Raw genomic sequence first — 57,671 nt, forward strand, 5'->3', positions numbered from 1 at the left:
ATGTATTTTCTGTATAAAAGGTATATAATGTCTTCATTGGGTTTACCTATTCATATCAAATATATATGGTATACCAGAAATCCCCATAATCCAAGGACTTTTCTTTTTAATATTATCTATATTTGCTATGTTAATTTACAAACCGTGTCGTGTATGATTAGACGAATGTTTTAAATGCACGTCTAAATGATGCATATACTGTATATTATGTATAAAGGCAAGAAAGGACTTACTTATGTTTTCTAAACTTTTTGATACTTTTTTAGTACACTATTTGGAACGATTCAACGATCATTGCTTTGTTGTAAAAGTTGGAGATAAAGAATATACAATCGGCGAAGGAGATCCAGAGTTTACAATTATTGTCAATAAAGATATCCCTAAAAAAGATATATTAGTATCCGCCGAATTGGCACTTGGTGAAGCTTACATGCGCAAAGATATAGAAATTGAAGGGGATTTATTCAAAGCTCTTTGCGTCGTATTAGGTCATGTTAACAAAGACTCTATTAACAAAAAAGTACTTAGTTCCCTCTTTAATATGGGGCTTAGAAAGAAAGATCAAAAACAGCAAGTTTCATCTCATTATGATTTAGGGAATGATTTCTATAGTTTATGGCTCGATGAAACTATGAGTTATTCTTGTGCCTATTTCAAAAAGGAAAATGACAGTCTTAAAGATGCACAATATCAAAAAGTACATCACATTCTTGATAAATTACACTTACAAGAAGGCATGACACTCCTTGATATTGGTTGCGGCTGGGGGTTCCTTCTCATTGAAGCGGCCCTAACATATGGAGTCAAAGGCTATGGCTGTACATTATCAGAAGAGCAATGGAAAAAAGGCCAAGAACGAATTAAACAGTTTGGTCTTGAGGGTCAAGTGGAAATTGATCTAATAGATTATCGCGATGTAGCCGCCTCTGGTCGTCAGTTCGATCGTATGGTAAGTGTAGGCATGTTAGAACATGTAGGTCGCCCTAATTTACCTATATACATGGAAGATGCCTCAGCTATGCTAAAAGAAGGAGGTTTATTTTTACTTCATTATATTAGTGATCCTGCAGAAAAGGAAACCAGTGCATGGATTCGTAAATACATCTTCCCTGGTGGATCCTTGCCTTCCCTAAGAGAAATCATTGGTCTTGCCTACGAATATGATATGAATGTTCTGGATGTGGAAAATTTACGCTTTCACTATTACAAAACATTGATGCATTGGTACAATAATTTCCAAGGAGTTCGTGACCAAGTAGAAAAAGTACGGGGCACTGAATTTGTACGCATGTGGGATTTATATCTATGTGGTTGTGCCGCTGGTTTCTATATTGGTAACATGGATTTGCATCAAATTCTGATGACAAAATGCATTAACAATGAACTACCATTAACACGCTGGTACTAAGTCATATATTGTAGCATTTAATACGATAGGGCTGTCACTGTATGTGTAGGATTTACTACATATGAGTGACAGCCCTTTATTGTGCAAAAAGAGCCATTCTATGGAAATAATCTATGCCAACCCTGACATCGATCGCATGACTAAATCAATATCCCTATTTTCAGTTCCTGAATAAACCTAATTGAACTTTCACACAGGTCACTTATTATTCGGAAGTTAGAGTAAAATATACTATTGCTTTTGCTTATAAAAACATAAAATAGAGGAAAGTTGATGCTTTAGATTAACTTTCCTCTATTTTATTGAGCTCTATTATGTAATAGCCCATATTAGCTAGATATAACTGTTTTAGACAACCACAGTTTCTCTATCCCCAATCCAATAGCAACACTTAAAGCAATGGCGCAGATTTCAAATATGGACGGTGTAATATATACTAATGGGCTACCTGTGAAAGCTGGCAATGCTTTCCCTGCCCAGACTTTCACAATATCTGGAATATATCCACCGAATAGGATATGTGCATTGGTTGCCACCCACCATACTGCCATGACTACGATAGCAGTAACACGAGGCCACAATGCTGTGCGCCGTGGATATAAATATAATACCATACTACCGATAGTGGTAAGCATCATGAGCACGACACCGATGTATAGGCTTGCGATTAATCCCGCAAAGCCCTGTGCATCTAAAGAGGCTTGGATGATAGGATCCTCTAGATTGAGGTACATCACATCCCCTAAAAATAGCATCGGCAATGGCAATGCATAGGTAGAAATGTTCAATACTGTATCGATAAAGTAATGACGTTCTTTTCGTGCCATCCAGCAATCTAATAGTTTCGCTGTACCGATCATAAGTGCCACCACAACTAACATCGTCAACACCCAAACTAGCATCACATAGATAGGTTCTTTTGGCAAGGTAAAAGGCAACACACCATTACCAAAGAAAAAGAATAGATTCCACCAAAGCCAAGAATATGTATAATGGCCTTTCCCTAAGTGAAAGTCAAATTGTCCCGCCAGTCTTGGCACCGCTTTCAGACCCAAAGGAATCCCCAAGGAGGCAATGACGAACATAATAATGCTAGATGTATCAAACTGCCCTAAGCTAAATATCAAGCTGAGCGGAATAATCCAGAGCATGGACCAGCTGTAAAATTTTATATAACTTCTCATATTACACCTCTGTATTCTTTCCACCTGCTAGTGCTAATACTAAAGACAAGGTCACTTGGCAATACATGATAATGGCAAATACCACATCACGACCGATAGTAGATAGATTCCATAACCAAGATAAATCTAAATTGTTAAATACCAAGAAGGTACCACCTTGTACCAATGCCCAAGCTAGTACGTATACACAAACCGGTATTCTGCGAGCCTTAGGACCAAAGCCACTTTCACTAGAACGCAAGTAAAAAATAGGAATGAATAGAGATAGCACTGCATAGCTCACCCCTGCCACCATGGCGCTCATCCCCGTATGAATCGTATAGGCTCCTAGAGGAATTAATATAAAAAATATACTCATATACATCGTGCGTTGCACTACATCTTGTATGGTTGACATATAATTTCCTTTCTACAACAAATTATCTCTTCCTATAGTATAACAAACATCGGCCATCTTATAAATACATATGCATTTCAATTTTACAAACAAAAAAGCACCCTTACGGATGCTAATTATGATATACTGATTATAAGAACTCGACGTGAGTTAGGTTCATCACCGAAAGGTGGTGATACTATGCGTTATTATGAAAAGATCCAATTAATCATTGCTTTTCTTACCTTAGTAGTTGCCGTATTACAGTTACTAAAATAATTAGTAGTTAGTAATATAACGACCCTAGCGCTGCACACGTTAGGGTCATCATATTTTGCTTGATTCTAAGATGAACCTAACGCCAAACACACATCGGGTTCTTCTTGTTGTTACAACTATAGTATACCATATTTTAGGCTCTCGTCAAAGACGAGAGCCTTTATAAATATGTTATGCTACAACTGCTTCTACTTCGATGCAGTCATCGTTTGTTGTTTTAGGTTTTTCCAATAATGGAGTCATGCTATACATACCCACACCTAGTGTGAACAAGTTGTGAATCCATGCAGTGGAGCTAGGAGGCATTACACCTAACACGCCCAATCCTACAAGACCACCATTCACTCCTACGATGGAGTTATAGTTAATTTTAATACGATCCATTAATTTCATGGAAATACGACGTAAGTCAACAATAGCAGTCAAGTTATCACTGGACACTGTGACATTGGCAATTTTTTGTGCAATTGGTGCACCTTCATTCATACCAATCCCTACATGTGCTTCAGATAACGCCAAGGAATCGTTGATACCGTCCCCTACCATCATCACTGTGTAGCCTTCTTCTTTTGCTTTACGCACGTAATCAGCTTTGTCAGTTGGCATAACTTCTGCGTGAACTTCGTCAATACCAATTTCCGCTGCAACGCGTTCTGCATTTTTACGGCTATCGCCAGTCATCATAACGATTTTCTTCACACCTAACTCATGAAGTTCGCGGATAACAGTTTTCGCTTCTTCACGCACTGGGTCTTTAATACAAATAACCGCAGATAGGACGTTAGAAATCGCTAAGTATAGATAGGAACAACCTTCTGGAAGATTTTCAAATTTAGCTTCTTCTCCAGCTGGAATTGTTGTTTTTTCATCTTCAAAAATGAAGTGATGGCTACCGATACGCACTTTGCGGTTACCCACTTTGGATGCAATGCCATGTGCCACAACATATTCTACTTTGGAATGCATTTCTTTATGTGGTAAATGATGATCTTGCGCCGCTGTCACTACTGCTTTCGCCATGGAATGAGGGAAATGCTCTTCCAAGCAAGCTGCTAATGTCAACATATCATCTGCATCATTACCATTAAAAGGAATGATTTCTTGGAATACAGGTTCTGCTTTTGTTAAGGTACCTGTTTTATCGAAAACGATCATATCTGCTTCTGCAATGCGTTCCAAGAATTTACCACCTTTAACAGTGATACCACGGTTACTTGCTTCTTGCATAGCGGATAACACTGCCAATGGAATGGACAATTTCAATGCGCAGGAGAAATCTACCATAACGAAAGATAAGGCTTTCATCAAATTGCGAGTTAAAGCAAAAGTAGCAAAAGCACCTAAGAAACTCACCGGTACCAATTTATCTGCCATACGGTATGCTTTTTGTTCCATACCAGATTTCATTTGTTCAGATTCTTCAATCAAGTTTACGATTTGTTCGAAACGAGTGTGTTTACATGTAGTGCGTACTTCAAAGGAACATTGACCTTCTTCTACAACAGTACCTGCATACACAGAAGTACCTGCATCACGACGAACTGGTTCAGGTTCCCCAGTCATGGAGCTTTCGTTCACAAGAACAACACCGTCTACAACTTGGCCGTCCAATGGCACTACTTCACCTTGACGAACTACTACGATATCGCCTACTTGTACGTCACCAATTGGTTTGCTCACTTCTACGCCATCTACTAGAACCCAAACTTTGTCTACGTTCAAAGACATGCTTTCCGCAAGGTTAAGTACGGATTTACGTAATGTCCACTCTTCCAAGATTTCGCCGATGCCTAATAAGTACATCACAGCGCCCGCTGTGGAGTAATCTTTTTGCAATAATGCGGCACCGATAGCTACGCCATCTAATACTTCTACGGTCAATTTGCGTTTCCACAATGTTTTGATCGCTGTACCGATGAACTTGATACCATCGAACCAAGACCATGCTGCTGCAATAGGTGCTGGTAACACGATTTTTTTACCGATATAAAGCAATGTTTTATCGATCATTTCTTCTTTGTAACGCTTGTTGACAAGGCGAGGTGAAAGTTCATGCAATGCTGGTGCATTGGCTAAATCCAAATCGTTAAGTCCGAATAAAGCAGCTTTCACCGCACTTTCATCACCAGTATGCTTGATGATGATGTCCCCAGAACGAGTGTAGAAGTTCGCTTTGGTAATGGCTTCACAGGCCATCAATGTATCTTCAATAAATTGAGCCTGTGCGTCATTAAACTTACGTCCCTCAATGCGTACATGAAGACGACGGGACAAGCGTTGCAACATTTTAAATTGCATCATGGATTATTTTCCTTCTGTTAATACTTCTTCGTCACGAGTTTCGTTGATTTCTTGTGCTTCAGCCAAGATGCTGTCTGTGGAAGCTTGTAATTTTTCAGTAGTTTTTAAGATGCTGTCTTTTGCACGAAGGCCAGCTGCAACTACATTAGCGTATACTTTGCGAGCATCTTTAGAAGTTAATACTTTTACACCTACTGTGCCTAAAGCTAAACCAGCTGCGAATACATTAGCATCTCTTAAAGTTTCTTTTTTTACGTTGAACATTGTTAGTTCCTTTCTGTGATCTCCGTCACATTAATACATGAAAATATATTAAAATTAATAATTATAAAGATAAGAGGGGCCCGTGTTATCGGAGTCCCTCTTACCATACTTATGGTATCGAATTAGTTACTTTTGATCTTGTTCTTCGTGACCACCACAGCCACAGCCGCATCCTGATTCGGATTCAGAAGAGGAACCACATCCTCCACCACATCCGCCGCCACAACCGCCTGCGCTTGTTGCGCTTTTATATACTCGGTATGCAACATAGAGAACAGCTAGTAAACCAATTGCGTATACAATAACACTATCCATAGTATACACTATCTCCTTCTCATTTTCAAGTACTTTTTGAAAATTATTTTGCGAACACAACAAACTGCATAATATCAATGAATTTTTGAAATAAAACTTTTCTCAATCTCAATTATATTGTTTGTTTACTATCAATATTGATTAGCCCAAACCTAAAGCACGTCCAAGATGAACTGCAATGTACGCACCCACCCAAGCTAGGATACTAGTGTAAGCAAATACGGCACCGAACCATTTCCAGGAGTCAGTTTCACGTTTTAATACAGCCATAGTCGCCAAGCATGGTAAATATAGCAAGGCGAATACCATCAAGCCTAAACCGATGGCTGGGTTGAAGTCTGGATCAGTAGACAAGAATTCTTCCAAGGATTTAGAATCTGCATCACTTGCTTCGATCGCGTAAATAGTACCTAATGTACTTACCATTACTTCTTTCGCTGCTACTGCGGCTATTACGGCAATGTTCACACGCCAGTTAAATCCAAGTGGTTCCATTACAGGTTGAATAAAACGTCCTAATTCAGCTGCATAGGATTGTTCAATTTTTTCTTTACCTTGTTGAAGATCTAATTCTTTGATTTCATCTTCTTCTGCTTTATGGTTTACATATAAAGCCCAAGCCACTGGATATAACTCTTCAGCTTTTAATTCTTCAAAGTATGCAGGTTCTTCTGCAGCTTCTTCTTGAGTTGCTTCTTCTGCTGTAGCTTCTTCCTCTTCAGCTGGCGGGTCATCTTTATGCTCTTCGTCTAAGGCAAGCATTTGACCTAAGATATCATTCGCCTCTGCTTGTTGTTCTTCTGTTACCAACATAGCATTCACTAAAATCTCATCTGCCATCTGAGCATGTGTCATTGTCACTTGTTCACGAGCTGCATCATAGTCTTGAGAGTATTCTACATCTTGTGGGAAGGATGTTAAGAACCAAATAAGGATGGATGCTGCCAAGATGAATGTACCTGCTTTTTTAAGGTACATCACGGAACGTTCCCATATATGAATGCCTACAGAACGAAGTGTTGGCATATGGTATGGAGGCATTTCCATTACGAATGGTTCTGCTTCACCTTTAAATACATACGTACGAAGTACTTTTGCAGTTACAACAGCTACGACGATACCCAATGTATAGATACCTAACAAGATCGTTGGTGCATCTTCTGGTGGGAAGAATGCTGATGCTAATAATGTATATACTGGTAAACGAGCACTACAACTCATAAATGGAGATACTAAGATCGTAATCATACGGTCTCTTGGGTTATCAAGGATACGAGCACCCATGATGGATGGTACGTTACAACCAAAGCCCAATAACATAGGGATGAAAGATTTACCATGTAAACCTACACCACGCATCACGCGGTCGATAACGAAAGCCGCACGAGCCATGTAACCAGTATCTTCTAAGAAAGAAATAGATACGAATAATAGAACGATGTGTGGGATAAAGCTAATAACAGCCCCTACACCACCGATGATACCGTCATTCAATAAAGATTTTAACAATCCATCTTCAAGATTAGCTCCGATGAAATCTGTTAATAATTTGAAAGCACTTTCCAACCATCCTTTAGGATATTCAGCTATGTTGATAACTAAGTAGAACATAACCCACATGATGCATAAGAAGATAGGAATCCCTAACCAACGATTCGTTAAGATTTTATCGATGTTGTCGGATTTGGTATCTTTATGTTCAGGCACTACTTCTAGCACGCCGTTGAATACCTCTACTGCAAAACGGTGACGGTATTCTTGGAACACGATATCCATATCAACAGATTTGTTCAATTCTGTGCGCAATGCTTCTGCTTTGCTAAGCACCACACCAGATTTGTCTAATTCTTGTACTTTTTCTAAGATATCTGTATCTTGTTCTAACAATTTGATAGCTACCCAACGATGTGGATAACGACCAGTGTCAAGTTTTGCTACTTCTGCTTCTAATTCTGCGATAGCTGGCTCTAATACTTCGCCATAGTTAACGCGAACATTAGGGATTTTGCGTTCTTTAGATACTTTCACAATGCCACGTAGTGCATCTTCTGTACCTTTATTAACACGGCCGATAGTTTCTACTACTGTGGAACCTGTTAATTCTTCTAATTTTTTATTATTGAACTGTAAACCCATTTCTTTTGCCACGTCTACCATGTTCAAAACAAGTAGCAATGGTTGTTCTAGTTCAATTAATTGTGCTGTTAAGTACAGGTTACGTTCTAGATTGGACGCATCCACTACATTGGCAATCAATTCTGGATTTTCATTGATGATAACGTTACGTGCTGCCAATTCATCGAGAGAACGTGCTGTTAAGGAGTACGTACCTGGTAAGTCGATGATTTCAATGTCATGACCATCAATTTTCGTTTCCCCAACTTTTTTCTCTACTGTAACACCTGCGTAGTTACCTACGTGTTGACGGGATCCCGTCATATTGTTAAAAATACTTGTTTTACCACAGTTAGGGTTACCCGCTAAAGCAACCTGAATCTTGGTATGTGTGTTGTCTGCCATCTTAGCAATTCTCCTTATTGGACTTCAATTTCGATCATTTGTGCTTCACTTACGCGTAGTGATAATTCGAAGTTTTTCACTTTGATTTCCACTGGGTCTGCTAATGGCGCATACTTCATAACGCGCACAGCCGTTCCTGGTACAACACCCATGTCCACCAAGCGATGCTTAATGTTGCCAAATCCATTGATAGCTACAACAGTACCAACTTCACCGGGCTTCATCTCGGATAATTTCTTAACCATAGTACACCTCCTACATACAAAACATAACAACCAAACCTATCATATATAATTATATGAGTAATACTTATATTATAGCACATTATAAAATATTATCAATAATGAATCTCGTTTTATTTTTATCGTTTTGTGAAATTATAAATCTATTTTTATCAAGTGTATTTTGTGCAAACAATCTATTTATCAAGAGTATATTAATCATGCCTTTTTATTATTCTCAATTTTTTCTTTTTAATTAATAATGATATGTAAGGTATATATTTCTCATTATCTATAACTAAAAATGATTCTATAAATACTTATAAAGAATACCTATTTGGAGCTAATACCCTTTCCTTCACAACTAAACCATCTATTCCATGGCATTACATCACTATGTGAAAGAACTTTCACAGGTCCACCTAGCTAGAAATATGATATAATAATACTATTAAGTCATTTAGAAACGGAGATACATTATGAAATCATTTCAATCCTTAGGCATCGTGCCTGAACTGATACAAGCATTACAAAAGGTGGGCGTGAAAGAACCAACGCCGATCCAAGAAAAATCGATTCCCCTCATCTTCAAAGGACAAGATGTAATCGCCAAAGCCCAAACAGGGACAGGCAAAACGCTGGCATTCTTGTTACCACTATTGCAACGCATCCACGTAGATGTGCAACAGGAGCAAGCCCTTATCATCGCCCCTACACGTGAGTTAATCCAACAAATTGCAGAGGAAGCACGTCACTTAGGCGCTATCTTAGGAGTAGACGTATTACCCCTGATTGGAGGCAGAACGATCGAAGGCCAATTGCAAAAGCTAGGTCGCCGTCCTCATGTCATCATCGGTACACCTGGCCGTTTGCTGGATCACGTCAATCGTGGTACGTTACACTTGAACTCCATCCGCCGTGTTGTGTTGGACGAAGCGGACCAAATGCTTCATATGGGATTCTTACCAGATATAGAAAAGCTTATTAGTGGCACTAACGGTAAACGTCAACTATTAATGTTCTCTGCCACCATCCCTGACAAGATTCGTAATTTAGCAAAAGCCTATATGCAAAAACCTACCTCTGTGACTGTACAAGGGGAAAATATTACCCTCGACACCATCGAGCAAAAAGTATACATGATGGAAGAACAGGACAAAGTGAATCGCCTTGTGGCGATGCTAGAAGCAGATAATCCATATCTAGCTATCGTATTCTGTAACACCAAAGAGGGAGCTATCAAACTCGCCTACGATTTAGCTCGCAAAGGTGTAGAGCTTGGTGAAATTCATGGAGATATGACACAGGGCCGTCGTACGCAAGTCTTGAAAGAATTTGCTAAAGGCAATCCCCCTATTTTAGTAGCTACAGACATTGCCGCTCGTGGTATCGATATTGAAGGTGTTAGCCACGTATACAACTTTGATGTACCGCACGACATGGATTACTACATCCATCGCATCGGCCGTACTGGTCGTGCTGGCTCCACTGGTGTTGCCGTAACCTTTGCTACGCCAGCTGAAGAAATTTGGGTACGCCGCATCGAACGATCCATCCAAGCTACTTTGACAAAATACACCAAGGATGGACAAGTAAAAACAAAAGGTTCTGGCTTAGCGCCTAAGAAGGAAACTGCTAGCAAGAAACCTAAAATTAAAAGTACCTACCAAGCGACAAAAGCAAAAGCTCACAAAGCTCGTGGTCATAAAGGTGCCAACACACGGGTACGCCGTGCAAAATCTAGTGGCTCTAGCAATCGTGGTCGAGGTAAACGATAAGTTTCTGGTATCGATAGGCAGCTCTTCTAAGAGATGTATTCGTTGCGTAACAACATATTACAAAAAAGGCTATAACTAAAGGGACGGTAACAAAATAGCCTACATAAACAATAGAGGAAAGTTGAATCTAAAGCATCAACTTTCCTCTATTTTTTATATCCTAACCAGCAAAAGGGCTCTCCTGTTATTGATACCCCCACTATGCCGAGCACCTGTACTTACTTCCGATTCGCATAAATAGCAGGTTTCCCCTCTACATCGGCACAAGTAGTTCTACAAGCTTGACCTTCGCTACATTTCCAAACTGGTTCAGGTTGTGATTCATACTGTATAAGGTATCCCTTTTTACATCGTGGGCATATGTATTCCTTATGAGTATCATCCAATACTTTTCCATCCGACAATGGTATGGGAGGCATTATCTCTTCTCTAGGTCTTTGTGGCATCGACACTGTAGCCATTGATGACGTGTTTCCCTTGGTAACTCTTGGTTCCCTTGCTCCTGATACATCTTCCTTTGGTGATAATACATTTTCCGTGTATTTGCATGTAGGGAATTTAGAACATCCATAAAACTCCCCAAACTTTCCTTTCCGTAGGAGCAACTCCCCTGTTTTACACTTTGGACAAGATCGTCCTGTTTGTTGCGCTATGGAAGGGGTCCGGTTCGGTCCCGTTCTTATGCCATCTGTCAACGACTTAGGCATAGCTATCTTAGGTGTATTTCCTACTCGTTGTTTTACATCCTCAATCAGTTGTACAACGAATTTTGTTTGGTCTTCTAAAAACACATCAATCCGTTCAGTTCCTTCGCTCATTTTTGCTAAGCGCTCTTCCCACTGTGCCGTCGCATCAGGGTACAGCAAAGAATCTGGCAATGCATCTACCAAGGTATAAGCAAACTCTGTAGGTATTAATGTTTTCTTTTTTCCTTCTTCTTTAAGGAACGGATTTTTTTTATTATGGATTAAATCTTCAATAATCGTAGCCCGTGTCGCCTCTGTGCCGATACCCGACACATCTTTTAATTGTTTTTTTAACTCTTCATCTTTTACATATTTGTGAATTTCCTTCATTGCCTGCACCAAAGTTGCAGAAGTAAAACGGCTTGGCGGCTTTGTTTTCCGTTGATCCACCTTGCTATCCTTCGCCGTTACAGCATCCCCTTTACGTACAGGGGGCAATGACTTTTCTTCATCCTCTTGATTTTCTTCTGATTCTTCCGTGGATTTTACCTTTATATATAATGCTTTCCATCCCAAATCGATAACGACACGTCCCGTTGTGGTAAACAGTTCCTCTTGGTGCGTCACTTCGATACGAGTATGCTCATATACATGCTCTGGGTAAAATTGTGCAATATAGGCTTGCGCAATGAGGAAGTAAATATTTTGCTCCCCTTTGGATAAGGTATGCAGTGGGCAACGTACGGTGGTCGGAATAATGGCATGATGGGCCGTAACCTTACTATCATTCCAGGCACGGCTTTTAATAGTAGGATTACTATCCTTTGCCCATGCAGCTAATTCCTTATGTCCCATATTGACCAAATTTGACAGGATTGCTTTTCCATCTGAAAGTTGGTTCACTGGCAAATATTCACAGTCTGAACGGGGATAGGATGTATATTTCTTCTCATATAGTTTCTGTGCGATGTCCAATACTTCCTGTGGCGTATAGTTATATAGCTTGCCCGCCACAATTTGTAGTGATGATAAGGAAAAAGGCAGACGTTGCCCTTCCTTTTTCTTTTTCTTTTCCACTAATGAAACTGTACCTTCTGGTGATTGCATCAAACGGTCACACAAGTCATTAAGAATCGTCTGATCTAGCATATGACCATCAGGGTCCAATCCTTGTTGCGTATCTTTCGGTTTCCAAGTGGCCCAAAAGGCCCCCTTTTCATGACCATATTGTACTTGCAACACGTAATATTCTACAGGCACAAAGTTTTGTAGCTCTCGTTCCCTACGCACCACCAGTGCCAAGGTTGGCGTTTTCACACGACCAATCGGAAAGGTCACTTTGTTTCCTAAATGCTGTTGCTCTAACGTATAGGCCCGAGATAAATTCATTCCCATCAACCAATCCGCACGGGATCGTGCTAAGGCAGAATCTTTTAAAGGTTGGTATTTCTTATTATCCTGCATATGCTCTAAAGCGTAACGCATAGATTTTTCGTCTAACGCATTAAGTAGAATACGCTCTACTGGTTTGGTGTTCCCCAAATAATCGAGCATTTCGTCTATCAACAATTGCCCCTCTCTATCCGGGTCACCTGCATTTACGATGGTCGTCGCTTTTTTGATTAAACCACTAATAACCTTAAACTGCTTAGCACTAGATGATTTAACTTTTAATTTCCAAGAGGTGGGCAAAATTGGCAAAGATTCAAATCTCCAAAATTTATATTTCTCATCATACTCACCTGGCTCTACTTGTTCTAGCATATGACCAAAGGCCCAAGTAATCACATCGTCACCTTGGACGATATACCCATCATGACGTTTAGCACTCTGTGGGTTCGGTAACACTTGGCTCAATTCACGCCCTACACTAGGTTTTTCCGCAATAAATAAACGCATATGCTCCCTTTTCCTATCCATTACTAGCTACTATTTATGTATTACATTATTTTATAATAAATCTTCTCTACATTAACTTTCATTATACTACGAATGAGCTAAATAATTAAACAGACCTCCATTTCTTAACTTCCATTTAGAAAAATTTTACTCCCCCATTACTCAGATCATATAATACTGATAATGTAGGAGCTCTCATTTTAAACCACAATACTTTCTAACCTCATACTTCTCTCGCTATCTTTCATACTCCTCTAAAATTTCCTATCAGTGCTACTTTTGCACGGAATTTTATAAACCTATGACTTATCTTATTCATAACCATATCTGCCGTTTTTCAACTTTCAGTATCATATCCTATACAGGGAGGGTTCAAATAGTATATAATTTTAAAGATATGAAAGTATATAACATACACATGTATTTATAGAGGTGAATTATGACATTTTTAGAAGAAGTAACTCGGCGCCGTACGTTCGCCATCATTTCTCACCCAGATGCGGGTAAAACAACATTGACGGAAAAGCTTTTGCTATACGGTGGTGCTATCCACTTGGCAGGGTCTGTTAAATCTAGAAAAACACAAAAATATGCCGTATCTGACTGGATGGAAATTGAAAAGCAACGTGGTATCTCTGTGACGAGTTCTGTATTGCAATTCGATTACGATGGTCATCGTGTGAACATCCTAGATACGCCTGGTCACCAAGACTTCTCTGAAGATACCTACCGCACCTTAATGGCAGCAGATAGCGCTGTCATGTTGATCGACGTGGCAAAAGGTGTGGAAGCGCAGACGAAAAAACTATTCGCCGTTTGTAAAGAACGTGGCATTCCTATTTTTACCTTCGTCAACAAGATTGACCATTTCGGACGCAATCCATTTGACTTGATGGAAGAAATTGAAAACTCTCTTGGCATTCGTGCGGTTCCTATGAACTGGCCTGTGGGCATCAACGGCGAGTATCAAGGGGTATATGACCGGGAAACGAATACTGTAGAATTATTTGAAAAAGACGAATCCCATGGTCAAAAAAAGCTAGCTTCCACCAAAGGCGATGTGCACGACCCAGCATTCCGTGAGCTATTAGGGGAAGAGGTGCATCAATCCTTAATCGATGACATTGAACTTCTCGACGTGGCTGGTGATGCTTTTGATTTAGACAAAGTAAAAGCTGGTGAATTAACACCTATGTTCTTCGGTTCTGCGATGACAAACTTTGGGGTTAAACCATTCCTTGAAAAATTCTTGGAGTTAGCTCCTATGCCAGCCCCACGTGTAGCCCGTGAGGAAACGGTAGAACCTACGTCTGAAGATTTCTCTGCCTTTGTCTTTAAGATCCAAGCCAACATGAATCCGAACCATCATGACCGCATTGTATTCATGCGCATTTGTTCTGGTAAGTTTGAAAAAGGCATGAATGTACTTCACCAACAATCTGGTAAAACCTTACGCTTATCTCAACCACAGCAATTCTTAGCCACAGAGCGTACTATCATTGATGAAGCCTATCCAGGGGACATCATTGGTGTCTTCGATGCAGGTACTATGGGTGTAGGTGATAGCTTATGTGCATCCAATCACAAAGTGACATTCAGTGACTTCCCTGTGTTCCCTCCAGAATTTTTTGCTCGTGTGACACCAAAAGATTCTATGAAACGGAAACAATTCTTAAAAGGTATGACTCAATTAGCGCAAGAAGGGGCTGTACAAATCTTTGAACCCCTCTACTCCATGGATTCTTTCGTAGTAGGTGCTGTAGGTATGCTTCAATTTGAAGTATTACAATATCGCTTGAAACACGAATACGGCGTTGATCTTGTGAACAACTCCTTACCATATGGCGTAGCTCGTTGGATCGATGGTGAAGTAGATGTAAACAGCTTAAAAGGTATGGACAATGCCATGATCGTAAAAGATAACCGTGGTCGTCTCGTCGTTCTTATCTCCAATGAATGGCAAATGGGTTGGGTTGTAGAGCGTAATCCAGATGTTACCTTCTTACATACCCCTAAAATAGAAGCATAAGTGCGAATACAACTAAAATCGTATTCCTATCGATGTGGTTGTTCTTATTTGTTCACCCCCATATATAGTAAACGTAAATACCGCCTAGGTGATACTATCTCGTATCATCTAGGCGGTTTTAATATGCTCTAGTATATGTTTATTTTTATTTCTTATTGCAAGTTTGCTGATATTTTTGTATCAGAAAAGTTCCTAAAATAACGGCTCCATATCTGCTAATCCTTTTAGATTCCACTCTAGTAATTTATCATGGATGCGCCACATAAAGGCATTTTCCCATGGATAATGTAATCGAACCCAAAAGTTTTGAAATGGTGTGTCATTGAAGAATACAGCTTGTCGTGGCAAATTAAATAGATTCTGTCCTGGCTCTACATTCCCTGCTTGTACTGTAAAAGCCATACGATACCCACTTTCTTCTGCTATCCTATCTATATCTTTATTGGAAAACCCACCTGGATACGCAATGTAACGAACAGGATGCTTCATACGATCTTCTAACACCGCTTTTGAGCCAATCAATTCATCACGTGCTTGGTCTAGGGACATACTTCGCAAGTCTTTATGATTCACCGTATGGCTTTGGATATCGATTCCATTAGCTTGCATTTCTTTCAACTGTTCTACATTGACAAAGCGACTTTCACCAAATGCACTAGTAATCATAAACAAGGTAGCTTTCATATTGTATTCTTTTAAAATAGGGAATGCGTACTTATAGTTATCAATATAGCCATCATCAAATGTAATGAGAACTGGTTTATCAGGTAATTCCGTTCCCTTTGTCATGTAATCATATAACTCATCCATAGTAATTGTATGATATCCCTCATCATGGAGATATTGCATTTGTTTCTTAAACTCTTCTGGGGGAACCACCAAAGAATGACGTATACCTGTATCGATTCGATGATAATTTAAAACTGGTACACCTACAGCTTTGTAATCCCAAGATCGCTGATACTGTATTCCTAAATATATACCGATGACCACAATTAGCCCTAGTATACCTAAAATAATTCGTTTCACATTAACCTCACGTGTCAGTAACTTTACTTAATACATAAAAATTAAAATAGCGATGTAAATCTATCCTTATTATAGTACCACACTTCGCTAAACTTATCAGTTATTTTTCATAAGTTTGACATATAGTAATAGAATTATTCATCATATTTCCTTTTATTATTATACTTTTTTTGCATTAATTTTATGATTTTTTTTCATTATAATATTGGTATGTATACATCATGCATTATTATCTATATGCCACTATCTACTCATTTCTCTACATTCTATAGAATTTATAGCATCATTGTTTACAATTAATCTATTTTTTATTACATTTAGAATCTATGAAAAGAGCGCATACAAAGCACTATAGTGCCAAAAATCACTATGACGAAGCCCCCTATTTCATGCTATGATAAAGGCATAAGTTTTATCTAATGTGCTTCTTATTCCAAAGGGGGTTGTACTATGAAAGGTCTTATCGACTTGAGTCTAGTCAATGGAATCTGGACATTAAAACTGTCCATGATTCAAACGGTGGCATTAGCTATTGTCACATTGTATTTAGGGGAATTTATCAAAAAACATTCTCCATTCTTACAGCGTGTGAGCATGCCTGCACCAGCCGTAGGTGGTTTACCATTTGCATTCTTATGTGCATTCTTATCCTATTATAAAATCGTAAACATTACCTTCGATGGTGCTTTACAATCATTCTTAATGCTAGCTTTCTTTACCACTATCGGTCTTATGGCAAGTCTAAACGTACTTAAAAAAGGTGGCGTCGCTATTATCTTCTTCTGGATTGTGTGTACTATCTGGATTGTCTTCCAAAATGGCGCTGGCATCTTAATTGCGAAAGCTATGGGTATTGAACCAATCTTTGGTATTATGGCTGGTTCCGTTTCTATGATGGGTGGTCTTGGTACAGCTGGTGCCTTCGGTCCTCACTTTGAAGAATTAACAGGTATCCCTGGCGTGGCTTCCGCTGCTATCGCAGCCGCTACCTTCGGTATGGTGGCTGGTACATTATTAGGTGCTCCTGTAGGTGACCGTATCATCAAAATGCACAATGTCCCTACTCCAGTAGATCATCCTGAATTATTAGAAGCTGACGGTATTGATATTAATGAATCCGATAGTGAAAGTAAATTATTCGATTTACATTCCTTGATGCATGTCATTGCTTTCGTAGGTATTTCTCTTGGTCTCGGTACACTTGTGAGTGCCCTTCTATCTTCCGTATTTGGTCCATTACCAGCTTACATCGGGGCAATGATCGTCGGTGCATGTATCCGAAATTATGCTGACTTCACTGGTCATATTACAATCAACAGTGCTGCACTAGATGCTGTTTCTAATGTTTCCTTAAGTATCTTCGTTACAATGGCAATCAACAGCTTGAAATTAGCACAATTAGTAGATTTAGCATTACCATTAATGGCAATCCTAGCTGCACAAATGGTGTTGATTACTATCTTCGCATACTTAATCTACTGGTTGTTCAAACGCAACTACGATTCCGTTATGTTAGGTGCTGGTGCTATTGGTTTCGGTCTAGGTGCTACACCAAATGCTTTAGTAAACATGTTGTCCTTGGCTTCTAAATACGGCCCATCTCCAAAAGCATGGTTAGTCGTATCCTTAGTAGGTGCCTTCCTCATCGACTTTACTAACGCATTCTTAATCACATTTATGGCAAAATTGATTTAATCAATGTTTCCATATACTACCCTAAACGAAAAAGGATTCTACAATCTCTGTTGTAGAATCCTTTTTTATATTGTACTTATGTATTCTTTTGCTCCAATTCATACCAAGCATTGCCGATAAGAGCAAATTCATCTAATGTAAATGTCTCTCCACGACGTGATCCATCAATATTAGCTTTTGCCAAAATAGCTTCGATGACTTCTTTACTCAATCCAGTGGTCTTCATCGTATTACTAAACGTTTTACGGCGTTGTGCAAAACCTGCTTTCACAGCACGGAAGAAATACGCTTCACTATGGACTTTCACAGGTGGTTCACTGCGCAATGGGCAACAAATCACGGCACTAGTCACCTCAGGAGCCGGTAAAAACGCCTTAGGTGGCACATCCATGACAATATATGGGTCTGTGTAATATTGCACCGCCACCGATAAAGCACCATACATTTTTGTACCTGGCTTAGCAATCATACGCTCTGCCACTTCTTTTTGCACCATTACCACTAATCGTTCAATAGGTAATTTAGATTCCAGTAAAGACATAATAATTGGTGTCGTAATATAGTATGGTAAATTCGCTACTACCTTGAACGGTTTATGATCCATTAATTCTGGGATATTGACTTTTAAAACATCCCCATGAATGATGCGTACATTATCGTATGCCTCTAAGGTCGTGTCTAAGACCTCTAACAAACGTCTATCTAGCTCTACAGAGGTAACATTAGCCCCACTTTGTGCCAAACCTTGCGTTAAGGTACCAATCCCAGGACCTACCTCTAACACTGCATCGCCTACTTCTAATTCCGCAGCCTGCACAATCTTATCCACCACAGTGCGCTTAATCAAAAAATTTTGCCCTAATTTTTTACTCATTTGAATGCCAAACCGTTTACATATATAATGTACAACCTCTGGACTTGCAATGACTGATTCTATCATGTATTCTCCTACTGTATTTCTTCTGAAAGTGCCTCAAAAAATGCTTCACGGCTGATACCGTAATGATTTAATCGATACAAAAACTGCTTCCCATTCCCATAGCCTATACCCAGCTTAGCACCAATACGAGCCCTCATAGCAGCACTACTAGGACCTCCACTCAAATCATGTTGTACTAAATCTTGCATCGTAAACAACTCTGAAGATTCCATAGATTCTATATGAAGCACTTCTAAGGCCTTACGGATGGATTCAGGGCTTGCCTGCTCAATCCCAATATCATCATTGGCATAGGCTTCTTCACGTGGTACAAAGGCATGCTGAGCCAAAGGGAATCGCTTCGTCAAAAAACGACGAATCCGTTCACCTGCATAATCTGGGTCCGTCAGAATAATGATACCCCTCTTTTCATAGGCATCCTTAATCCGACTGAGCACAGGCTTACGCAAATTAAACCCTTCCGTAGCAATACACTCCACCTCTAAGGCTTGTTGCACCCGTTGAATATCTGATTTTCCCTCAACCACCAAGACCTGTTTTAACATAAGCTCCTCCACAATATAGTATTCTATTATTATACCATACATCGAAACCTATGGCATGCTCTAACAAATCATACTACATCTAACAACAAATCATACATAGCCCAAAATTGCCAAATAACGCTGCTCCGAGACGAACGCAATTAGACGTAGTAATCTATGGCGTTCACTTTTAAAGTCTAAACATGCAGAAGAGCACGGCATGTTCCTGAACAAACATTACGTAGTGCCGTTTGTGAAGGAATGTGCCGTGCTCTTCTATCAATATAAAGTTAAAAACAAAACGCCATAGATACATAGACTAAGAAGAGAGGATATACACATCTACTGTGCGTCGTCCAAATTGCATGGCAGATCCATAGTCTTCTAACACTACATCAATACGATTCCCAACAATGTCTCCACCTGTATCGGCAGCAATGGCCTCACCATATCCAGGTATATATACTCGTGTTCCTAAAGGAATCACATTAGGATCTACAGCTACTACTCCATGACGAGCACGAATACCTGTGGCAGTAATACCATCTCCACCACCATCTGTTGGCAAGTATGCTGTAGCCTCCATTGTAATGACTTCTCTCACACGATCATAAGAACGTGAGACTTCTACTTCTCGAGTACCAACTTGAACCACTTTTGGTTGCATTGGAGTAATCGTTTTACGTTGTAATTCTTTTGTGTCTATCACATCGCCTTGCTTATAGTGAATTTCTTCTTCCACTTCATCAAGTCCTACTGTACCCTCTTGTAAAACTTTTTCTTCACCTTTTGGTAAAGTATCTACTCGTTCATATTGTACCACTACTGGCACTTCTACTGTTCGTGTTTCTATCTTCGTAGTTTGGAATCCATGATTCCACATAAAGCCTGAGACTGTAACAAAGACTACTAGTAACAGTGTGAGCATAAGCACTGCTTTTTGCTTTTTCTGTATTAATTGATTTGTCATCTATTACCTCCATGGTTGGCATTCTACCATAGATGGATAGATAAAGTCAAACATACGCTCCAAAAACGCCCATTAAAGCCATTTTTTAGTATATTATTTATTTAAAAATGAATTCTCTCTTCATTTTTAGTCCACTATATAAAGACATTTTATTTTGATTAATTCAGCTATTAATTATGCTCAAATATTCTCATTTTGATAATTACTGAATTATCTATAGTTTTAACATATAATAGACCCTTAACTGACACCCATCAGAAAGTATGTGTATAACTATATCCATAAGCATCATATAGCATACAATCTATGATTAGGTTGTATATATTGTATTTTTAAAATAGCCCTGTTCTATTGATAATGCAAAATTGATATGATACGCATTTTAGTAATACCCCATTCCTAAAAATCATAATTTGTCCATAGTACATTTAAAAAAATTAGCCATAAATTTCACGAATCGTGTTATTTACAGCTAATTTCATCAATTATATCTTATTTTACTGCTATCATGGACTATTTATTCACTACATTTTCACGCATATAGACATCCTTTGAGTACCTTTCATAATCTTTTAAAACATGGTATATACTTATATCTAATATGCTGCAAAGTATTTCCAGTCCTATGCCTTTACTTAGCATGATCAGTACTGTCAAATTCTAAAATTGGCTCCCACACGCCTAATGCGGCTATACCTTCTGTTGTCTCCATATCCTTAGGATTCAGAAATGAAAGTTGGGCACATACCTTATCTTCTTTAGCAATGACCTTACGATAAGAACCATCAGCTCGCATGACATGGGCTTTTTGATTATCCGCTAAGTAAACTTCTAAAATGTGTTGTAATTCTTTCTGTAAAGCCATATCTTCTACAGGAACCATTAATTCCACTCGATCATTTAAATTCCGTGGCATCCAATCAGCACTAGAAATATAATAGGGACTCTCGCTATGATTCTTAAAATATAAAATACGATGATGTTCTAAGAATCGCCCCACAATGGATCGCACAGTAATATTGTCACTAACCCCCTCAATCCCCGGTCTAAGGGTACATATACCACGAACGATGAGATCAATCTTGACCCCCTTACAAGAAGCTTCGTATAACTTAGCAATGATTTCTTTATCTAGTAAAGAGTTCATCTTTGCAATGATATGCCCGCCCTTACCTTGTTCTACAGCATGAATTTCTCCCTCAATCAAATCCATTAAAGACGATCGCAAAGTCAATGGAGCTACAATAAGATGCTGCCACTGCTGTGATTCTGCATATCCAGAGATGGTATTAAAGAATAGGGAACTATCATCTGCATAGGACTCACGACAGGTCAATAAGCCACAGTCTGTATAATATTTAGCAGTCTTCCCATTATAATTGCCTGTAGCAAAATGCATATATCGGCGTAGTACATCGCCTTCTTTACGGACCACCATAGTAATTTTGGAATGCGTCTTAAGCCCTCTTAAGCCATAAATAACATGACAGCCAGCTTTTTCTAAACGCCGTGCCATAATAATATTATTTTCTTCATCAAAGCGAGCTTTAACTTCCATCAACACGGTAACTTGTTTGCCTAGCTCTGCTGCTTTCACCAACGCTGCTACGATGGGAGAATCCCCACTGACACGATACAAGGTTTGCTTGATAGCCAGTACATCAGGGTCTACAGCTGCTCTAGCCACAAACTCTTCCACCACGGAAAAAGAATCAAATGGATGGTGCAAGAGTCTATCTTTTTCGCGGATATAATCAAAGATAGCTGAAGTCCCTCGCTCCGTTACGCAAGGAAGTTCTCGTCGTGTAAAAGCAGGATATCGCAAATGGTCGTAGCCAGGTAAATTACAAAACTCGCCAAAGGAGGCTACGTCTAAGATTCCTTCTGCTATATAAACGGCCTCTTTTTTTGCCTGCAATCCTTGCAAAACAAATTCCAATAACTGTGGATCGTAATGCTCACATACTTCCACACGTACCACTTCACCACGACGACGCCGACGAAGAGATTTTTCAATCTCCCGCAGTAAATCCGTTGCTTCTTCTTCGATGTCTAAATCCGCATCACGTGTGACACGGAAGGTGGTAAAGGAATCGATATGATGACCCACAAAGAAATCTTCACAATAATAGTTGATGACATCTTCTAACATAACGAAGTGACGATGCACATCATTCGGTACTTCAATAATTCGATTCAATACAGAGGGAATTGGCAAAATAGCCATCTTCTCTTGATCCTTATCATGGATAGGGTGAATCTTCACCACCGAGTTTAATGTTTTATTCACCAAGAATGGAAAGGGATGGCTCGCATCCACAGCTAGTGGCGTAACGACGGGAAAGATATGCGTACGAAAATATTGGTATAACCAATGTAATTCACTTTCTTTCAAATCTTTAACTTTGATAAAGTGTAAACCTTCTTTTTGTAATCGTTTTAGAATATCGTGAAAGTACATATATTGCAAGGATACTAATTTTTTTGTAGCCTCACTGATGGCTTTTAATTGTGCTTTGGCATCCATATGGGCGGCATCGTATTTAATAATGTCACTCTGCTCTTGATGACGCAGTCCAGATACGCGAATCATAAAAAATTCATCTAGGTTAGAGCTGCCAATGGTCAGAAATCGTAGTTTTTCCATGAGTGGATTACTTCTGTCGATAGATTCTTGCAAGACTCGTTGGTTGAACTTCAGCCAAGACAATTCACGATTAAAATAATACTTTGGATTATCAAAGTCTTTCATAGTATCACTCCTAACGAACTTTCCAATGTATCACTAATTCACGTTTAAATTCTTTCTTACACTGCTTTTTTAATTTTTCGATAGCCATCTCCATCATAGAAATATGGCTTAATTCTTTCACCTCAACATGCATATCTATTTGTTTATCTGTAATATACGTTTGAAAGGAACGTATGGTACGTTCATGACTTTCTTCAAAAGCTTCTGCTAAGGCTAAGGGAAAGGACAATTTTTGTATCATCTCTCGATCCCCTTCTTTTAGTACGGAGAGATACGGAGACTGCTTAATAAATTTACTGTTTGCTCCATGGGAATAGGATGCAATAAAAGCACTGAGTAATTGCTCTCGATGAGATAATCCATAGAGATTACTATTAATAATCATATATGCACTATGTCTTGCATGGCTGTAATAGTTGATTTGTTTTCCTAAATCATGGAGCAAAGAAGCTACTTTCAAGATTAATTTTAAGCGCTCTCCTTCTGGCATTAGTTCTTTCCATTGTTTATAAATCTGTTTTGCCAGTTTCGCAATATATAAGGAATGGTCCACATCGTGAGGCGTGAAAGAACGCAGTACATTTAAAGTAGAGTGGGTCACAATATCATCTACAACGCCATTTTTTTGAAGACATGGTAGCCCATACTTCTCTGCTGAATAGTTGGCTCCATAATACTGAAAGAATAGCCCTTCCCGCAAGCCACAACCGCTGACAATCATAGACGATGCCCTTGTATGCTCCATCAATTCTATAATAATGGCCATACCTGCTACGATGATATCGGCCCGTTCCGCAGATAACCCAGAAATCTTTTTCCGTTCCTCCCACGGTGTTTCTTTCACCCGATGAAACAAAGCCTCCATACCCGCTTTTTTTACCTTGTAATTGTGCAGTTTAGGGATGGGATAATTTTTCTCCCGTTGGTCCATTTTGGCAATATTTCGGGCTGTCCCTCCAATTCCAATAAGAGGTAATTTGGCATGTTTCAACCAACTTTCACGATGCAATACCTCTTGGATATAACGCACCATAGCTTCGTATTCGGCACTTGTAAACTCATGACCCGATTTAAATTGTCCTGTCATCACAAGAGCCCCCATAGGAAGGCTAACAGATTTTTTTAATTGTCGATTTTCAATTAAGCTAATTTCTATACTAGCTCCACCAAGGTCAAATACAATAAAATCATCTAATCCTATGGTATTGACAACACCTAAAAATCCTAAATATGCCTCTTCCTCTCCACTAATGGCACGTAAAGAAATCCCTGTTTCTGCATATACACGACGAATAAAGCTATTACCATTTGTGGCCAATCGCACAGCCGCTGTAGCAATACCTTGAATCTCTGTAACTCCCATAGCCTTTGCCATATGCGACAAGGCTTTCAATGTTTTAATGGCGCGTTCCATAGCAGGTTTTGTCAACATTTGATGAGTCCACATACCCTCACTGAGGCGAATGGACTCCTTCTGTTGATATACCAAGCGATAACTGCCTGAATCTGTAATTTCTGAAATGACAAACCGTACTGAGTTTGATCCTAAATCTATTAATGCTACTCGTTTCATAGGTCTCCTATGTACACAGAAAGGCACTTTCCGTATATGCTACTGTGAAAGTGCCTTTCTCATTCTATATTACTCAATACCAAAACAACGCTTACCATTCTCTAAGGCAATAGAAGCTAGTTCTTCTATATCCATACCACGTAATTGGGCAATTTCCTGTGCCACAAATTGTGTTTTGGATGGGTCATTACGACGCCCTCTGAAAGGAGGTGGTGTCAAATAAGGGGAATCTGTTTCGATGAGCAAACGATCCAATGGAATATGTTTCGCCACTTCTTTTAGATTCGTAGATTTTGGAAATACTACAGGTCCGGCAAAGGAGATGTAATATCCCATTTTTATAAATTCTTTTGCCATATCTAGGCTTGTAGAAAAACAATGGAAGACCCCATAATTGCCTTTCCCATGTTCTACTAACATATCTCGAATGGCACCGTGCGCATCACGATCGTGGATAATAATCGGTAAATCCACTTCTCTCGCGATGGCTAATTGGCGTTTAAAAGATTCCGCCTGTACATCTCTGTCGGAAAAATCATAGTAATAGTCTAAACCGATTTCGCCAATGGCTTTTACTTTAGGATGGGACGCCATTTGTTTAAACCATGCATAGTCTTCTTCTGTAGCATCTTTAGATTCATGTGGATGCACACCTACCGCTGCATAGACACGGTCATACTGTTCAGCCAAAGCAATGGCAGACTCTGCTGTTTGACGATCCACAGCAGGGCACATAATATACTCTACGCCTTGGTCAAAACAGTCTTGAATCATCTGATCCCGATCATTATCAAATCGTTCATCGTTGATATGCGCATGTGTATCAAACAATCGCATTATCTCACCACACTTCCTGGAGTTAAGGATTCAATATTGGTTACTTCTAATTGATCCTCTTCATTAGAAGCGGATAAAATCATACCTTCTGACATATGGCCCATGATTTTTTTCGGCGCTAAGTTTGCCAAATAAATCACTTTTTTGCCAATTAAGTCTTCTGGTTTGTAGAATTGAGAGATACCACTCACTACGGTGCGTGTTTCAATGCCTAAATCTAAGGTAAACAACAACAGTTTTTTAGATTTTTTTACAGCTTCGCAAGTCAATACTTTCGCTACCCGTAAATCTAGTTTTGCAAAATCATCGTATTCGATGGCCTCTTTAATCGGTGGAATATTGCTAGTATCTATCACTTCCTCAGTGGATTCTTCTGCAGCTTCTGGCGCCACTTCTACCATTTCAGGAATTTCAAAACGTGGGTAGATTGGATCTCCTTTTACTACTTTTGTACCAGTCGGAAGAGCCCCAAATGTGCGTACATCATCTAGCATAGCTTGTGCAAACCCTTGTAAACCAAGTTGTTCCCAAATTTTAGGAGCCCCTGTTGGAATCACTGGATCCACTAAGACAGCGATAATACGCAAGGATTCTGCCAAATGATACATGACAGCTTCTAAGCGTTCTGCATCGCCTTCATTAGCCCCTTTTGCGAGTACCCAAGGCATCGTTTCATCAATGTATTTATTCGTACGACCAATGAAAGCCCACACAGCTTTAAAGGCTTTGTTGTACTGCATATCTTCCATCAATTGTTCGTAGTCTTTTACTGTTTGCTCAGCTAAAGCAATTAAATCCTTGTCAACATCTTCTGTTGGCGCATGTTTTGTAATAATACCACCATGATATTTTTCAATCATCGCTACGGTACGATTCAACAAGTTGCCAAGGTCATTGGACAAGTCTGCATTGATTTTCGTAATAAAGTTAGGCAAGCTAAAATTACCGTCATTGCCCAAATGCACTTCATTCACCAAGAAATAGCGCAACGCATCAGAACCGTAAGTATCAATCAATGGAATTGGGTCGATCACATTGCCTAAGGATTTACTCATTTTTGTACCATCTACTACAAGCCAGCCATGACCATATACTTTTTTCGGCAATGGCAAGCCAAGACTCATGAGCATAATCGGCCAAATGATCGTATGGAAACGAACGATTTCTTTCCCTACTAGGTGCAAGTCTGCAGGCCAGTACGTTTCAAATAAATCACTGTTTTCATCCAATGGGTTTAAAGCAGAAATATAGTTAATCAACGCATCAAACCATACGTACATAACATGTTTTTCATCAAATGGTACTGGAATGCCCCAGTTAAAGCTAGTACGAGATACTGCCAAATCTTCTAGGCCTTGTTTCACGAATTGAATCATCTCATTACGACGAGATTCTGGTTGAATAAAATCAGGATTCTCTTCTATAAATTTGAACCATTGATCAGCGTATTTATTCATGCGGAAGAAATAACTCTCTTCTTGTACTACTTCTAATGGACGACCGCAATCAGGACATGTTTTTTCTGGACCTAATTTAGATTCTGGCCAGAATGTTTCGCATGGTACGCAGTATAAACCTTCGTATGAAGATTTGTAAATATCTCCATTATCGAATGCTTTTTGGAATAAATGTTGGCAATATTTGATATGTCTTTCATCTGTAGTTCTAATAAAATCATCATGAGAAATATTCAATTTTTCCCACAAATGTTTAAATCCATCAACGATTTGCGTTGTATATTCTAAAGGAGTAATCCCCATAGATTCCGCCATACGTTGGATCTTTTGGCCATGTTCATCAGAGCCTGTTAAGAAACGCACATCATAGCCAGCTCTGCGTTTGAAACGAGCAATTGTATCAGCAATGGACGTACAGTATGTATGCCCAATATGTAATTTCGCACTTGGATAATAAATTGGTGTCGTAATATAATATGGCTTCTTAGTCATCTGTTCTCTCCTTACTATACCATTCAATTTCATTATATATATCGCGCCGTGAAAGGCCACGCTCTTTTGCAATTTGACGGGCTGCCTCTTTTTTTGGCACCCCTTCTTCGATTAAGGCTAAGGCTGCCTCTAGTGGTGAAAGCACTACTTCCTCCACCTTCGTTTCATCTGTCACAGTCTCCTTGCCACCCACCAAGAGGACAAATTCCCCTTTTTCTACGATTTGACCGAAATCATTTCGTAACGCTAGCAAGGTAGTTCGTGTAAAAGTTTCAAACTTTTTCGTCAGTTCACGACCTACTGTGATAGGGCGATTCCCCAGCCCTTCATATAAGTTTTGGATAGTTTCTTCTATACGATGGGGAGCTTCATAGAAAATCAGCGTTCCTTCATAGGTAGCAATCCGTGATAACACCTCTTTTACATTCTGCTTTCGTTTCGGCAGAAACCCTATGAAGTGAAATTCCTTCGTGTTTTGCCCCGATGCGATAAGCCCCGTTAAACCTGCATTCGCACCTGGTAAAGGAACAATGGGTATCCCCACATCGATAGCCTCTTTCACCAAATCTTCACCGGGATCAGAAATAGCAGGCATCCCCGCATCACTCACAAGCCCTACTGATTGACCTTCTAATAGGCGTCCAATCAGTTCTATACCTTTGTCCACCTTATTATGCTCGTGATAGGACATCATAGGCTTTACAATATTAAAATGTTGTAATAATACCCCTGTATGACGTGTATCTTCCGCTGCTACCACATCTACTTCTTGTAATGTACGCACAGCCCGATAGGTCATATCTTCTAAGTTCCCAATGGGTGTGGGAATTAAAAATAATGTCCCTTTATGACTACTCATAATATGCTTGTACCTCATTTGAATAGGAACCATCCACTTCGTAAATATACAAAGGTGGTTCCACCATCATGCCTAGTTTTCCACCATATTTTAATTCTAATAATACTAACTTGCTCACTTTATCTTGGTTACCATGAACAAAGCGCATTCGTTTTACCCTAAATTGAGTCTGTTCTATAGCACTCAGTAAAGATTCTAACCGTGGGGTTGTATAAATCATCCACAGTGTGCCGCCAAATTTTAAATACCGTTGAGCTTGTAACAATCTATCTTTCATAGAGTGTTGTTGTTCATGTAAGGCTAATGCTATACTTTCTTCTTGTGATAGAAGTCCACTATTCGATTCAAAATAGGGCGGATTCATGTAGATACCATCAAACTGACCATAATACGGTTTGCCAGCATCGGTCATGTAATCTAGGTCCTCCATAGATACAGCATCTGCAATATCATTATGAATCACACTTTTCTGAGCTAACTCAATCACAGAGGAATTACAATCTACCCCCACCACATGACGAGCTCCACGATGGTACAATACATGAGGAATCACTCCTGTGCCTGTACCTAATTCTAAATAGTTCTTATTGGATTTTGCCTCTCCAAAATGAGCGAGCAAAATAGCATCAATAGAAAACTTAAACTCTTTTTCGTCTTGAAACAACTGAAACCCACTTAGTAATAATTCTGTGATTGTAATATTACTCTTCATCCGGCAATGCCACTTCCGACCAATGTAAGTCGATAGTTCGTCCCGCTTCTAATTGTACTTTTACTGTCTTTTTCATAGTATTAATTTTTAAAACTTTTCCTAACCCTTCATCGGTGACTACTTCTTTACCGATACCAGGTGGCTCTGCTACAGGAGCTGGTTGTTTTACTTTTTGCGAATACAAGTCTCCTCCTTTTAGGTAGGAGTCATTTTCATAGTTCAAACAACACATCAAGCGACCACAAATGCCAGAAATTTTTGTTGGATTTAAGCTCAAATTTTGATCTTTCGCCATACGAATAGATACAGACGCAAAATCGCCTAAGAAATTAGCACAACATAATGGACGTCCACAAGCACCAATTCCATTTAATACTTTTGCTTCATCGCGCACACCAACCTGTCGCAATTCAATGCGCGTACGGAATACATTGGCCAAATCTTTTACTAATTCTCGGAAGTCAATTCGACCTTCTGCAGTAAAGAAAAATACAATTTTATTCATATCAAATGTGTATTCCACATTGATTAATTTCATAGGCAATCCACGATAAGCGATTTTTTCTAGTCCAATCTCAAAAGCTTTTTCTTCTCGCTCTCTATTTTTCTCCACTTGTTTAAAATCTTTTGGCGTGGCTTTACGCGTCACTTCTTTCAGCGGTTGCACCACGCTATCTTTCGATACTTTCCGTGGTCCAATTACGACTTCCCCAAATTCCAAACCACGAGAGGTTTCTACTATGACCCCATCTCCTGTCGTAAGGGTTACAAACCCTGGGCTAAAGTAGTAGATTTTGCCAGCTTTTTTAAAGCGTACTCCTACTATAGTAACCACTATATATCCTCCTTCACAGCCTCCCTTAAGGCTAATATAACTCCATCTATAACAAGGCCTAAGCGCACATTAAGGCGCAACGCCTGTTCTGCTTCTAATGTAATGGGCACAATTCGTTGCAAAGATTTTGATGACCATCGTGGTAAAATCATTTGCATGCGGAATTGATACTCACTTAGTATCATCTTTTCACTCACTGTACCATATCGCAAGGCTAACATGTCTCTTGCTAACACACGTAACCAGCTCAGTATATCGAGTACTACTTCTTTTGAAAGTCCCTCAAAGGATAGAGCTAAGGTAGTAAAGAAATGACTTCTTTCTACTACGCATTCTAGTACTTCCATAGCCTTTTCTAAACTTTTAATACCACCAGCCTGCGCCCACTGACGAGCTAATGTGGGATTTCCACGAGCACTTCGCACAGCACGCCGAATATCTCCTGTATACCCTTCTTTAGTTAAGGATTGCACCAATTCCTCTTCTGGCACTGGTTGCATACCAATGAGCATACATCGTGACACGATGGTGGGTAGTACATTGTCAATATTGGTAGTGACAATGATAAAATGCATATTCCGTGGTGGTTCTTCAATCGTTTTTAGCATCGCATTCGCTAAAACAGTATTGGCTGTCTGAAAACCTTCTACGATAACCACCCGCGGTGTATCACTAGATACATTGATATACTTCTCTAATAAGGTATACCATTGTTCTACACTGAGCTGTGTTTTCATAGGGCGAATCCAAAAGGCTTGACCTTGATCAATATAGATTGGCAATCCTTTATCTTTGACTGCACTCTCACTTTCACCAGACTCAATGCGTTGTTGCTCTATAGTAGATAAAAAAGTTCGTCCTTCATCAGGAGAAAAAATCTGACGTCCCACTAATAGGGACCCAATGGCAATGGCCATGGATGTCGACTCTAAACCTGTTTCTCCGTAGAGCAGTAAGCTATGGGGCAAAGCAGAATCTCGGATTAATGTAGTAATTTGTTCTTTCACTTGGTGTTGACCAAGTACAGTTTCAAAAAATGACATACATCCTCCTTTACCTCATAAGACTACCCTTTATTATAGCATGTTATGGCAATAAATACACGAATAAAAGAAGAAACACCCCATGGTTTCGGCAAAATATTTGCACTCCATGTGGTGTTTCTATCATATCCTTTTTTGAACATGTATCATACCATAACAGACTATCCATGATACTATAGGCACATTCCATTAGCTAGGGACTAGCCTTTACATATATATTGTTTTGCAATACCATACACTTCCTCATGAATGTCATCAATAGTGCGCAACTGATTGCTTTCATTCTCGCAGTGCACACGGTGCCAATCATAGGCATTCACCAACATATCATAAGCATCATGAACCGCCGTCAAATGAGAGGCGTCCTGTTCATGTATATCACCCGTATTGCCACCGGTTTTGCCTGTGCGTTCTGCTAACAAGGCTTTGGACAACGATAGTGGCATATCTAATAGAATCACTGCATCAGGTCTTGGTAACCCATATAAATCGTACTCTAATTGATCAAGCCATTGTAAAAACGTATTTCGTTCTTTTTTATCAGTGTACTTTATCATTTGATGCACCATATTCGATGTAGTATACCGATCGGCAATAATGATGCCACCTTCTTCGTAAAAGCGTTGCCAATCTTGGCGATACGATGCAAATCGGTCTATGGCATAGAGCGTACTAGCCACATAGGCATTCACTGAGTTCGCCTCTTTTCCAAAGTCTCCTCGCAAGTACATTTTAATTGGTTCTGCTGCTGGACTATCGTAATTAGGAAAACTTACAGACCGTACTGGGTATCCTTCTGCTTTTAGTCGTTCCAATAATTTTGCCGTCTGCGTGGCCTTACCACTGCCGTCGCCGCCTTCAATAATAATTAATTGTCCCATATGAATCTCCTTATGATATCGCAATTCTTCTCGTATACTCTATCAATCAATACCGTACCTCTATCTCTCTATCTTTACACACGAGGATTGTCTGCAACTGGCGATCCCTAGCACCATTCGGCACATACCCATCACATTGTTTCTGTTTCATATATGCCAATACTTCTTCCGTTATAGTCTCACCTACACCTAGACAAGGAATTCCCGGTGGATAATAGGTAATCGTTTCCCCACTAATTCTCCCTAGGGCTTGTGGTAGAGGGATTTCTTCCATCTCTGTATAAAATGCTTGCCGTGGTGAAAGTACCACGATTGGTGTGGGTAATGTTTCTACTGTACTTGCATAAAAATCAATAGAGTTAGTAATACTTTCAATCCTGTGTCTATATAGATCCGAAATATCCTGCACTGCATCTATGACCTGTTGTATAGATGTATCCGTATCACCTATGGTAATCAATAACAAGACATGGTAGGCTTTCATGAGTTCCACTTCAATATGACGGGCTCGCAACTCTCGTTCTAACTCTTGTGCTGTCAGTCCAAGATTCTTTGCATCGATAATAATCTTAGTTTCATCTAAACTGAAAGCACCTTCTATATCCTCAACACTAGGAGAAGCAATACCAGGAATCTCATTCAGAGCCCTTCGCAAAGTACAAGCTAACTCCAATGTATCTTTCATGAGAGATTGTCCCTCTGTAACCCATTGATGGCGCGCCATATCCAAAGATGCTAAGAAAATATAATTCGGACTAGTGCTCATCAAGATTTGTTGTAATCGTTGAATACGGTCTACATCAATACGAGACCCTTGTCCATGGAGCATCGAGGTCTGTGTTAAGGAGCCTAATAACTTATGTGTACTTTGAGCGACTAAATCGGCACCACTCGCTAAAGCTGGCACTGGCATTCCTAAAGATGGCTCAAGATGTGGTCCATGAGCCTCATCCACTAACACTAGCATATGTCTTTCATGAGCTACCTCTGCAATTCGTTTTACATCTATGCCCACTCCATAATAATTAGGATGTACTAGCAATATAGCCTTTGCCTCTGGGTGTGCATCCATCGTAGCGATGGCCTCCTCCGCTGTAACCCCTACTGGTATGCCCCAGCGCGGATGAAAGCGCCCTTTCATATAGATAGGTTTAGCTCCACTCAATACTAAGCTATTATGAACAGAACAGTGAGCCTCTCTAGGAATGATGATGGATTCTCCTTCTTTCACTGCACTCATAATCATCATTTGAATCGCACCAGATGTTCCATTAATAGAAAACCATGTATGATCGGCTCCAAAGGCCTGTGCTGCCAGTTGTTGTGCTTCCAGCAATTCACGCTCTGGCTCATGATAATCATCGATAGCATACATTAAGCCTAAATCATAGGGTAAGGCCTTTCCCATCCACTCTGTGAGTAATGCAGGAGCTCCCTTACCAATCTTGTGACCAGGCGTATGAAAAGGCACCATATGTTGTTTTTTATATTGTTCTAAAGACTCCACAAAAGGAAGTCGATTTTGATTTAACCTTTGTTTCATATATTTACTGTTGATTCTTTTACAATATTATTAAATTTATAGATCTACATACTCTATTTAGTATTCTACCTTACTCTGTACATCGATTCAAGGTATTCTAATACCATCTAATTGTAGATTTCCACCATATTACATAAGGATATCATACACTGTATGATTATAAAGTTTATATGTAATATACTTTATATATACTATCTTCTAGCTTTATAAGAAACAAAAAACTGTTACAATTTGTAATTCCTTACAAACTGTAACAGTTTTTGATTATTTACTATATTCCGCAACGTATTGGGAACCTGCTTGTACATAGTGTTCCATTGTATTTGCCACTTGGTGTAAATCTTGACTAGTCAAAGCATTGATGTCTTGACCGCCCGTTGCACTATTGATAATTTGTGAAATTTCGTAACCACTATATCCTAGCACAGACAAGCGGTTGGATAAACTTTTAATTAAGCTCATTGCTAACCTCCATTTGTGTAGTAATTATTTGAATTCATTTCCAAAATTGGATCCTTCCGTGGTCGGGTTTAACCACCATAGCTAATAGTCCGTCATAAGAATGTTTACAATAAGCATCCATTTGCATACATATCTTAATTAGCATCAGCCTATATTGCTATGTTAGGTAATATTATAACGATTTTTTTCGATATTGTCAAGCTTATTCTATAGAATAAAATATATTAAAAAAATCGACCCCCAAAAGGGGCCGATTTTCCATACTAACTTGTAATCAAAAGCGTTTACGCTAATTAAAACCGATAGTATTGAACATACAATTATTTTCTACTTTTAGATGCCAATGTAGCCAACATTGCTTCTTCAGTACGACGTCGTACTGCGTCCACTAATGGTTTAACTTCTAAAAATTCAGCATCAGTCAAACGAAATGTACGTCCTTTACGTTCAAATAAGGATTTTTTGCGACCTGCACCAGCCCGCTTGCCGCCCCAATTATTACCTTTCATGATAATGCCTCCCTCACAATAAGTAAAAATAAAGACGATTCACATTAAATACTAATTATACTGCTCTAGATTTAGTATATACTTTTATTTTCATAATTTCAAGATGAAAAAACATATATAGTGAATTTATTTGATTGAATTCCTTCATCAATTCAAAAGTCATGCAAGGATTAATCAAAATCACTTTCATATACACAGTATATGCAAAAGAAAAGCCAAAATAGAGCAAGTGCTCTATTTTGGTTGTTTCTGATTTTTTTAACGAGGCCGTCCTTTTTTAGGATTATATAGATTCATTCCTTTATCGATACCTACTTCTACACAACCAAGAACAGCTTTCATCATAGCCTTAACACCCTTCTTTACTGTATCCTGTTGTTCTTCTGGGAATCGTGATAATACATGATCTACCACGGTCCACTCCGGCAAAGGTCGACCAATACCAAAACGAAAATGTGGAAAACCATCCGTTCCTAAATGACTAATCATAGACTTGATCCCATTGTGTCCACCTGCACTTCCATTTGGTCGAATTCTAATCTTCCCAACTGGTAAGTCCATATCATCATATATGACATAAACATCCTCAGGTGTAAGCTTATAATATCGCATTAAAGGACCTACAGACTCACCACTAAGGTTCATAAATGTTTGCGGTTTTACCAACAATACTTTTTCGCCCGCTATCGTGCATGAACAGAGTTCCGCTTTATAATCTTCTCTCCATGGTGTATGACTCACGCCATCAGCAATAGCATCCACTACCATGAATCCGATATTATGACGAGTTCCCTCATAGTCCCTACCTGGATTTCCAAGTCCAACTATTAACTTCATCTTATTTATCAAACAAAGAGCTTACAGACTCTTCTCGGAAAATACGTAAAATCGCATCTCCCAATAAAGGAGCTACAGACAGTACTGTAATATTAGGTAATCGACGTTCTTCTGGAATATCAATTGTATTTGTTACAATTAACTCTTTAATGTTGGAGTTAGCAATACGTTCGCAAGCTGGATCTGTTAATACTGCATGTGTCACACAAGCGGTTACAGATTTAGCGCCAAATTCTTGTAATGCTTTCGCCCCTTCTACAAGCGATCCTGCTGTATCTACAATATCGTCAATAATGATACAGTTTTTACCTTGTACATCACCAATTAAGTTCATTACTTTCGCAACACCTGGTTGTGGACGTTTTTTCTCGATAATTGCAATTGGTGCACCAATACGGTCCGCTAAATCGCGGGCACGCGTTACACCACCAAGGTCTGGAGATACAACGATGACATCTTCCATTTTCTTTTCATTAATATAGTTTGCAATAATGGAAGCCCCCATTAAATGGTCTACTGGCACATCAAAGAACCCTTGAATTTGACCTGCATGAAGATCTACAGTTACAAGGCGAGTCACACCAGCAGTTTGTAATAAGTCTGCCATTAATTTTGCTGTAATTGGTTCTCTACCACGAGTTTTTCTATCTTGGCGAGCATATCCATAATATGGTACAACGGCTGTGATATGACGAGCTGATGCACGTTTCAAAGCATCTGCCATGATGAACAACTCAACTACATTATCATTCACTGGATAGCTAGTTGGTTGTACGATAAATACGTCTTTACCACGTACACTTTCATCAATCATGACTTGTACTTCACCATTATTGAAGCGACCTACAAAGGCTTCTCCTATTGGAAGGTCCAAATAATCACAAATTTCTTTGGCTAATGCTGGATTTGCATTACCTGTAAAAATTTTGAGTCGTTTACCATCTTCTAATGTCATGTCATTACTCCTCTAAAACAATTGACTTACAATTTGATGCACAAAGGCTCTATGTATATTGTACTTCATTTTCTCAATTTTGTGTAAACTATTTTATCATTTTTTTTACACATTGTTATTTCTTGAAAGTATCATCTGTTACCCAGTTCTCTTTGACCACTTGGCGAGCCCGTCCGAATGCTAATCCACGGTTTGGCACATTCTTCGTTATAGTGGAACCTGCAGCCACATAACTTTCACTACCAATCGTTACAGGCGCTACTAAATTAGAGTTACAACCCACAAATACGCCATCCTCAATGATAGTTCGATGTTTCTTTTTACCATCGTAGTTCACCGTGATAGTTCCGCAACCAATATTCACCTTCGATCCTACATCACTATCACCGATGTAAGATAAGTGAGGAAGTTTGGTACCTACCCCTACCACGCTATTTTTCACTTCTACAAAGTTACCAATTTTCACTTTGTCAGACAACACTGTATCTGGACGCAAATGAACAAATGGACCAATCACCGTATCGTTCTTGATTTCGCAATCATGTGCATAGGAATCATGGATATGGTTATTATCTCCTACTGTTACGTTGGACAAGCGTGTATTTGGCCCCAATATATTATTCGTTCCTACCACCGTATTGCCTTCTAGCGTTGTATTCGGATAAATAATGGTATCTGGTCCAACCACCACTTCTGGAGCAATATATGTACTATGAGGGTCCACTAGAGTCACGCCAGCTTCCATGAGCGCTAAGTTGGTGCGATTGCGCAAAATTAACTCTGCTTGTGCCAACTGCAAACGGCTGTTTACCCCTAAGGACTCATCACTATCCATAGTCATATATGCACTTACCGTTTTGCCAGCTCGTACAAGGATGCTCACCACGTCTGTAATGTATAGCTCACCTTGTGCATTGTCATCTGAAAGTTGCTCTAAACAAGGCCATAATTCTTTAGAGTCAAAAATGTACATGCCTGTGTTTACTTCGTGCACTTTTAATTCATCTAGTTTGCCATCTTTTTCTTCTACGATGCGTTCTACAGACTTAGCATCATTACGAATGATACGGCCATACCCATATGGGTTGTCCATGTAGGCTGTTAATACTGTGGCTGCCGCCCCTGTTTCTTTGTGGTGCGCCAACAATTGTTCCAATGTTTCTTGCGTTACCAATGGTGTATCACCGCACAACAACAAGATGAGACCATCATGGTTGCCCAATACAGATTCTGCTTGTTGTACCGCATGACCTGTGCCTTTTTGCTCTAATTGTGTGACGTATTCCGCACGGTCACCTAAGTAGGCTTTCACATCATCGCCACCAAAACCAACGATAACCACATTGCGCTTCGCCCCTATAGATTGAGCCGCTTCTAATACACGTTCCACCATAGCTTTACCAGCTACTTTGTGCAATACCTTTGGAAGTTTAGATTTCATACGCGTCCCTTTACCGGCCGCTAAAATCAAACCAACTAATTCACTCATATGCATCCACCTTTATTGTTATTGAATAATAATCATATATAAATTAGCATACCATATTGTGGGAGATTTTTCGACACTAAATATAACTTTATTTTCAGTACACTCCATAAGTTCCTGTCATAGTTTTATGGATTCTATACCAAATTTTCTTCAATTTTGTTTATTTTATGTCATGAAGTACATATTTTTCATAACAATAATAGTTTTATGTCATGGACTCCAAATTCTTAATCAAAATAATGATTTTATGTCATGGGATGCAAACTTTTACTACCGTTTCTACCACAGCATGTTTTTTTATTCTCCTATCATCGATGATATAAATCTGTATACTTTCATACTGTGCACACTCAAATTTCAATACAACTACCATACATGCAATAAAGGAAAGCCTACTTTTAGGCTTTCCTTCGTAACTTTCACTAGCATATTCTACTAATGTCTATTCTTTTATTAGCATTGAAATATCTGTTTATGCTTTATCAGCAGCCGCATAGATTTTTTGTACTCCTCTATTAGATAAGTAGCAAGAGAACATACAAAGGACTACACCCACTAGCAATGTGTAGAAACCCATGTCCCAGCCCCAATGGTCTACAACGAAACCAAAGAGTGTTGTTCCTAAGGAACTACCCACAAGGTAACTCATAAAACCACGCAAGCCCACGGCAGATCCTAAGGCAAAGGTTGGAATGACTTCCATTGCCTGTACTGGAATCATAGATTGTGGAATGTAAATCAAGCAGCCTGTAATACAAGCAAATACAGTGGCCCACAAAATACTATCAGAGTTCATATACCCAATCACACAAGCAAAGATTACCACTAAGCAATAGATTGGTAATTGCATAATGCGACCTTTGAAGTATTTATCTACTAAGTAGCCTGCCAAGATAGTAGATGGAATAGCAGCCCATTCAAACAACATGTACGCTACACTCATCTCTGTTTTCGTAAAACCTTTTACTTTCAGTAAGTATAAAGGAATCCAAGTAATCATGCCAAAGCGTACCATGTATACGAATACGTCGATTAATACCAAATACCAAGAGTTTGGATTTTTAAATACAAAGTTGTAGAATACTTGGAATGCATTCATATTCTCTGGTTTGTCCGCTGCCATTTTAGCAGATTTTTGTCCTGCCGCTTCCTCTTGGAATACTTCCTCTACAGTTGGCAATCCTTCTTCGGTTGGTCGCTTACGAACAAAATACAAGACTAATAAGACACAAATAGCGGCCAAGATAGCTGGTACTGCAAATGTACCGATTCGCCAATGCTCTGTTCCTAAATAGCCAATCGCTACACCCACGATAGGTGCTACAATGCCTCCGCCTAAATTGTGGGACATATTCCAAATCGTACTAGCACGACCCCGCTGAGATCTAGGAAACCAATAGCCTACCGTAATAATTGAAGGTCCAACACCCATCCCTTGGAATAAACCTAATAAAATAACGAGTCCGATAAATAAGGAATAATGTGTGGTGAATCCCATCAATACATTTAAGATGACGCATAAAGTCAAACCGATAGCCATAAAATACTTCGGATTTGCTTTATCTGCCAACACAGACATGAATCCTTTGCTAAGTCCATATGTAATCAATAGACAGCTAGATAATAAGCCTAATTGCGTTTTACTTAAATCTAGCTCACCAGATAAATACGGCAACGCTAAATTGAAATTACTACGCACTAAGTAATAGGCTGCATATCCAATCCATACACCAATCAAAGAATTCATTTGCAAGCGTAAAAAACGACTTTTTACCTCTTGACTAACAACTTCCATACTAACGCCTCCTTTACATTGTATATCATGGCATAGTATATACCTTTTTCAATTGATAGGCTAGTAGTTTATTTCTAAAAGAGCCTCACCTTTTCTTACGAAAACCTATATACCTTTCTGTTAGGAACACAAAACGCCATACAATTCTAACTACACGTAGTCAGAAGCATATGGCGCTATGTACCGCATCTATGCCAATGCATGAATGCATCTATTTAAGTTTATAATGCAAACCGATAGGTTCTCGTTGCATAGGCTCGAACTGGTCGTCCGTTTCTAGTGGCTGGTACGAAAGTCCACTGATATGCTACTTGCATAACGGCTCTTTCAAATTCAGGTTGTCCGCTGCCGCCGATAATATCTACGGAGCTAACCGATCCATCTTTTTCTACCACTAATTGAACAACTACAGTGCCTGTTTTACCTTGGCGGAGCATTTTAGGAGGGTACGGTGCTTCTACATCACTGACCAAAGATAAACTACCAGCATCAACAATCACCCCATCATCGTTGCCATCTACCCCGTTACCCTCTCCAGTGCTTTCACCGTCGCCAGTTCCGTTACCATCACCATTTCCATCGCTAGGTTCCGTACCTTCTCCACCGCTTCCAGGATTTCCTGGAAGTGCTGAGGGTGGTGCGACAATAGATACACTCTTAGGTGGTTCCGCTTTCACTTGTTCTAAAACCGCTTCTGCATCGGCTAAATTCGTAATCGGTGGTGGAATTTCACGTTTTTCAGTATGAGGTGCTGTAATTGCTGGTCCTGCACTTGGTTGCCCTACACTACCTTTGTCCTCATGGACCAACTGCACCTCTACAATTTCATCCGATTCTGGTGTCGGTGTTTGGATATGACCCAATACGCCTAGAAGTACTACAAGACCTATATTTGTCAGTCCGGATATCACTGCGGGTATACGCCATCGTCTATCCATAGTGCCTCCTTATTTACTATCTGTCGCAATGGATACTTTCACGATACCCATTTGTTTCAATGTGTCTAAAACAGTGACAAATGCGCCATATTCAGCCTTCGCATCACCACGCAAGATAACGACCATATCATCGCCTTTCGCTTTTTCTGCTTGCAAGTAACGAATCATTTGGTCAAGCGTCACCGGTTGTGCTTCCACATAGATTTGTCCGTTACTTGTTACAGTAATTGGAATTTTACGTTGCAAGTCCACTTTCGATGCCACCGCTTGTGGTAATTGAATTGGCACAGATTTTTGTACGACCATTGTCAACATACTCATCATGAAAAATACCAATAAAAAGAAGATGATATCAATCATTGGAATAATCATGAGTTTCGGTTTAGACGTAGTCCGTAAGGATCTAAGCCGCATGGTTGTCACCTGCCAATTCCGCCATATACATAGCACTTGCATCTTCGATTTGGCTAATCAAAATATCTTGTTGTTGCACTAAGTATGTATGTAAAATCAAAGCAATAATCGCCACGATCAAGCCTGTGGCTGTAGCAATCAAGGCTTCCCCTACACCACCAGTAATGGCAAATGGTTGTCCTTCAGAAATAGATAATACGCTGAAAGAACCAATCATGCCTGTTACTGTACCCAACAAACCCAACAAAGGAGCCATTGTTACGATAGATTCGATGTAGTTTAAATATTGACGTAATTTTGCAGATTCACTAATGGCTGCTGCTTCCAACAATTTTTCTTGTTGTTCTTTATTATTGCCACCACGAGCTGCTTCTGCAATGACATGTGTTGCCATCCCTTTGCTTGTTTCTTTTAAGGCTTGTAAGCCCTTCCAATTGCTTTGTTGTACTAGAGGAATGATTGTTTCACGCAACGCATTCACATCATCTAGCATAGATCGATAAAAACGTAACCGTTCTACAAAAATAATCACAGCAATGAAAGAACAAAGTAACAATGGATACATTACATATCCACCTTTAATAAATAATTCAAATAATTCCATGTGATACCTCCTTATACATAAATACTTATTTCACTGTTTCCGTAAAAATAATATGAATAGAATCTTCTGTCGGACCTTCTACGATGCGACTATGTACACCATATAGATTTTGAATAAACTCTGGTGTCAGCAACTCTTTTGGCGTCCCTGTGCCAACCACTCGTCCTTTTTCCAAGGCTACTAAACGATGACAGAATTGGGATGCCAAGTTTAAATCATGAACAGCCATCAATACAGTTACACCCGCATCACGAACGATTTCCAACATTTCCAATTGGTACTTGATATCCAAATGATTCGTTGGTTCATCCAAAATCAAACATGGGCTTTCTTGTGTTAAGGCTCTGGCCAAAATCACACGCTGTTGCTCTCCCCCTGAAAGGCTCAAGAAACTACGTGTTTCCATATGATCCATACCTACCTGTGCTAAAGCCCGTCTAGCTATAGTATAGTCCCCCGGCGTATCTCCTTCAAGTAATTTTTTATGAGGCATACGCCCCATAAGTACAATATCCATCACTGAAAAGTCAAATTGGTATTGATTATGTTGTGCCACTACCGCCATTTGCAAAGCACTTTCACGAAATGAAAGTTCATCTAAGGCACGGCCATTCAACATAATTTGTCCTGCATTAGGATGTAATGTACGATAGATACATTTTAACAATGTACTTTTACCACTACCATTGGGACCAATTAAACCTACAATTTCACGATCTTGTACGTCTAAATCTATACCTTGTAAGATTTGCGTTTGTCCAATGCCAAAGGCAACTTGTTTTACTTGTAAATTCATTAATTACCTCCAAACGCATAGGTTTGCTTAATCATTAAGTATACAAAAGCTGGCGCACCGATCACAGAAATTAAGATACCAATCGGTAATTCCGTATGAGGAATGAGCGTTCTACTGAGTGTATCTGCCACTACTAGTAATAAAGCGCCTCCTAAGGCAGATATAGGAATTAAACCTTTATGATTTGTGCCCAACGCTTGACGTACGATATGAGGAATGAGCAACCCAACGAATCCAATAATCCCTGCTGCATACACGGCAAAGCCTATCATAATCGAGCTCATCACAAGGTATAATTGACGATATCTGTGAAGATCTATACCTAGGGTAATGGCTACTTCATCACCTAGTAACATCAAGTTCAAAATGCGTGTTTGGGACCAGAAGAAGACAATTGGTACTAGAATAACAAGTAGCATAATGCCAATCAAATCCCAATTAGCCCCTGCCAGACTACCCATCATCCAGAAGGTTACGTTTTGAATCCCTTCTTTATCGTTTGCAAAGTATACAATAATACTCGTAAAGGCACTGCAAACGGCGCTCAAGGCCATCCCGGCTAACAACAATTTAATCGCATTAGCACGGCCACCCATATTGGCAATAATAAGTACACCAAACGATATAACCATAGCGCCTATGAAAGCCATAATACCTACGTATTCTTCACCAAAGGCAATGCCCACACCCATTAAAATGGCTACTGTAGCACCTGTAGATGCACCTGATGAAATACCTAGAATATATGGATCTGCCAGTGGATTTTTAACAATGGCTTGCATAATAACACCACTAACAGCAAGCCCCGCACCTACTAGAGCCGCTAAGACAACCCGTGGCATACGCAACATCCATACAATATCATTCAAAGCCCCTTGTCGTGGATCCTCAATCGTAATGGTATCGACAAATTTTGATGCTACCACTTGCCACAATGTATTTGCTGGAATATGAACAGTTCCTAAAAATAAAGACCATGCCATACCCGCAATCAATAGGGCTATGAGTATAATTCCTACACCCACCACTGTAAGCGTATGTGTTCGATTACTCATGAATACCTCCTGTAAAATTAGGATACAATCCGTGAATCATAAGATTCAATCCATCATGAACTCGAGTGCCTGCGCTGTATACCATAAATAATGGAACCCCATGTACTCGATGATTACGTATAGCATCCACATGTTGTAATGTAGGATTCTTGTATAGATTGTCTATAAGTTCATCTTGCCGTTCATAATCCTCTTCTACTAGCACTAAAAAGATAACTGATGGATTTAAATGAATCAATTCTTCTGCATTGATTGTCTGTCCTGCCTCAGAAATAAGATGACCCCCTATTTCTTCTAGCATATTTCCTGCTAATGTTTCCTTATCATACACACGATACTGGCGTCCCGAATTTTCGAGTATCAGAACCGTATCTTTCGTATGCTGTGCTTCTCCATAAGCCCTTGCTTCTGCCACTGCACGTTTCGTTCGATTCACCAGTGCCTGTGCGCGTTCTTGTCTATTAACAATAGCACCTAGATCAAGAATATATTGATATTCTCCCTCTACTGTTCTCTTAGATTTTTTATAGGATGCTCTTGAAATATAGCTATCAATCCCACGTTGTGCCCAAAAATCTGTACTCTTCCAATTATTCTTCTGAAAGGTAGAATACCAGCCTACAAGCAAGTCTGGCTCCCATAATAAGGTAGTTTCTACATCTGGAATTTCCATGCTTTTATAGGGAATCTTTTCGTAAGCATCACGATATTCTTCTGCTATATATTTGCTATCTGGCACCCCTATAGCTGCAATCATACGATCACCTACACCTAAAGCAAGTAAAGTTTCTACTGAACATTGCCAAACCCCCATGATACGTCGTGGTTCCCCTTCATAGGTAATCACTTGATCCGTTCCTTTGCTCGTTAATTGATTTACCGTACGAGGTCCTACTTCCTGGGAAACAACAGTACTTTCCACATAATCAGGCATAGGAATAAATTCTTCCATACCATGTAGATGTGCACTGTATAATCCTAATATGATAGCTAACATACATCCAGTTATATATAACTTTTTCATTTATTCACCTAAACGAAAGGTCTACAATTTGTAGACCTTTCTAAAATTATATTAGAATTTGTATTTAGCACCAATCATAGCTTGACGAGCTGGCATTGCGGAACTTCCTGGCCCATAATTACCATAGCTAGTAGTTTCGTATGCTTCGTTCGTTAAGTTTGTCACTGCAACATATGTTGTTAAATCCTTAGTAACCTCATAGTTTAAATTCCAATCTACTACTACAAAGCGTTTCGATGTAAAGGCTTCTATATTAGAGCCTGTGTAATAGTTTACTAACAATCCAGAAGATACTTTGCCCGCATCATAATTCACATTGAGTGTGTAATGATTTGCAGGACGCAATTTGTTAATACCTGTGTTAATATCACCAGAGTTATTATAGTCCCATGCTGGATTTACTACATAACCTGGTTTTGCAGACCATCTATCTTTTAAATGACTATATGCCACACCAACAGTCCAGTTTTTATTAAGCTTATGATCTACTGTAAGATTAAAAGATGTTTTCTTTTGATTTGCGTTCACTGGAACACTTTCAAACCCCCTCGGAGTTCTTATTTCAAAGCTAGCAATAGCATTTGTCATGTCAGTAAGACTATAGTTTACACCTACAGTGGTTTTCTTGTTAAATATTTTTTGATAGCCTACTGTATATACATTTCCTTTTTCATCCTTTAAGTTTGTTTTTGTTCCATCATAGGCTGAAACATAATCACCACTACGTAATGGACGAAGAACTTTTGTCCAACCAGCATACACTGTGCTACCATCATGCAGTTGGTATTGTAGATTTAAGGAAGGTGTCACTACATGTGGATCGCCACCTAACGATTTTCCCGTTTCTGTTGTGTAATCACTATATTTAGCAAATCGTACAGCTGGTGTCACATCAAAATTATCATTTACATGAATTTTATCTTGTACATAACCATATAAAGAATTACGTTTTACAGATGTTTTTCTTTTCCGTACTTGATCTACATAATCATTTTGATCTTTATCGTAGGAAACATTCATGATGATATCATGTTTACCTATAGAACGTGCCAGTTGTAATTGAATCCCACGCTTTCTTTCATCATAATAATGTCTTGGATCTTGTGCTTTTCCACCCGTTTTAGCTACCCATTCTTCCAAGGCTGCTTTACTACCGCCAGGGAATGGGGCTAAATTTTTTTCAATCCATGCATCTAATAAAGCTCCATCTTTAGCCCCATCTGGGAAATCCTTTGTAAATTGATCTCCCGTTAAATTGAATGCCTTATTACTCATTCCATCATCATGTAATACCCAAGCATATTTATCACTACTTAAATATTGATGACTTTGATGATAGAAACGAACAAAGCTTTCCATGTCAGATTGACGATCGAAAGTGTATTTTACATCCACATCATTATTTTTATATTTACTATATGAATTGTAACCAAATCCATCTAGGGCAAATAAATTATGGTAGGCAGGATTTCCTTTTTCATTTTGCACAACTTTATATTTATTTTCGTACTCATAGTCCCCTGAATACTCTTCATTTAAGACTAACTTGCCATCTTCATCCCGTTCACCAACAGCTGCTTTAAATATAATTCGATTCCAATCTTTTTGGTTCCAATACTTTTGATTTGGTGTAGTAATCGGGTATCCATCTTTACCTTGTTGATGATTAATAGATACAGTTAAACGTTCTGTATCACTAAAATCCTTATCAAGTCGTACATTAGCGCTTCGCTCATCAAAACGAGAGCCACCCAATATTCCAATACCTCCGGTATATCCATCACGATATTTTGTATCTCCAGACATCACTCGATGTAAGCCTACATAATAGTGTAAAGAGTTGTCATTACCTACACTTCCAGAATAGGCTATATCATAATTATGTTTCCCCCATGTTCCTGTGGAAACGTCGACAGTCCCTTGATTAATTGCATTGCCTTTTCTTGTAATGATATTGATAACACCACCAGTAGCATCAGAACCATATACAGAGGCTCCTGGACCTTTAATTACTTCGATTTTATCTACTGCATTAATATTGATAACTTGGTCAAGATTTACTCCTGTAGACTTACTACCTGACTCACTGCTACTTGCAATACGAGTACTTGTAGAGTTATCTACACGGCGACCATCCACCATAATAATGACACGAGTGTCTCCATTAATAGAAATACCGTTATTGAAAAACTGGAACCCATATTCCCCACCACGGTATCCTGGGTTATGGAATGTAATACCAGGGATACGTTTGATGGCTTCTGTTAAATCAGCATAATGACGTTTTTCAATTTCATCACGAGTGATAACTTTTACATCACCACCTGTACGATAATAAGATTGTTCTGTTACAGTATTACCAAATTGGTCTTTAGAACGATCACCTTTCACTACCTTTGTGTCTAATTGATAATTGTCTAAATGCTCATCAAATGCAGCTTGTACACCGCTGAATGTAGTCAATGCTACACAGGCTAACAGAGCCGCCGAGATACGCTTACTTGTTACTTTCATGAATATACCTCCAAAATTTCGTACGCCCGTACAAATCGTATACTATCTACTGCTTTTATACATTATAAACGCAATAGTATAATTATATCTTATTTCTTCTTTTTTTATCAAATCTTTTATCAAAATAATAGTCTATAGAATTTTTTATATTATATGATAATGACAGTAAATATGAATCTCATATACATCGTCATACAATTCATTAATATACAAATTCCAATAAATTGCTATGTCGACTTCATGTATGCTGAAAAGAGCTACACTAGGTAGCTCTTCTCTATGTGAACCTTTAGAATTTATATTTAGCACCAATCATTGCTTGACGACCTGGCATTGCAGAGCTACCAGAACCATATCTAGAGTTACTTGTTGTTTCATATGCTTCATTTGTCAAGTTTGTTACTGCCACATAAGTAGTTAAATCTTTATTTACATCGTAGTTTAAATTCCAGTCTAATACTAAGAATCGCTTGGATGTAAAGGCAGCTAAATTAGATCCTGTATAGTAGTTCATTAAGAATCCTGAAGACAATTTGCCTGCATCATAATTTACATTTAATGTATAATGGTTTGCTGGGCGCAATTTATTAATACCAGTATTGATGTCACCAGAATCATTATAGCCCCAATCTGGATTCACAACGTATCCTGGTTTTACAGCCCAAGTATCCTTCAAATGACTGTATGCAGCGCCTACAGTCCAATGTTGATTTACTTTGTGATCGATTGTAATGTTAAATGCAGTTTTCTTTTGTTTCGCATTAACAGCAGTACTTTTAAATTTATCTTCTACACGAATTGGGAATGATGCAATAGAATTACTCATATCTGTTAAGCTATAATTTACACCAACAATCGTTTTTTTGTTAAATTCTTTTTGCAAACCTACTGTATATACATTTCCTTTTTCATCTTGCAAAGGAGTTTTGAATTCCCCATAGGTAGACATATAATCGCCTTTACGCAACGGGCGAAGTACCTTAGACCAACCTGCAAATACTGTGCTAGTATCATCAAGTCGATATTGTAGATTTAAGGAAGGTGTCACAACATGTGTGTCGCCACCTAACGATTTTCCGACCTCTGTTGTGTAATCACCATATTTAGCAAATCGTACAGCTGGAGTCACATCAAAATTATCATTTACATGAATTTTATCTTGTACATAACCATATAAGGAGTTACGTTTTAACTCAGATGTCGTACCTACTCCATTGTCTACTTCATAACTAATTTGTGTTGCTTTGTCATAGGTAACATTAGCAATCACATCGTGTTTACCGATAGAACGAGCTACCTGTAATTGGACTCCACGATTTTTTTCAGTATTGTAATCTGTCGGCGCTCCCGCTTTACCACCTGTTTTTGCCAACCACTCTTCAATGGCTGCTTTGGAACCCCCTGGGAATGGAGCTAAGTTTTTAGTAATCCATTCATCTAAGGCAGCTGGATCTGTTGCACCTTGTGGAAAATCTTCGCTGAATTTTTTCTTGATGTCAACACCTGGTACATGCCATTTGTATTTATCTGTTTTAGAGTATGTATGGTTTTGATTGTAGAAACGTACAAAGCTTTCCATATCAGATTGACGGTCAAATGTATATTTTACATCTACATCATTATGTTTGAACTTACTATAAGAATTATATACAAGTCCATCTAATGCAAATAAGTTATGATATCCAGGATTTGCTACATTACCTGATGTAGTGGATTTTGGTTTTAACATACCTTTTTCATCTAATGTTCCTACATCAGCAGCAAAGATAATTCGATTCCAATCTTTTGTGTTCCAATATTGTAAATTGGGAGTGGAAATTGGATACCCATCTTTACCTTGCTTATGATTGATGGAAATTGTCAATCGTTGTGTATCACTAAAGTCTTTATCGATACGTACATTAGCGCCTCTTTCATCAAAACGAGAACCGCCTAATGTTCCCACTTCACCGGTATGTCCATCACGATATTTTGTATCATCAGATTTAACACGATTTACACCCACAAAATAATGTAAGGAGTTATCATTTCCTGCACTACCAGAGTAGGTAAAATCATAGCTATGTTTACCCCAAGAACCAGTAGAAACATCAACTGTTCCTTGATGATTATCTCCACCTTTGCGAGTGATAATATTAATGACACCACCAGTTGCATCAGAACCGTAGGCAGAAGCTCCAGGACCTTTGATTACTTCAATTTTGTCTACGGCATTAATATTTGTTACTTGATCTAAGTTAACCCCAGTAGATTTACTGCCTGTTGCACTTCTACCTGCGATACGTGTACTTGTTGCATTATCTACACGACGACCATCTACTAGCACGATAACGCGAGTATCACCATTGATAGAGATACCATTGTTGAAGAATTGGTATCCATATTCCCCACCACGGTATCCTGGGTTTTGGAATGTAATACCAGGGATACGTTTGATGGCTTCTGTTAAATCACTATAATGACGTTTTTCAATTTCATCACGAGTGATAACTTTTACGTCACCACCTGTACGATAATAAGATTGTTCTGTTACTGTGTTACCAAATTGATCTTTAGAACGATCACCTTTCACTACCTTTGTATCTAATTGGTAATGGTCTAAATGTTCATCAAATGCCGCTTGTACGCCACTGAATGTAGTCAATGCTACACAAGCTAACAAAGCCGCAGAGATGCGTTTACTTGTTACTTTCATGAATATACCTCCAAAAATTTCGTACGCCCATACGATTTAATATATATGTATTGCTTTCAATACATAAAAACATACTGATTGTAATTATACTTCATCGCATCTTCATTTTACAATATTTTTTTCAAATATAACTATATTTCATATTTAAGTCATTCTATATTATCTAAATTTATTATTTTTATGCTACCTTTAGCTTTTCATTATACATAATATTTTCCTATAGAATATGTATGCAATCTATGGTACTATGATAATTGAATACACTAAAGGAGGTATCTATGCAACAAACTAATAAAAAAGGCCTCATCACCGCTTTAGGTTGCTACCTTATTTGGGGGCTTTTACCCATTTATTGGGGACTCCTTCATCATATATCAGCCTATAGCGTATTAGCGCACCGTATCATATGGTCTGCTTTTTTCATGTCTTTTATTGCTATCCTTTTCAACTTTCAACAATTTAAAAAGGATTGCATTCATTTAAAAACCAATGTATCTCAACTTTTGTTATTATTCACGGCATCCCTTTTGGTATCTAGTAATTGGGGCTTATACATTTGGGCCATATCTAACAATCGTGTGATGGATACTAGTTTCGGCTATTATATTAATCCACTGCTCAACGTTGTGTTAGGAGTCTTTATTTTCAAAGAAAAGTTAACGTTCGCCCAGTGGTTTAGTGTGGGCTTAGCCACTATAGGTATCATCTTTATTTCTTTACAAATGGGGAGTACGCCTGACTTGGCACTAGCCATTGCCTTAACATTTGGCCTCTATGGACTGGTAAAGAAAAAATTGCTGATCCATCCATTTACAAGTATCGCCTTTGAAGCTTGGCTCGTAGTACCATTAGCTATAATCTACACCACCTACATCGATACAAGTTCTTGGACGGCTTTTCAACATGATTCATTCACAGCCGCTTTATTTGTAGGGTCTGGTCTCACAACATCAGTCCCCCTCGTTCTTTTCAGTTATGGTGCTCGCCTATTACCATTAAACTTATTAGGGTTCCTGCAATACCTATCGCCCACCATCGCTTTACTTATTGCCATCTTCTATTTCGGTGAAAGCTTCGATACCAATAAAATGATTGCCTTTTCTTTCATTTGGGTAGCCCTTGGAATCTATACAGCATCCAATTACACTAAATAAATATAAAACAGCCTGTGCATCCGATGCGCAGGCTATTTACTTTAGTTATTTGAATGTAATACCATTATATTCCCTAATATTTCATATATCTTAAGAGTATCCTCAAACTCTATATCTTTTGCATACATATTAGAATCTATATATTTTTTCCATATATTTTGCATTCCTATACTATTACGCAATAAATTTAAAATATCCTTATATTCTAATACCATCTCATACGTACCTCTGTGACGACTGGTTTCTTGTATTGCCTCACACAGTATTTCTTCATTTATTTTGTCCTTATAAAGTGAATATATCATATACAAATCATAAAAATCCCTTGCTCTTGTTGTTGTAATATTTCTACTTGTAATAGTTTCAAACTTTTCTGCTAAAATTGTTTCTAATGTATATGTCATTATAGGTATTGTTCCAGTTTCTAATATTTTAGAATATGAATAATGCATCTCTTTCGGAATAATAACATCACCGGTTGTAATATCTATATGTAATATAGCATTAACCTTTCCAAGCCTACAACGTATTGTCGCACAAAAGTCTTCATAGACTCCCTTTTCTCTTATAGGCTCTAACTTTAACAATTCATACTCAACATCTGCTTCAATATAAATAGTTAAAATTTCTTTTAAAATATCTCTAATTGTCATTTCATTTACCGGCAAGCCTTTAATTGTTGTATCCATATCCATCGTACTCCTCATATCAACACCAATTAAAGATGATATTAACAAGCCTCCTTTTAAGATAAAATTTTCACAATATTGTGACTTAGACAACTTCTCTAGAACACCCTCAAATAGACACATTTGTAATAATGAATTTGGGTTTACTCCAGTTTTCTTAGATATATTACGAATTGCTCCTTTAATTTGTTCTGCTGTTTTCATAGCATGACCTCCGTATATTGTCTCAATTCATCTTCCATATCTAGTTCTACTGCATATTTAGACAGTTTTAATAAATTTATATCGTTACTAAAAAAATATGAACGTATTACTTCTCTGAAAACTTGTGCATCAACTCGCTTTTTATCACGAATTATGTCAAGTACCGTTCTTTCCTTATCATATGTTATGATAAGATGCCCAAAAGGGCTCAATTGTTCTACTTTCCCAACACTAAACTGATCCTTATTTACATATTTAAAGTTAATATTGTCTTTTACCTTCGATACTCGACTAACATTATCTCCAACCATAACAGTCATAACAAAATTATTAGGTATTTTTGTCGTCAACCCATGTAAATAAGCAGCTGTCTCATGTGAAAAAGCCCCTTTTCTTATACGATGTGAGAAATATAAATACTCATCAATATTCTCATGAGGAAATGCATATAATCCTGTCGCTACTTTTTCCAATGTATTATCTAGCACTAATGCTTTTATCGTATCTTTATGAAACCCTAACTCTAAGACTTCTTTTGTTGTAATCACTCCACAATTTTCTTCTATTTTTTTTAATAATCTTTCTTTTTTATCCATATAATCACCACCTTTTTATTCTTAAATTTTATATCTTATAAGAATAATAGTCAAACCAATGGTTACTTTTATTTAATTTTCTTTTCCACAAAACGTTTCAATTCTGTATCCCTAGCAACTGAAAATTATTTTTATTTACTGTATACTAAAAACATCAAAGGGAGCGACTCCTATGAGAGAACGCTCCATATACTCTATCACGCTAGACCCATGGTATCTACATTTGTAAGAATGTCTGCATTCTTTCAGCAACTTTCAGTCAAAAAAGCATCTGCAAATGATGGTACCATATCAATGATTATATTAATAGTAAACACAGAAAGGATACGCACATGGATACAATGAAACAGGCCCTTGGTCTTACAGGCAACGACAGAATGGAAGTTATGATCGATATTAAAGACCGCTTTCTCGGTGGCACCTTAGATTTAGAAACAGCTCGTACGTTATTGAAAGAAAAAATCGGCACTTGTACACCTGATGAATTTGCTTATGGCGAGCAACAATTAAAAGGTTCTTATACTGACGAAGAAATCACCCATCGTATGGATGACTTATTAGAATTATTTGATGGTATTTTAATTCGTGCGAACAATGAATATCCTGAACATCATCCATTAACAGTGTATCTAAATGAAATCAACGCCATGGAACAACAGTTAACAGAAATGGAAGCTTTGTTACAAGCACCTCACTTCATTCTCAACCCTTGGCTTGGTGTATATGATGCCCTCACTACTTGGCGCATCCATTTGGCTCGCAAACAAAATCAATTATATCCAGTCCTAGAGCGGTATGGTTTCGATCGCCCTACGAAAATCATGTGGACTTTTGATGACGCTGTTCGTGATGCCATCTCTGAAAGTAAACAACTGCTAGAATCTGGACAAGAGTCTAAATTTTTAGCAAAACAAGCAGACGTCATCGATATTATCCGTGACCTCAATAACAAAGAAAAAGAAGTACTAATCCCAACAGCATGGAAGTTATTACAAGACAGTGACTTCATTACTATGAGCCAAGGTGATCATGAAATTGGGTTTGCTTTCATCGCCCCTCCTCCATTTTATAAAGGCCGTCCTGATGCGGAACCTAAGAACCTTGGAGAGGCATCTGTAAATGTGGGCCATATAACAACACAACATAATCATGCTGATGTAGAAAATCATGAAAACACCCAATTAGGTGGTACTGGTAACCCTAGCGCTCTTTTACAAGAGTTAGCACAATTAGTGGGCAAATACGGTATCAACGGAAATCCTGAACAAACGCACGACCTAGCTGTGGGCTCCTTGACAATTGAACAAATTAAATTAATCTTTAAATTCTTACCTGTAGATATTACTTTCGTGGATGAAAACGACTTAGTTCGTTTCTATAATGATACAAAGCACCGCATCTTCCCTCGCAGCTCTAATATCATCGGTCGCATCGTACAAAACTGCCATCCAAAGAAAAGTCTACCTTTAGTACAAGAAATTATCGATTCTTTCAAAGCTGGTAGACAAGATTACGCTGAAATGTGGATTAACAAGCCGGACCTATTCATCCACATCGAATACATCGCCGTGCGCAATGAAGAAGGTCAATTTAAAGGTATTTTAGAAATGGTTCAAGATTGCACGCATATTCGTAGCCTAAGCGGTTCTCGGAAAGAACTTATTTGGGAAGGTTCTAATTCTGCGTACCATGCCGTAGACCACATCGATTACAAACATGTACGCCAAGAGGATAGTACAACTAACTCAACTGAACAAGGTACGGTGCCAGAAAGCACACCACAATCTACGGTCTATGAAAATGATCTAGGTTTAACAGGAGATACCAAACTATTCCCTCTATTTGATATAATCCCTGGTCTAAAAGATCACATGATTCATATCAATCCAAACTTTAAAATGCTAAATTCTCCACTTGCTAAATTAATGAAACATAAAGCTACTTTATCCATGGTGGCAGAACGTGGTGAGATGACATTAGATGCATTAATCCAAGCTATTTTAGCTTTCAAATATAAGAATCAATAGTATATTGGGGACTGTAACAACATATACATTTTTACATGTTGCTACAGCCCCACTTATTAAAAATATAAAAGTAGAGGAAAGTTGATGCTGTTTGTTCAACTTTCCTCTATTGTATTGGTAGGCTATTTTGTTACAGCCCATTGTATTCTTACACCTATTCTTTTCAAATACCACTATACAATTCGCCGACGGACCTATGTATTGTATAAACGTTAAAAAGACAGACACAGTTTTACTGCAAAACTATGTCTGTCTTTTTTATTACTCAATCTCTTTATTTTTAATTTTTTCCAAGAATATTTCGATCCGTTTTACCGCTTCTTTGATATTCTGCAAGGAATTAGAATAGGCTACACGAACAAATCCTTCACCACAATCGCCAAAGGCATTACCAGGAACAATGGCAATACGTTGATCATAGAGTAGTTTTTCACAAAACTCTTCCGATGTCATGCCTGTGCTCTTAATGGACGGGAATACATAGAATGCCCCTTCTGGCTCGAATGTATGAAGTCCCATACGATTGAAAGCGCTCACCAACAAGCGACGACGCATATCGTATTCTTCACGCATGTATTGGATATCTTTATCCCCATTTTTTAACGCTTCGATAGCTGCATATTGAGACATAGACGGAGCACTCATAATACCATATTGATGCATCTTCGTCATTTGTGCAATAATCGGTGCTGGACCTGTGGCAAATCCAAGGCGCCAACCAGTCATCGCATAGGCTTTGGAAAATCCATTAATTAAGATTGTCCGCTCTTGCATACCTGGTATAGATGCAATAGATACATGTGGTTCATCACCATAGGTAAGTTCACTGTATAACTCATCGGACAAAATAAATAAGTCATGCTTGATAACCACTTCTGCAATAGCTTCCAAATGCTCACGGCGTAATACCGCTCCTGTTGGATTATTAGGGAATGGTAATACTAACAGCTTTGTCTTCTCTGTTACAGCCGCTTCAATCGCCTCTGGAGTCAAACGAAACTCATCTTCTTCTTTCGTGATGATCTGCACTGGTTTGGCACTACACAATTCTGCTAATGGCGTATAGCACACAAAGCTTGGCACGGGAATCAACACTTCATCCCCTGGGTTTAATAAGGTACGACAGGTTAAATCAATAGCCTCTGAGCCACCTACCGTTACAATCACTTCTGTTGCTGGGTCATAGGACACGTGATATTTCCGTTCTAACCATTTAGCAATTTCTTCCCGTAGTTCCATAAAACCACGATTAGGAGAATACCAAGTTTTTCCCTTTTCTAATGTATTAATACCTTCTTCACGAATATGGTAGGGCGTAGCGAAATCTGGTTCACCAATACTAAGGGAAATGACATTATCTAATTCATTAGCAATTTCAAAAAAACGTCGAATCCCCGATGGTTTAACTGCTTTAATTTCAGCATTTAAATAGTTGTCATAATTAATCATCGAATACATTTCTCCGATCTTCACGAACTCCACCCGTGTGGAACACAATATTATTATCTTTATAACGCGTTAAGATAAAGTTTGTTGTGGTGGAAAGCACTGAATCTAATGTAGATAAACGGCGAGATACAAACAAAGCAATATCACGCATGCTGGCCCCTTCCACGATAACCGTCAAATCATAGCTACCAGACATAAGGTATACACCTTGTACTTCTGGAAATTCCATAATTCGTTCTGCCACTTTATCAAAGCCTTGATCTGGAGCAGGAGTCACACCTAATTGGATAAGAGCAGTAGATTTATTTTGGTCTACTTGTTCCCAATCAATGACTGCTTGGTACCGTTTAATAATACCAGACTCCTCGAAGGCTTGAATACGACTTGCCACATGTGCTTCTTCACTATTGAGCATAATGGCGAGGTCGGCAGCCGACATGGAGGCGTCCTCATCTAATAAACGTAATAAACGATGATCCAATGTGTCTAATTGTACTGTCATAAGGGAGACTCCTTTCTTATGATTCACATCTATATCTTGTAAACTATAGCATTGTTATATAATTCTCAATGCTTTTCTTTTTATTATAGTCAGTTTCTCTGAAAGTAGCAATACATTATATTACACCTACACAATTTAATCGCAAGATAGTCTGCTCGAAGCAAGTCTATACTGATGATCGGACTAGAGATACAACGCATCCCCTCATGTTGGTGTTTCTTCCATACCAGTTTCTAACTTCGTGGATAGTCACACTCTAAAAAAATTTTATATCTGTGCTTCCCCTTCCCAATCGTCGGGAACACACTAAATTGATTTATATAATACGCTCACATCACTATTCTTACCTACTCTTTTCTCCTATGTACCTACCCATATATTGTTAACTTAGTTAAGTTCTATAGAAAATATTTATATAACCTTTACAAGATTCGCAATTAGGTATATTCTATAGAACGTATTACAAAAGGAGGAGTTATCCATGAATGCCCAATCGATACAAAATCAAGAAGAAACTCTATTTAATTCCGGGTTCATCAGTATTACTGTCATTAATTTTATTGTCTTTTTAGTGTACTACTGCTTTGTAGTTATCACTGCAAGCTATGCTACGAAAGAACTTCATTCCACCGTTGCGGAAGCAGGATTCGCTACTGGTATCTATATTATTGGTACCTTATTCGCTCGCCTTATCATGGGACAACGCTTAGAACTTATCGGCCGTAAAGAGGTACTTCGGTACGGAGCCATATTTTATTTTCTCACTACCCTTGCGTATCTCATTGCCAAAGACATTCTAATCTTAGATGCAGTCCGTTTCCTAAATGGCTTTGCTTATGGCACCGTATCCACCGCTGCCAATGCGGTAGTCACTGCTTACATTCCAAAATCGAAAGATGGAGAAGGTATCAATTATTATGGTCTTAGCACTAGCTTAGCCGCGGCTATTGGCCCTTTCATTGGCATGATTTTATTACCTGCCGTTGGTTTTACGTGGATTATTTATTTAGCTGTCTTATTATCCATCGGTGTTGCCATCGCTTGTTTACGATTCCCTGTACAAAATTTAGTACTATCCTCTACGGAAACAGCCTCCATGACATCTTGGTCTATGAAGAATTTCATTGAACCACGTGTATCCTTCATCGCCTTTCTTGGATTCCTAATGGGCTTAGCCTATTCTAGCGTACTCGGTTTCCTTTCTATCTTTACCCATGAAATCGGTCTCATTACAGCAGGAGCCTTCTTCTTTGTGGTCTATGCCCTTGTGATTACCGTGACCCGTCCTATTGCAGGTCGTATCTTCGATGAACGTGGCGAAAATGCTGTCATGTACCCTAGCTATGTATGTTTAACGATTGGTCTTTTACTCATCGCTTATAGCTTCAATGCAGCGTTACTACTTATCGCCGGAGCCTTTGTCGGCTTAGGCTATGGTACTTTCATGTCGAATGGTCAAGCGATTTGTTTGAAAGCCGTAGAACCTGCCAAAATTGGGGTGGCTCTTTCCACCTATTTTATTGGTCTAGATCTTGGATTAGGCGTCGGACCTTATACATTA

Annotated in this window: 47 protein-coding genes (1 of these 47 running past the window's edge); 7 read left to right on the plus strand and 40 right to left on the minus strand. The window is 38.7% G+C overall.

Annotated elements, in window-relative coordinates; translation table 11 throughout:
* Positions 1-235 precede the first annotated feature (235 nt).
* Positions 236-1,408 (plus strand): class I SAM-dependent methyltransferase, encoded by a 1,173-nt coding sequence (locus EO111_RS04765; protein WP_062403211.1) that lies wholly within the window; start codon positions 236-238, stop codon positions 1,406-1,408.
* A gap of 329 nt (positions 1,409-1,737) precedes the next feature.
* Here the strand turns inward: EO111_RS04765 and EO111_RS04770 are convergent, their stop codons facing one another.
* The 7 genes from EO111_RS04770 to EO111_RS04800 all read right to left on the minus strand — a co-directional run bounded on the left by EO111_RS04770 (position 1,738) and on the right by EO111_RS04800 (position 8,892).
* Positions 1,738-2,592, minus strand: coding sequence for a hypothetical protein (locus tag EO111_RS04770; RefSeq protein ID WP_164727607.1), 855 nt, complete (start codon positions 2,590-2,592; stop codon positions 1,738-1,740).
* A gap of 1 nt (position 2,593) precedes the next feature.
* Complete coding sequence (locus EO111_RS04775) at positions 2,594-2,989, minus strand: hypothetical protein (RefSeq protein ID WP_127010882.1); 396 nt, start codon at positions 2,987-2,989, stop codon at positions 2,594-2,596.
* Between the two features lie 429 nt (positions 2,990-3,418).
* Complete coding sequence (locus EO111_RS04780; protein WP_009372170.1) at positions 3,419-5,548, minus strand: heavy metal translocating P-type ATPase; 2,130 nt, start codon at positions 5,546-5,548, stop codon at positions 3,419-3,421.
* Positions 5,549-5,551: 3 nt separating this feature from the next.
* Positions 5,552-5,812: a DUF6110 family protein gene (locus EO111_RS04785; RefSeq protein ID WP_127010883.1), complete on the minus strand. Its 261-nt coding sequence runs from the start codon at positions 5,810-5,812 to the stop codon at positions 5,552-5,554.
* 126 nt (positions 5,813-5,938) lie between these two features.
* Positions 5,939-6,127 (minus strand): FeoB-associated Cys-rich membrane protein, encoded by a 189-nt coding sequence (locus EO111_RS04790; RefSeq protein ID WP_127010884.1) that lies wholly within the window; start codon positions 6,125-6,127, stop codon positions 5,939-5,941.
* Between the two features lie 141 nt (positions 6,128-6,268).
* Positions 6,269-8,647 carry a ferrous iron transport protein B gene (feoB, locus tag EO111_RS04795; protein ID WP_127010885.1) on the minus strand — a complete coding sequence of 793 codons (2,379 nt, stop codon included), beginning with the start codon at positions 8,645-8,647 and terminating at the stop codon, positions 6,269-6,271.
* 14 nt (positions 8,648-8,661) lie between these two features.
* Positions 8,662-8,892 carry a FeoA family protein gene (locus tag EO111_RS04800; RefSeq protein WP_127010886.1) on the minus strand — a complete coding sequence of 77 codons (231 nt, stop codon included), beginning with the start codon at positions 8,890-8,892 and terminating at the stop codon, positions 8,662-8,664.
* A gap of 455 nt (positions 8,893-9,347) precedes the next feature.
* Here EO111_RS04800 and EO111_RS04805 point away from each other — a divergent pair, with 455 nt between their 5' ends.
* Complete coding sequence (locus EO111_RS04805; RefSeq protein WP_127010887.1) at positions 9,348-10,646, plus strand: DEAD/DEAH box helicase; 1,299 nt, start codon at positions 9,348-9,350, stop codon at positions 10,644-10,646.
* 218 nt (positions 10,647-10,864) lie between these two features.
* On the opposite strand, the gene EO111_RS04810 is transcribed toward EO111_RS04805, so the two are convergent.
* Positions 10,865-13,231, minus strand: coding sequence for a DNA topoisomerase 3 (locus EO111_RS04810; RefSeq protein WP_127010888.1), 2,367 nt, complete (start codon positions 13,229-13,231; stop codon positions 10,865-10,867).
* 439 nt (positions 13,232-13,670) lie between these two features.
* Between EO111_RS04810 and EO111_RS04815 the strand changes: the two genes are divergently transcribed.
* Positions 13,671-15,260: a peptide chain release factor 3 gene (locus EO111_RS04815; protein WP_062403221.1), complete on the plus strand. Its 1,590-nt coding sequence runs from the start codon at positions 13,671-13,673 to the stop codon at positions 15,258-15,260.
* Positions 15,261-15,452: 192 nt separating this feature from the next.
* Here the strand turns inward: EO111_RS04815 and EO111_RS04820 are convergent, their stop codons facing one another.
* Entirely contained in the window at positions 15,453-16,289 is an 837-nt protein-coding gene (locus tag EO111_RS04820) for a polysaccharide deacetylase family protein (RefSeq protein WP_009372212.1), read from the minus strand.
* 450 nt (positions 16,290-16,739) lie between these two features.
* On the opposite strand from EO111_RS04820, the gene EO111_RS04825 reads away from it, so the two are divergent.
* A complete protein-coding gene (locus tag EO111_RS04825) occupies positions 16,740-17,984 on the plus strand; it encodes a sodium/glutamate symporter (RefSeq protein WP_009372238.1) in 1,245 nt (414 codons plus the stop codon).
* A gap of 76 nt (positions 17,985-18,060) precedes the next feature.
* On the opposite strand, the gene rsmA is transcribed toward EO111_RS04825, so the two are convergent.
* The 27 genes from rsmA to EO111_RS04960 form a co-directional block, all read right to left on the minus strand.
* Complete coding sequence (gene rsmA, locus EO111_RS04830) at positions 18,061-18,924, minus strand: 16S rRNA (adenine(1518)-N(6)/adenine(1519)-N(6))-dimethyltransferase RsmA (protein ID WP_127010889.1); 864 nt, start codon at positions 18,922-18,924, stop codon at positions 18,061-18,063.
* Positions 18,925-18,932: 8 nt separating this feature from the next.
* Complete coding sequence (gene rnmV, locus EO111_RS04835; protein ID WP_127010890.1) at positions 18,933-19,469, minus strand: ribonuclease M5; 537 nt, start codon at positions 19,467-19,469, stop codon at positions 18,933-18,935.
* Positions 19,470-19,767: 298 nt separating this feature from the next.
* Positions 19,768-20,418, minus strand: a complete 651-nt coding sequence (locus EO111_RS04840) for a G5 and 3D domain-containing protein (RefSeq protein WP_009372246.1) — start codon at positions 20,416-20,418, stop codon at positions 19,768-19,770.
* 631 nt (positions 20,419-21,049) lie between these two features.
* Entirely contained in the window at positions 21,050-23,170 is a 2,121-nt protein-coding gene (gene ppk1, locus EO111_RS04845; RefSeq protein ID WP_127010891.1) for a polyphosphate kinase 1, read from the minus strand.
* A gap of 10 nt (positions 23,171-23,180) precedes the next feature.
* Entirely contained in the window at positions 23,181-24,743 is a 1,563-nt protein-coding gene (locus EO111_RS04850; RefSeq protein ID WP_127010892.1) for a Ppx/GppA phosphatase family protein, read from the minus strand.
* Positions 24,744-24,812: 69 nt separating this feature from the next.
* Positions 24,813-25,580 carry a TatD family hydrolase gene (locus EO111_RS04855; RefSeq protein ID WP_127010893.1) on the minus strand — a complete coding sequence of 256 codons (768 nt, stop codon included), beginning with the start codon at positions 25,578-25,580 and terminating at the stop codon, positions 24,813-24,815.
* Positions 25,580-27,529, minus strand: a complete 1,950-nt coding sequence (metG, locus tag EO111_RS04860; RefSeq protein ID WP_127010894.1) for a methionine--tRNA ligase — start codon at positions 27,527-27,529, stop codon at positions 25,580-25,582. The genes EO111_RS04855 and metG overlap by 1 nt, the downstream gene beginning before the upstream one ends.
* Positions 27,522-28,388, minus strand: a complete 867-nt coding sequence (rsmI, locus tag EO111_RS04865) for a 16S rRNA (cytidine(1402)-2'-O)-methyltransferase (RefSeq protein WP_127010895.1) — start codon at positions 28,386-28,388, stop codon at positions 27,522-27,524. The genes metG and rsmI overlap by 8 nt, the downstream gene beginning before the upstream one ends.
* A complete protein-coding gene (locus tag EO111_RS04870) occupies positions 28,381-29,100 on the minus strand; it encodes a tRNA1(Val) (adenine(37)-N6)-methyltransferase (protein WP_127010896.1) in 720 nt (239 codons plus the stop codon). The genes rsmI and EO111_RS04870 overlap by 8 nt, the downstream gene beginning before the upstream one ends.
* Positions 29,090-29,935: a stage 0 sporulation family protein gene (locus tag EO111_RS04875; RefSeq protein ID WP_009372216.1), complete on the minus strand. Its 846-nt coding sequence runs from the start codon at positions 29,933-29,935 to the stop codon at positions 29,090-29,092. Before EO111_RS04875 ends, EO111_RS04870 begins: the two co-directional genes overlap by 11 nt.
* Positions 29,935-30,978, minus strand: a complete 1,044-nt coding sequence (locus EO111_RS04880; RefSeq protein ID WP_127010897.1) for a hypothetical protein — start codon at positions 30,976-30,978, stop codon at positions 29,935-29,937. Before EO111_RS04880 ends, EO111_RS04875 begins: the two co-directional genes overlap by 1 nt.
* A gap of 200 nt (positions 30,979-31,178) precedes the next feature.
* Positions 31,179-31,859, minus strand: coding sequence for a thymidylate kinase (locus tag EO111_RS04885; RefSeq protein WP_126941107.1), 681 nt, complete (start codon positions 31,857-31,859; stop codon positions 31,179-31,181).
* A gap of 46 nt (positions 31,860-31,905) precedes the next feature.
* Positions 31,906-33,402, minus strand: coding sequence for an aminotransferase class I/II-fold pyridoxal phosphate-dependent enzyme (locus EO111_RS04890; protein WP_127010898.1), 1,497 nt, complete (start codon positions 33,400-33,402; stop codon positions 31,906-31,908).
* A gap of 264 nt (positions 33,403-33,666) precedes the next feature.
* Positions 33,667-33,864 (minus strand): hypothetical protein, encoded by a 198-nt coding sequence (locus tag EO111_RS04895; protein WP_009372177.1) that lies wholly within the window; start codon positions 33,862-33,864, stop codon positions 33,667-33,669.
* A gap of 320 nt (positions 33,865-34,184) precedes the next feature.
* On the minus strand, positions 34,185-34,373 hold the full coding sequence (locus EO111_RS04900; RefSeq protein WP_009372189.1) for a hypothetical protein: 189 nt from the start codon (positions 34,371-34,373) through the stop codon (positions 34,185-34,187).
* 258 nt (positions 34,374-34,631) lie between these two features.
* Positions 34,632-35,210 carry an aminoacyl-tRNA hydrolase gene (pth, locus tag EO111_RS04905; protein WP_009372201.1) on the minus strand — a complete coding sequence of 193 codons (579 nt, stop codon included), beginning with the start codon at positions 35,208-35,210 and terminating at the stop codon, positions 34,632-34,634.
* Position 35,211: 1 nt separating this feature from the next.
* Positions 35,212-36,165, minus strand: coding sequence for a ribose-phosphate pyrophosphokinase (locus tag EO111_RS04910; protein WP_009372162.1), 954 nt, complete (start codon positions 36,163-36,165; stop codon positions 35,212-35,214).
* 115 nt (positions 36,166-36,280) lie between these two features.
* Positions 36,281-37,654, minus strand: coding sequence for a bifunctional UDP-N-acetylglucosamine diphosphorylase/glucosamine-1-phosphate N-acetyltransferase GlmU (gene glmU, locus EO111_RS04915; protein ID WP_009372196.1), 1,374 nt, complete (start codon positions 37,652-37,654; stop codon positions 36,281-36,283).
* Between the two features lie 472 nt (positions 37,655-38,126).
* Positions 38,127-39,449 (minus strand): MFS transporter, encoded by a 1,323-nt coding sequence (locus EO111_RS04920; protein WP_009372184.1) that lies wholly within the window; start codon positions 39,447-39,449, stop codon positions 38,127-38,129.
* 221 nt (positions 39,450-39,670) lie between these two features.
* Positions 39,671-40,387 (minus strand): energy transducer TonB, encoded by a 717-nt coding sequence (locus EO111_RS04925; RefSeq protein ID WP_126941110.1) that lies wholly within the window; start codon positions 40,385-40,387, stop codon positions 39,671-39,673.
* A 9-nt stretch (positions 40,388-40,396) separates the two neighbouring features.
* A complete protein-coding gene (locus EO111_RS04930; protein ID WP_062403271.1) occupies positions 40,397-40,801 on the minus strand; it encodes a biopolymer transporter ExbD in 405 nt (134 codons plus the stop codon).
* Positions 40,791-41,405, minus strand: coding sequence for a MotA/TolQ/ExbB proton channel family protein (locus EO111_RS04935; RefSeq protein ID WP_126941111.1), 615 nt, complete (start codon positions 41,403-41,405; stop codon positions 40,791-40,793). The genes EO111_RS04930 and EO111_RS04935 overlap by 11 nt, the downstream gene beginning before the upstream one ends.
* 25 nt (positions 41,406-41,430) lie before the next feature.
* Positions 41,431-42,201 carry an ABC transporter ATP-binding protein gene (locus EO111_RS04940; RefSeq protein WP_127010899.1) on the minus strand — a complete coding sequence of 257 codons (771 nt, stop codon included), beginning with the start codon at positions 42,199-42,201 and terminating at the stop codon, positions 41,431-41,433.
* Complete coding sequence (locus tag EO111_RS04945) at positions 42,201-43,256, minus strand: iron ABC transporter permease (RefSeq protein ID WP_126941113.1); 1,056 nt, start codon at positions 43,254-43,256, stop codon at positions 42,201-42,203. The genes EO111_RS04940 and EO111_RS04945 overlap by 1 nt, the downstream gene beginning before the upstream one ends.
* Entirely contained in the window at positions 43,249-44,280 is a 1,032-nt protein-coding gene (locus EO111_RS04950) for an ABC transporter substrate-binding protein (RefSeq protein ID WP_127010900.1), read from the minus strand. The genes EO111_RS04945 and EO111_RS04950 overlap by 8 nt, the downstream gene beginning before the upstream one ends.
* A gap of 51 nt (positions 44,281-44,331) precedes the next feature.
* Positions 44,332-46,794, minus strand: coding sequence for a TonB-dependent receptor (locus EO111_RS04955; protein WP_127010901.1), 2,463 nt, complete (start codon positions 46,792-46,794; stop codon positions 44,332-44,334).
* Positions 46,795-47,083: 289 nt separating this feature from the next.
* The gene (locus EO111_RS04960; RefSeq protein ID WP_127010902.1) at positions 47,084-49,489 is read right to left on the minus strand and encodes a TonB-dependent siderophore receptor; all 2,406 of its coding nucleotides are present in this window, start codon (positions 49,487-49,489) and stop codon (positions 47,084-47,086) included.
* Between the two features lie 278 nt (positions 49,490-49,767).
* Here EO111_RS04960 and rarD point away from each other — a divergent pair, with 278 nt between their 5' ends.
* The gene (rarD, locus tag EO111_RS04965) at positions 49,768-50,643 is read left to right on the plus strand and encodes an EamA family transporter RarD (protein WP_127010903.1); all 876 of its coding nucleotides are present in this window, start codon (positions 49,768-49,770) and stop codon (positions 50,641-50,643) included.
* A 41-nt stretch (positions 50,644-50,684) separates the two neighbouring features.
* Here the strand turns inward: rarD and EO111_RS04970 are convergent, their stop codons facing one another.
* Both EO111_RS04970 and EO111_RS04975 read right to left on the minus strand, forming a co-directional pair.
* Positions 50,685-51,536: a nucleotidyl transferase AbiEii/AbiGii toxin family protein gene (locus EO111_RS04970; RefSeq protein ID WP_127010904.1), complete on the minus strand. Its 852-nt coding sequence runs from the start codon at positions 51,534-51,536 to the stop codon at positions 50,685-50,687.
* Positions 51,533-52,132: an abortive infection protein gene (locus EO111_RS04975; RefSeq protein WP_127010905.1), complete on the minus strand. Its 600-nt coding sequence runs from the start codon at positions 52,130-52,132 to the stop codon at positions 51,533-51,535. Before EO111_RS04975 ends, EO111_RS04970 begins: the two co-directional genes overlap by 4 nt.
* Before the next feature lie 332 nt (positions 52,133-52,464).
* On the opposite strand from EO111_RS04975, the gene EO111_RS04980 reads away from it, so the two are divergent.
* A complete protein-coding gene (locus EO111_RS04980; protein WP_127010906.1) occupies positions 52,465-54,159 on the plus strand; it encodes a DUF438 domain-containing protein in 1,695 nt (564 codons plus the stop codon).
* A gap of 261 nt (positions 54,160-54,420) precedes the next feature.
* Here the strand turns inward: EO111_RS04980 and EO111_RS04985 are convergent, their stop codons facing one another.
* Positions 54,421-55,632: a pyridoxal phosphate-dependent aminotransferase gene (locus tag EO111_RS04985; protein ID WP_240629052.1), complete on the minus strand. Its 1,212-nt coding sequence runs from the start codon at positions 55,630-55,632 to the stop codon at positions 54,421-54,423.
* Positions 55,601-56,110: an Lrp/AsnC family transcriptional regulator gene (locus EO111_RS04990; RefSeq protein ID WP_062403287.1), complete on the minus strand. Its 510-nt coding sequence runs from the start codon at positions 56,108-56,110 to the stop codon at positions 55,601-55,603. The genes EO111_RS04985 and EO111_RS04990 overlap by 32 nt, the downstream gene beginning before the upstream one ends.
* 481 nt (positions 56,111-56,591) lie before the next feature.
* Between EO111_RS04990 and EO111_RS04995 the strand changes: the two genes are divergently transcribed.
* On the plus strand, positions 56,592-57,671 hold the 5' portion of the coding sequence (locus tag EO111_RS04995; protein ID WP_127010907.1) for an MFS transporter. 147 nt of this gene lie beyond the right edge of the window; only the first 1,080 of its 1,227 coding nucleotides appear in the window; the start codon lies at positions 56,592-56,594; the stop codon falls past the right edge of the window.

Source organism: Veillonella sp. CHU594 (assembly GCF_003992265.1).
Taxonomy (GTDB): domain Bacteria; phylum Bacillota; class Negativicutes; order Veillonellales; family Veillonellaceae; genus F0422.

Bases quoted from the DNA above. Each gene is read 5' to 3' on its own strand.
- EO111_RS04770 (WP_164727607.1), bottom strand. From the start codon at position 2,592: ATGAGAAGTTATATAAAATTTTACAGCTGGTCCATGCTCTGGATTATT.
- EO111_RS04895 (WP_009372177.1), bottom strand. From the start codon at position 33,864: ATGAGCTTAATTAAAAGTTTATCCAACCGCTTGTCTGTGCTAGGATAT.
- EO111_RS04935 (WP_126941111.1), bottom strand. From the start codon at position 41,405: ATGGAATTATTTGAATTATTTATTAAAGGTGGATATGTAATGTATCCA.
- rsmA (WP_127010889.1), bottom strand. From the start codon at position 18,924: ATGATAGAATCAGTCATTGCAAGTCCAGAGGTTGTACATTATATATGT.
- pth (WP_009372201.1), bottom strand. From the start codon at position 35,210: ATGAAGTTAATAGTTGGACTTGGAAATCCAGGTAGGGACTATGAGGGA.
- EO111_RS04970 (WP_127010904.1), bottom strand. From the start codon at position 51,536: ATGAAAACAGCAGAACAAATTAAAGGAGCAATTCGTAATATATCTAAG.
- EO111_RS04910 (WP_009372162.1), bottom strand. From the start codon at position 36,165: ATGACATTAGAAGATGGTAAACGACTCAAAATTTTTACAGGTAATGCA.
- EO111_RS04955 (WP_127010901.1), bottom strand. From the start codon at position 46,794: ATGAAAGTAACAAGTAAGCGTATCTCGGCGGCTCTGTTAGCCTGTGTA.
- EO111_RS04855 (WP_127010893.1), bottom strand. From the start codon at position 25,580: ATGCGATTGTTTGATACACATGCGCATATCAACGATGAACGATTTGAT.
- EO111_RS04890 (WP_127010898.1), bottom strand. From the start codon at position 33,402: ATGAAACAAAGGTTAAATCAAAATCGACTTCCTTTTGTGGAGTCTTTA.
- EO111_RS04850 (WP_127010892.1), bottom strand. From the start codon at position 24,743: ATGAAACGAGTAGCATTAATAGATTTAGGATCAAACTCAGTACGGTTT.
- ppk1 (WP_127010891.1), bottom strand. From the start codon at position 23,170: ATGAAAGACTTTGATAATCCAAAGTATTATTTTAATCGTGAATTGTCT.
- EO111_RS04825 (WP_009372238.1), top strand. From the start codon at position 16,740: ATGAAAGGTCTTATCGACTTGAGTCTAGTCAATGGAATCTGGACATTA.
- EO111_RS04925 (WP_126941110.1), bottom strand. From the start codon at position 40,387: ATGGATAGACGATGGCGTATACCCGCAGTGATATCCGGACTGACAAAT.
- rnmV (WP_127010890.1), bottom strand. From the start codon at position 19,469: ATGTTAAAACAGGTCTTGGTGGTTGAGGGAAAATCAGATATTCAACGG.
- EO111_RS04930 (WP_062403271.1), bottom strand. From the start codon at position 40,801: ATGCGGCTTAGATCCTTACGGACTACGTCTAAACCGAAACTCATGATT.
- EO111_RS04870 (WP_127010896.1), bottom strand. From the start codon at position 29,100: ATGAAGAGTAATATTACAATCACAGAATTATTACTAAGTGGGTTTCAG.
- EO111_RS04815 (WP_062403221.1), top strand. From the start codon at position 13,671: ATGACATTTTTAGAAGAAGTAACTCGGCGCCGTACGTTCGCCATCATT.
- EO111_RS04885 (WP_126941107.1), bottom strand. From the start codon at position 31,859: ATGGGACAATTAATTATTATTGAAGGCGGCGACGGCAGTGGTAAGGCC.
- EO111_RS04790 (WP_127010884.1), bottom strand. From the start codon at position 6,127: ATGGATAGTGTTATTGTATACGCAATTGGTTTACTAGCTGTTCTCTAT.
- EO111_RS04800 (WP_127010886.1), bottom strand. From the start codon at position 8,892: ATGGTTAAGAAATTATCCGAGATGAAGCCCGGTGAAGTTGGTACTGTT.
- EO111_RS04785 (WP_127010883.1), bottom strand. From the start codon at position 5,812: ATGTTCAACGTAAAAAAAGAAACTTTAAGAGATGCTAATGTATTCGCA.
- EO111_RS04975 (WP_127010905.1), bottom strand. From the start codon at position 52,132: ATGGATAAAAAAGAAAGATTATTAAAAAAAATAGAAGAAAATTGTGGA.
- glmU (WP_009372196.1), bottom strand. From the start codon at position 37,654: ATGAGTGAATTAGTTGGTTTGATTTTAGCGGCCGGTAAAGGGACGCGT.
- EO111_RS04775 (WP_127010882.1), bottom strand. From the start codon at position 2,989: ATGTCAACCATACAAGATGTAGTGCAACGCACGATGTATATGAGTATA.
- rsmI (WP_127010895.1), bottom strand. From the start codon at position 28,388: ATGAGTAGTCATAAAGGGACATTATTTTTAATTCCCACACCCATTGGG.
- EO111_RS04900 (WP_009372189.1), bottom strand. From the start codon at position 34,373: ATGAAAGGTAATAATTGGGGCGGCAAGCGGGCTGGTGCAGGTCGCAAA.
- EO111_RS04920 (WP_009372184.1), bottom strand. From the start codon at position 39,449: ATGGAAGTTGTTAGTCAAGAGGTAAAAAGTCGTTTTTTACGCTTGCAA.
- EO111_RS04945 (WP_126941113.1), bottom strand. From the start codon at position 43,256: ATGAGTAATCGAACACATACGCTTACAGTGGTGGGTGTAGGAATTATA.
- EO111_RS04950 (WP_127010900.1), bottom strand. From the start codon at position 44,280: ATGAAAAAGTTATATATAACTGGATGTATGTTAGCTATCATATTAGGA.
- EO111_RS04940 (WP_127010899.1), bottom strand. From the start codon at position 42,201: ATGAATTTACAAGTAAAACAAGTTGCCTTTGGCATTGGACAAACGCAA.
- EO111_RS04810 (WP_127010888.1), bottom strand. From the start codon at position 13,231: ATGCGTTTATTTATTGCGGAAAAACCTAGTGTAGGGCGTGAATTGAGC.
- rarD (WP_127010903.1), top strand. From the start codon at position 49,768: ATGCAACAAACTAATAAAAAAGGCCTCATCACCGCTTTAGGTTGCTAC.
- EO111_RS04980 (WP_127010906.1), top strand. From the start codon at position 52,465: ATGGATACAATGAAACAGGCCCTTGGTCTTACAGGCAACGACAGAATG.
- EO111_RS04960 (WP_127010902.1), bottom strand. From the start codon at position 49,489: ATGAAAGTAACAAGTAAACGCATCTCTGCGGCTTTGTTAGCTTGTGTA.
- EO111_RS04765 (WP_062403211.1), top strand. From the start codon at position 236: ATGTTTTCTAAACTTTTTGATACTTTTTTAGTACACTATTTGGAACGA.
- metG (WP_127010894.1), bottom strand. From the start codon at position 27,529: ATGACTAAGAAGCCATATTATATTACGACACCAATTTATTATCCAAGT.
- EO111_RS04780 (WP_009372170.1), bottom strand. From the start codon at position 5,548: ATGATGCAATTTAAAATGTTGCAACGCTTGTCCCGTCGTCTTCATGTA.
- EO111_RS04805 (WP_127010887.1), top strand. From the start codon at position 9,348: ATGAAATCATTTCAATCCTTAGGCATCGTGCCTGAACTGATACAAGCA.
- EO111_RS04840 (WP_009372246.1), bottom strand. From the start codon at position 20,418: ATGACAAATCAATTAATACAGAAAAAGCAAAAAGCAGTGCTTATGCTC.
- EO111_RS04880 (WP_127010897.1), bottom strand. From the start codon at position 30,978: ATGTCATTTTTTGAAACTGTACTTGGTCAACACCAAGTGAAAGAACAA.
- feoB (WP_127010885.1), bottom strand. From the start codon at position 8,647: ATGGCAGACAACACACATACCAAGATTCAGGTTGCTTTAGCGGGTAAC.
- EO111_RS04990 (WP_062403287.1), bottom strand. From the start codon at position 56,110: ATGACAGTACAATTAGACACATTGGATCATCGTTTATTACGTTTATTA.